60 protein-coding genes and 3 tRNA genes (2 of these 63 running past the window's edge) are annotated in these 57671 nt (G+C 36.2%); 58 read left to right on the forward strand and 5 right to left on the reverse strand.

The features are described from left to right. From holB to rsmI, 6 genes are all read left to right on the forward strand, one after another. On the forward strand, window positions 1-111 hold the 3' end of the coding sequence (gene holB / locus MHB42_RS00335; protein ID WP_340803762.1) for a DNA polymerase III subunit delta'. It extends 894 nt beyond the left edge of the window; 111 of the gene's 1005 nt are visible here — the last part of the coding sequence; its start codon lies beyond the left edge, outside the window; it ends in the stop codon at window positions 109-111. Then, a complete protein-coding gene (locus MHB42_RS00340) occupies window positions 104-919 on the forward strand; it encodes a PSP1 domain-containing protein (protein WP_340803763.1) in 816 nt (271 codons plus the stop codon). The genes holB and MHB42_RS00340 overlap by 8 nt, the downstream gene beginning before the upstream one ends. 27 nt (window positions 920-946) lie before the next feature. Continuing rightward, window positions 947-1303: a DNA replication initiation control protein YabA gene (gene yabA / locus MHB42_RS00345; protein ID WP_274795146.1), complete on the forward strand. Its 357-nt coding sequence runs from the start codon at window positions 947-949 to the stop codon at window positions 1301-1303. A gap of 63 nt (window positions 1304-1366) precedes the next feature. After that, window positions 1367-2116 carry a tRNA1(Val) (adenine(37)-N6)-methyltransferase gene (locus MHB42_RS00350; RefSeq protein ID WP_340803765.1) on the forward strand — a complete coding sequence of 250 codons (750 nt, stop codon included), beginning with the start codon at window positions 1367-1369 and terminating at the stop codon, window positions 2114-2116. After that, window positions 2100-2360 (forward strand): GIY-YIG nuclease family protein, encoded by a 261-nt coding sequence (locus tag MHB42_RS00355; protein WP_340803766.1) that lies wholly within the window; start codon window positions 2100-2102, stop codon window positions 2358-2360. Before MHB42_RS00350 ends, MHB42_RS00355 begins: the two co-directional genes overlap by 17 nt. Next, a complete protein-coding gene (gene rsmI, locus MHB42_RS00360; protein WP_340808498.1) occupies window positions 2360-3235 on the forward strand; it encodes a 16S rRNA (cytidine(1402)-2'-O)-methyltransferase in 876 nt (291 codons plus the stop codon). Before MHB42_RS00355 ends, rsmI begins: the two co-directional genes overlap by 1 nt. Window positions 3236-3398: 163 nt before the next feature. Here the strand turns inward: rsmI and MHB42_RS00365 are convergent, their stop codons facing one another. Continuing rightward, a complete protein-coding gene (locus tag MHB42_RS00365; RefSeq protein WP_340803767.1) occupies window positions 3399-3677 on the reverse strand; it encodes an AbrB/MazE/SpoVT family DNA-binding domain-containing protein in 279 nt (92 codons plus the stop codon). A gap of 348 nt (window positions 3678-4025) precedes the next feature. Here MHB42_RS00365 and metG point away from each other — a divergent pair, with 348 nt between their 5' ends. From metG to MHB42_RS00495, 26 genes are all read left to right on the forward strand, one after another. Continuing rightward, window positions 4026-6002 carry a methionine--tRNA ligase gene (gene metG, locus MHB42_RS00370; protein WP_340803768.1) on the forward strand — a complete coding sequence of 659 codons (1977 nt, stop codon included), beginning with the start codon at window positions 4026-4028 and terminating at the stop codon, window positions 6000-6002. A 253-nt stretch (window positions 6003-6255) separates the two neighbouring features. Next, a complete protein-coding gene (locus MHB42_RS00375; RefSeq protein ID WP_340803770.1) occupies window positions 6256-7026 on the forward strand; it encodes a TatD family hydrolase in 771 nt (256 codons plus the stop codon). A 135-nt stretch (window positions 7027-7161) separates the two neighbouring features. Further along, window positions 7162-8382, forward strand: coding sequence for a ubiquitin-like domain-containing protein (locus MHB42_RS00380; RefSeq protein WP_340803771.1), 1221 nt, complete (start codon window positions 7162-7164; stop codon window positions 8380-8382). A 212-nt stretch (window positions 8383-8594) separates the two neighbouring features. Beyond that, window positions 8595-9161: a ribonuclease M5 gene (rnmV, locus tag MHB42_RS00385; RefSeq protein WP_340803772.1), complete on the forward strand. Its 567-nt coding sequence runs from the start codon at window positions 8595-8597 to the stop codon at window positions 9159-9161. Then, window positions 9154-10035, forward strand: a complete 882-nt coding sequence (gene rsmA, locus MHB42_RS00390) for a 16S rRNA (adenine(1518)-N(6)/adenine(1519)-N(6))-dimethyltransferase RsmA (RefSeq protein WP_340803773.1) — start codon at window positions 9154-9156, stop codon at window positions 10033-10035. The genes rnmV and rsmA overlap by 8 nt, the downstream gene beginning before the upstream one ends. 157 nt (window positions 10036-10192) lie before the next feature. Continuing rightward, window positions 10193-10453, forward strand: a complete 261-nt coding sequence (gene veg, locus MHB42_RS00395; protein WP_340803774.1) for a biofilm formation stimulator Veg — start codon at window positions 10193-10195, stop codon at window positions 10451-10453. Window positions 10454-10567: 114 nt separating this feature from the next. Beyond that, complete coding sequence (locus tag MHB42_RS00400) at window positions 10568-10747, forward strand: small, acid-soluble spore protein, alpha/beta type (RefSeq protein ID WP_053997048.1); 180 nt, start codon at window positions 10568-10570, stop codon at window positions 10745-10747. 328 nt (window positions 10748-11075) lie between these two features. Then, entirely contained in the window at window positions 11076-11942 is an 867-nt protein-coding gene (gene ispE, locus MHB42_RS00405) for a 4-(cytidine 5'-diphospho)-2-C-methyl-D-erythritol kinase (RefSeq protein WP_340803776.1), read from the forward strand. 56 nt (window positions 11943-11998) lie between these two features. Further along, window positions 11999-12832, forward strand: coding sequence for a pur operon repressor (gene purR, locus MHB42_RS00410; RefSeq protein ID WP_004229190.1), 834 nt, complete (start codon window positions 11999-12001; stop codon window positions 12830-12832). After that, window positions 12829-13203 (forward strand): RidA family protein, encoded by a 375-nt coding sequence (locus MHB42_RS00415; RefSeq protein WP_340803779.1) that lies wholly within the window; start codon window positions 12829-12831, stop codon window positions 13201-13203. The genes purR and MHB42_RS00415 overlap by 4 nt, the downstream gene beginning before the upstream one ends. A gap of 231 nt (window positions 13204-13434) precedes the next feature. Beyond that, window positions 13435-13737 carry a septation regulator SpoVG gene (gene spoVG / locus MHB42_RS00420; RefSeq protein ID WP_340803780.1) on the forward strand — a complete coding sequence of 101 codons (303 nt, stop codon included), beginning with the start codon at window positions 13435-13437 and terminating at the stop codon, window positions 13735-13737. 273 nt (window positions 13738-14010) lie between these two features. Continuing rightward, the gene (glmU, locus tag MHB42_RS00425; protein ID WP_340803782.1) at window positions 14011-15381 is read left to right on the forward strand and encodes a bifunctional UDP-N-acetylglucosamine diphosphorylase/glucosamine-1-phosphate N-acetyltransferase GlmU; all 1371 of its coding nucleotides are present in this window, start codon (window positions 14011-14013) and stop codon (window positions 15379-15381) included. Between the two features lie 24 nt (window positions 15382-15405). Further along, entirely contained in the window at window positions 15406-16365 is a 960-nt protein-coding gene (locus MHB42_RS00430; RefSeq protein WP_340803783.1) for a ribose-phosphate diphosphokinase, read from the forward strand. Between the two features lie 359 nt (window positions 16366-16724). After that, a complete protein-coding gene (locus tag MHB42_RS00435; RefSeq protein WP_340803784.1) occupies window positions 16725-17333 on the forward strand; it encodes a 50S ribosomal protein L25/general stress protein Ctc in 609 nt (202 codons plus the stop codon). A 158-nt stretch (window positions 17334-17491) separates the two neighbouring features. Next, entirely contained in the window at window positions 17492-18058 is a 567-nt protein-coding gene (gene pth / locus MHB42_RS00440; protein WP_340803785.1) for an aminoacyl-tRNA hydrolase, read from the forward strand. A gap of 179 nt (window positions 18059-18237) precedes the next feature. After that, the gene (locus MHB42_RS00445; RefSeq protein ID WP_016993788.1) at window positions 18238-18465 is read left to right on the forward strand and encodes an anti-sigma-F factor Fin; all 228 of its coding nucleotides are present in this window, start codon (window positions 18238-18240) and stop codon (window positions 18463-18465) included. 137 nt (window positions 18466-18602) lie between these two features. After that, on the forward strand, window positions 18603-22112 hold the full coding sequence (gene mfd, locus MHB42_RS00450; protein ID WP_340803787.1) for a transcription-repair coupling factor: 3510 nt from the start codon (window positions 18603-18605) through the stop codon (window positions 22110-22112). Between the two features lie 430 nt (window positions 22113-22542). After that, the gene (locus MHB42_RS00455) at window positions 22543-23235 is read left to right on the forward strand and encodes an S-layer homology domain-containing protein (protein ID WP_340803788.1); all 693 of its coding nucleotides are present in this window, start codon (window positions 22543-22545) and stop codon (window positions 23233-23235) included. 259 nt (window positions 23236-23494) lie between these two features. Continuing rightward, window positions 23495-24031, forward strand: coding sequence for a stage V sporulation protein T (gene spoVT, locus MHB42_RS00460; RefSeq protein WP_340803789.1), 537 nt, complete (start codon window positions 23495-23497; stop codon window positions 24029-24031). A 157-nt stretch (window positions 24032-24188) separates the two neighbouring features. After that, window positions 24189-25829, forward strand: a complete 1641-nt coding sequence (locus tag MHB42_RS00465) for a putative polysaccharide biosynthesis protein (protein ID WP_340803790.1) — start codon at window positions 24189-24191, stop codon at window positions 25827-25829. A 115-nt stretch (window positions 25830-25944) separates the two neighbouring features. Further along, window positions 25945-27405 carry a nucleoside triphosphate pyrophosphohydrolase gene (mazG, locus tag MHB42_RS00470; RefSeq protein WP_340803792.1) on the forward strand — a complete coding sequence of 487 codons (1461 nt, stop codon included), beginning with the start codon at window positions 25945-25947 and terminating at the stop codon, window positions 27403-27405. Window positions 27406-27409: 4 nt separating this feature from the next. Continuing rightward, window positions 27410-27700 carry an RNA-binding S4 domain-containing protein gene (locus MHB42_RS00475; protein WP_340803794.1) on the forward strand — a complete coding sequence of 97 codons (291 nt, stop codon included), beginning with the start codon at window positions 27410-27412 and terminating at the stop codon, window positions 27698-27700. A gap of 140 nt (window positions 27701-27840) precedes the next feature. Then, the gene (gene yabP / locus MHB42_RS00480; RefSeq protein WP_004229167.1) at window positions 27841-28140 is read left to right on the forward strand and encodes a sporulation protein YabP; all 300 of its coding nucleotides are present in this window, start codon (window positions 27841-27843) and stop codon (window positions 28138-28140) included. Next, window positions 28137-28628, forward strand: coding sequence for a spore cortex biosynthesis protein YabQ (gene yabQ, locus MHB42_RS00485; RefSeq protein ID WP_340803799.1), 492 nt, complete (start codon window positions 28137-28139; stop codon window positions 28626-28628). Before yabP ends, yabQ begins: the two co-directional genes overlap by 4 nt. 17 nt (window positions 28629-28645) lie before the next feature. Next, entirely contained in the window at window positions 28646-29050 is a 405-nt protein-coding gene (locus MHB42_RS00490) for an FtsB family cell division protein (protein ID WP_340803800.1), read from the forward strand. Between the two features lie 134 nt (window positions 29051-29184). Further along, the gene (locus MHB42_RS00495) at window positions 29185-29613 is read left to right on the forward strand and encodes a S1 domain-containing RNA-binding protein (RefSeq protein ID WP_274795172.1); all 429 of its coding nucleotides are present in this window, start codon (window positions 29185-29187) and stop codon (window positions 29611-29613) included. 84 nt (window positions 29614-29697) lie between these two features. Here the strand turns inward: MHB42_RS00495 and MHB42_RS00500 are convergent, their stop codons facing one another. The 4 genes from MHB42_RS00500 to MHB42_RS00515 all read right to left on the reverse strand — a co-directional run bounded on the left by MHB42_RS00500 (window position 29698) and on the right by MHB42_RS00515 (window position 31128). Then, window positions 29698-29949, reverse strand: coding sequence for a hypothetical protein (locus MHB42_RS00500; RefSeq protein WP_340803802.1), 252 nt, complete (start codon window positions 29947-29949; stop codon window positions 29698-29700). A gap of 940 nt (window positions 29950-30889) precedes the next feature. Continuing rightward, window positions 30890-30961, reverse strand: a tRNA-Glu gene (locus tag MHB42_RS00505). Between the two features lie 5 nt (window positions 30962-30966). After that, window positions 30967-31043: transfer RNA gene (locus MHB42_RS00510), tRNA-Met, on the reverse strand. Between the two features lie 10 nt (window positions 31044-31053). After that, window positions 31054-31128: transfer RNA gene (locus MHB42_RS00515), tRNA-Gly, on the reverse strand. Window positions 31129-31519: 391 nt separating this feature from the next. Between MHB42_RS00515 and MHB42_RS00520 the strand changes: the two genes are divergently transcribed. From MHB42_RS00520 to MHB42_RS00640, 26 genes are all read left to right on the forward strand, one after another. Next, window positions 31520-33913 (forward strand): SpoIIE family protein phosphatase, encoded by a 2394-nt coding sequence (locus MHB42_RS00520; RefSeq protein WP_340803803.1) that lies wholly within the window; start codon window positions 31520-31522, stop codon window positions 33911-33913. A gap of 29 nt (window positions 33914-33942) precedes the next feature. Continuing rightward, entirely contained in the window at window positions 33943-35349 is a 1407-nt protein-coding gene (gene tilS / locus MHB42_RS00525) for a tRNA lysidine(34) synthetase TilS (protein ID WP_340803804.1), read from the forward strand. A 67-nt stretch (window positions 35350-35416) separates the two neighbouring features. After that, the gene (gene hpt, locus MHB42_RS00530) at window positions 35417-35959 is read left to right on the forward strand and encodes a hypoxanthine phosphoribosyltransferase (RefSeq protein WP_340803806.1); all 543 of its coding nucleotides are present in this window, start codon (window positions 35417-35419) and stop codon (window positions 35957-35959) included. Window positions 35960-36322: 363 nt separating this feature from the next. Next, a complete protein-coding gene (ftsH, locus tag MHB42_RS00535; protein ID WP_340803808.1) occupies window positions 36323-38353 on the forward strand; it encodes an ATP-dependent zinc metalloprotease FtsH in 2031 nt (676 codons plus the stop codon). Between the two features lie 500 nt (window positions 38354-38853). After that, window positions 38854-39687 carry an aldo/keto reductase gene (locus MHB42_RS00540; protein WP_340803809.1) on the forward strand — a complete coding sequence of 278 codons (834 nt, stop codon included), beginning with the start codon at window positions 38854-38856 and terminating at the stop codon, window positions 39685-39687. A gap of 152 nt (window positions 39688-39839) precedes the next feature. Continuing rightward, a complete protein-coding gene (locus MHB42_RS00545; RefSeq protein WP_340803810.1) occupies window positions 39840-40607 on the forward strand; it encodes a type III pantothenate kinase in 768 nt (255 codons plus the stop codon). 21 nt (window positions 40608-40628) lie between these two features. After that, window positions 40629-41510, forward strand: coding sequence for an Hsp33 family molecular chaperone HslO (hslO, locus tag MHB42_RS00550; protein WP_340803811.1), 882 nt, complete (start codon window positions 40629-40631; stop codon window positions 41508-41510). Then, the gene (locus MHB42_RS00555; RefSeq protein WP_340803813.1) at window positions 41494-42465 is read left to right on the forward strand and encodes a peptidyl-prolyl cis-trans isomerase; all 972 of its coding nucleotides are present in this window, start codon (window positions 41494-41496) and stop codon (window positions 42463-42465) included. The genes hslO and MHB42_RS00555 overlap by 17 nt, the downstream gene beginning before the upstream one ends. A 224-nt stretch (window positions 42466-42689) precedes the next feature. Next, a complete protein-coding gene (gene cysK, locus MHB42_RS00560; protein WP_340803814.1) occupies window positions 42690-43619 on the forward strand; it encodes a cysteine synthase A in 930 nt (309 codons plus the stop codon). Between the two features lie 303 nt (window positions 43620-43922). Further along, on the forward strand, window positions 43923-44195 hold the full coding sequence (locus MHB42_RS00565; protein ID WP_340803815.1) for a PqqD family protein: 273 nt from the start codon (window positions 43923-43925) through the stop codon (window positions 44193-44195). Then, window positions 44188-44610 carry a lasso peptide biosynthesis B2 protein gene (locus tag MHB42_RS00570; RefSeq protein WP_340803817.1) on the forward strand — a complete coding sequence of 141 codons (423 nt, stop codon included), beginning with the start codon at window positions 44188-44190 and terminating at the stop codon, window positions 44608-44610. Before MHB42_RS00565 ends, MHB42_RS00570 begins: the two co-directional genes overlap by 8 nt. Continuing rightward, window positions 44607-46340, forward strand: a complete 1734-nt coding sequence (locus tag MHB42_RS00575; protein ID WP_340803818.1) for an asparagine synthase-related protein — start codon at window positions 44607-44609, stop codon at window positions 46338-46340. Before MHB42_RS00570 ends, MHB42_RS00575 begins: the two co-directional genes overlap by 4 nt. Before the next feature lie 69 nt (window positions 46341-46409). After that, window positions 46410-46649 carry a hypothetical protein gene (locus tag MHB42_RS00580; RefSeq protein ID WP_340803819.1) on the forward strand — a complete coding sequence of 80 codons (240 nt, stop codon included), beginning with the start codon at window positions 46410-46412 and terminating at the stop codon, window positions 46647-46649. Between the two features lie 346 nt (window positions 46650-46995). Further along, complete coding sequence (locus tag MHB42_RS00585; protein ID WP_340803820.1) at window positions 46996-47265, forward strand: hypothetical protein; 270 nt, start codon at window positions 46996-46998, stop codon at window positions 47263-47265. Between the two features lie 104 nt (window positions 47266-47369). Next, window positions 47370-47732, forward strand: a complete 363-nt coding sequence (locus MHB42_RS20655; protein WP_445299985.1) for a MauE/DoxX family redox-associated membrane protein — start codon at window positions 47370-47372, stop codon at window positions 47730-47732. Further along, window positions 47729-48220 (forward strand): MauE/DoxX family redox-associated membrane protein, encoded by a 492-nt coding sequence (locus MHB42_RS00590; RefSeq protein ID WP_340803821.1) that lies wholly within the window; start codon window positions 47729-47731, stop codon window positions 48218-48220. The genes MHB42_RS20655 and MHB42_RS00590 overlap by 4 nt, the downstream gene beginning before the upstream one ends. A 2-nt stretch (window positions 48221-48222) precedes the next feature. Further along, window positions 48223-48735, forward strand: a complete 513-nt coding sequence (locus MHB42_RS00595; protein WP_340803822.1) for a hypothetical protein — start codon at window positions 48223-48225, stop codon at window positions 48733-48735. After that, on the forward strand, window positions 48722-50569 hold the full coding sequence (locus tag MHB42_RS00600; protein ID WP_340803824.1) for an ABC transporter ATP-binding protein: 1848 nt from the start codon (window positions 48722-48724) through the stop codon (window positions 50567-50569). The genes MHB42_RS00595 and MHB42_RS00600 overlap by 14 nt, the downstream gene beginning before the upstream one ends. Beyond that, window positions 50547-51347, forward strand: a complete 801-nt coding sequence (locus tag MHB42_RS00605) for an ABC transporter ATP-binding protein (protein WP_340803825.1) — start codon at window positions 50547-50549, stop codon at window positions 51345-51347. Before MHB42_RS00600 ends, MHB42_RS00605 begins: the two co-directional genes overlap by 23 nt. Continuing rightward, complete coding sequence (locus tag MHB42_RS00610; RefSeq protein WP_340803826.1) at window positions 51340-53718, forward strand: ABC transporter permease; 2379 nt, start codon at window positions 51340-51342, stop codon at window positions 53716-53718. Before MHB42_RS00605 ends, MHB42_RS00610 begins: the two co-directional genes overlap by 8 nt. A gap of 53 nt (window positions 53719-53771) precedes the next feature. Further along, entirely contained in the window at window positions 53772-54320 is a 549-nt protein-coding gene (locus MHB42_RS00615) for a hypothetical protein (RefSeq protein ID WP_340803828.1), read from the forward strand. Window positions 54321-54481: 161 nt separating this feature from the next. Then, on the forward strand, window positions 54482-55045 hold the full coding sequence (locus tag MHB42_RS00620) for an accessory gene regulator B family protein (protein WP_340803829.1): 564 nt from the start codon (window positions 54482-54484) through the stop codon (window positions 55043-55045). Further along, window positions 55045-55185, forward strand: coding sequence for a cyclic lactone autoinducer peptide (locus MHB42_RS00625; RefSeq protein ID WP_340808499.1), 141 nt, complete (start codon window positions 55045-55047; stop codon window positions 55183-55185). Before MHB42_RS00620 ends, MHB42_RS00625 begins: the two co-directional genes overlap by 1 nt. Before the next feature lie 249 nt (window positions 55186-55434). Beyond that, entirely contained in the window at window positions 55435-56565 is a 1131-nt protein-coding gene (locus tag MHB42_RS00630; protein WP_340803830.1) for a sensor histidine kinase, read from the forward strand. Further along, window positions 56562-57269, forward strand: coding sequence for a LytR/AlgR family response regulator transcription factor (locus MHB42_RS00635; protein WP_340803831.1), 708 nt, complete (start codon window positions 56562-56564; stop codon window positions 57267-57269). Before MHB42_RS00630 ends, MHB42_RS00635 begins: the two co-directional genes overlap by 4 nt. A gap of 115 nt (window positions 57270-57384) precedes the next feature. Continuing rightward, window positions 57385-57671, forward strand: the 5' portion of a protein-coding gene (locus tag MHB42_RS00640) for an anthranilate synthase component I family protein (protein WP_402896298.1). It continues 1123 nt past the right edge of the window; 287 of the gene's 1410 nt are visible here — the first part of the coding sequence; its start codon is at window positions 57385-57387; its stop codon lies beyond the right edge, outside the window.

Consider the following 57671-nt stretch of genomic DNA (forward strand, 5'->3'; position numbering starts at 1 on the left):
CAAATGGAAGCTATTTTACAGGCGCGTGCATCATTACAGCGTAACATGAATAGGACGTTATTGATGGAGCAGTTAATGCTAAATCTGCAGGAGGGATATACATTTGTATAATGTAGTAGGAGTCCGCTTTAAAAAGGCGGGTAAAATATATTATTTTGACCCAGCATCATTTCCACTAGAGGACAGTCAGTATGTGATTGTTGAAACCGCTCGCGGCATAGAGTATGGTAAAGTAGTTGTTCCTCAAAAAGTGGTAGGTGATAATGATGTTGTATTACCACTTAAACAAGTGCTTCGCCCAGCGGATGAGCGTGATCGTATACAGGTTGAGGAAAATGCAGCAGAATCAAAGCGTGCATTTGAACTAGCTAGTATGAAAATTATTGAGCATAAGCTAGAGATGAAGCTCGTAGATGTTGAATATACATTTGATCGTAATAAAATTATTTTTTACTTTACGGCTGAAGGACGAGTTGATTTTAGGGATCTTGTAAAAGATTTAGCTTCTGTTTTTAGAACACGTATTGAACTTCGTCAAATTGGTGTGCGTGATGAAGCAAAGCTATTAGGAGGCATTGGTCCATGTGGCCGAATGCTTTGCTGTTCTACATTTTTAGGCGATTTTGATCCTGTTTCTATTAAAATGGCGAAAGATCAAAACTTATCATTAAATCCTTCAAAAATATCAGGTCTTTGCGGTCGTTTAATGTGCTGCTTAAAGTATGAAAATGATGAATATGAAGAAGCAAAAGAGGGCATGCCAGATATTGGTGAAATTACAATGACACCAGATGGTCGTGGAAAAGTTATAGGTTTAAATGTGCTGGAAAGACTTATTCAAGTATATTTACAGGAGCAAGAGCGCACAGTGGAGTATACACTAGAAGAACTGCTAGCATGCGAAAAAAATCTTATATAAGATAGAGAATTTAACGAGGTGGCTTGGGTGAAGGACCGTAATTTCTTAGATACTGTTATGGAGTTCGAACAACAGCTCGAAGCAATGCAGGAGCAATTTGGTGCATTGAAACAATTTGTAGCGTTAATGATGGAAGAGCATAAGGCGCTTGAAACAGAAAATCATCATCTTCGTACACGACTAGAAGAACTACTTTCTAACACAAACTCCGTACAAGCTGCTGAAGTAAAGAAAGAGAGTCCACTAGATATTGGTGAGGGGTATGATAACCTAGCACGTTTATACCAAGAAGGCTTCCACGTTTGCCATGTTCATTTTGGAAGTTCACGTAAAGGTGAAGATTGTCTGTTTTGTCTATCATTTTTAAATAAACAAAATGCGTAACAGAAGGCTGATTCCCACTACGGTGGTATCAGTCTTTTATTTTGTAGAGTAGGAGGAGTATGCTTGGAAAAATGGCTAAAGGATGATGAACGTTTAGATTATTTACTGGCTGAGAATTTACGTATTATTCAAAGTCCCTCTGTTTTTTCGTTTTCATTAGATGCAGTGTTGCTTTCGAAATTTGTCACTATCCCGTATCATAAGGGAAAGATTGTTGATTTATGCTCAGGAAATGGTGTTATTCCACTCTTTTTAAGTGCACGTACAAAAGGACAAATTATAGGGGTGGAAATTCAGCCGCGTTTATTTGATATGGCAGAGAGAAGTATTAGCTATAACAAGCTAGAGGATCAAATTCACATGGTGCTTGGTGATGTAAAGGAAGTACCAAAGCAGCTAGGCATTGAAAAATTTGATGTTGTTACTTGTAATCCACCTTATTTCTTAGCGCACGAGGCAAGTGATAAAAATTTAAGTGAACATTATGCTATTGCCCGTCATGAATTATATTTAACATTAGAAGAGGCAATCCAATCGACGAGTAAATTGTTAAAGCAAGGTGGAAAGGCAGCATTTGTTCATCGGCCTGGTCGCTTATTAGATATTGTGACAGCCATGCGTGCTAATCGTTTGGAGCCAAAACGTATGCAGCTTGTGTACCCGAAAAAAGGAAAAGAAGCTAATACATTATTAATAGAAGGAATCAAGGATGGGAAGCCGGATTTAAAAATATTACCACCTTTGTATGTCTATAATGAGGATAATGAATATACAGCTGAAGTGAGAGAAATTCTTTATGGAAAAGAGCAATAGTCATTATTTCTATGTGTTAGAATGTGCTGATCAATCTTTGTACGCAGGCTATTCAAATAATGTTGAGAAGCGTGTAGCTGTACATAACGCTGGTAAAGGGGCAAAATATACAAGAGCTAGAGGACCAGTAAAATGTATTTATAAGGAAGCATTTGCAACAAAGCAGGAGGCCATGCGTGCTGAATATGCTTTTAAGCAATTAACAAGAGCACAAAAAATGAATTATATAAGGAGGGGTGAATGATGAAATCACAGAAAAGTACAATACACGATCAGACAGGTTGTTTATACCTAGTAGGAACACCTATTGGTAATCTAGAGGATATGAGTGTACGTGCACTTCGCATATTAAAAGAAGCTGATATTATCGCTGCTGAAGATACTAGAAATACAAAGAAGCTGTGTAACTACTTTGAAATCGAAACACCATTAATAAGCTACCATGAACATAATTTAGCAGTAGGAGGGGAAAAATTATTAGCCTTGCTACAGGAAGGAAAAACAATAGCATTGGTGAGTGATGCAGGCTTACCATGTATTTCTGATCCAGGTGCAGATATTGTTGAAAAAGCGATTGCTCAAAATTTCCCCGTTGTACCAATACCGGGTCCAAATGCAGCACTTTCTGCATTAATCGCCTCTGGATTAACGCCACAGCCATTTTTCTTTTATGGCTTTTTAAATAGAGGAAAAAAAGAGCGACGTCAGCAATTAGAGCAGTTAAAAAAACGCCAGGAAACCATTTTATTATATGAAGCGCCACATCGCTTAAAAGATACATTAAAGGATATGGAAGCGATTCTTGGCAATCGTCGCATTGTGTTAGCACGCGAACTTACAAAGAAATTTGAAGAATTTTTACGTGGTACATTGGCTGAAGCTGTAGAATGGGTTCAAACAGAGGAGATACGGGGCGAATTTTGTATTGTTTTAGAAGGAAATAGCAATGCTGAAGAGGAAAGTCAGGAAGAAGCCTACTGGCATTTAATGTCTGTTATTGAACATGTTGATTATTTGATGCATCAATCCAATAGTACATCGAAGGAAGCAATTAAAGAAGTGGCAAAACTGCGACAAGTGGCAAAACGAGATATTTACAATGAGTATCATAGTAACTAACAGTAAAGAGTTGCCTATATAGGTAGCTCTTTACTTTTGTATACAAAGGTCATTATAAGTAGTTTGTCATATGGGTATATTAAAATATATCGTAGTATTCTCTATAGAATGAAGCAAAAGAGAAAAACACCTAAACCACTGATTTGATTTAGGTGTAAAATGATTATTTTTTTAAGTTAGATTGAATTTCTTTTACTAACATTTCAGCGCCTTCTGGACTTAAAATTAATTTGCCTCCAACTAGACGAAGGTTATCATCTGAAACTTCACCAGTAACAGCACATGTCATATTAGGCATATATTTTTTTAAGATGATTTTATCATCATCCACATAGATTTCCAAAGCATCCTTTTCGGCAATACCTAGCGTACGGCGTAACTCGATAGGAATTACTACACGACCTAACTCATCGACTTTACGTACAATTCCTGTTGATTTCATAATAGTTTTCCTCCTAATTTATAAATGTTATATTGGTATTTCGTCAAATTTCGACATTTTTTCTTTGTCTGATAGTTATCATACCAAGTAATGCCATAAACGTCAATTAATTAATACACTAATATTATGATTTCTAAAAAATTTTTTAAGGAGAATGCATGATTTTTACTTATTTTAAAAGGTTTTTATTAAATATTTTTTTGACTAGTAAAAAGGATTCTTATTTAAGTCATTTAATGGATTAAATATATTATTCGACAATTTTCGCAATTGATAAACTTTCATTGAAACGAATTTCGTACTTCGTTAGAATAGAGAGTATATTGTAAAACAATGGAGGCAGTTCTTGTGAGTGAACAACATAAAACATTTTATATAACAACACCTATTTACTATCCAAGTGGGAAATTTCATATTGGTACGGCATATACAACGGTAGCATCTGATACAATGGCACGCTATAAACGTTTACGCGGCTATGATGTTCGTTTTTTAACAGGTATGGACGAGCATGGGCAAAAAATTCAAGAAAAAGCGGCTGAAGCGGGGAAACATCCTCAAGAATATGTAAATGAAATTGCAGATGCTGCGAAAAAGCTTTGGGCTTTAATGGATATTTCGTATGATGACTTTATTCAAACAACACAAGAAAGACATACAAAAGCTGTCGAAAAGATTTTTCAAAAGTTTTTAGACAATGGTGATATTTATAAAGGCGAATATGAGGGCTGGTATTGTACGCCATGTGAATCGTTCTTTACTGAAACGCAACTCGTTGATGGGAATTGCCCAGACTGTGGTCGTCCTGTACACAAAGTAAAAGAAGAGTCGTACTTCTTTAATATGAAGAAATACGCAGATCGTTTATTGGCTTATTATGAAGAGAATCTTGAATTTATTGAGCCAGAATCTCGAAAAAATGAAATGATTAATAATTTCATTAAACCAGGATTAGAAGACCTATCTGTATCAAGAACATCCTTTGATTGGGGAATTAAAGTACCTGGTGATCCAAAGCATGTTATTTATGTATGGGTGGATGCTTTAACAAACTATATTACATCTTTAGGTTATCTTTCAGAGGATGAAACATTATTCAACAAATATTGGCCAGCAGATGTGCATGTGGTAGGAAAAGATATTGTGCGCTTCCATACGATTTATTGGCCAATTTTCTTAATGGCATTAGATTTACCATTACCGAAAAAAGTATTTGCACATGGTTTTATTATGATGAAAGATGGGAAAATGTCTAAATCGAAGGGTAATGTTATTTATCCTGAAATGCTAATTGAGCGATATGGACTAGATGCGACACGTTATTTCCTTTTACGCGAATTACCATTTGGCGCTGATGGCGTATTTTCACCAGAATCATTTATTGAGCGTACAAATTTTGACCTTGCTAATGATTTAGGGAATTTATTAAACCGTACTATCTCAATGATTAATAAGTATTTCGATGGTGTGATTCCTACAGAAAATCTTGAACCGACAGAATTTGATGCAGCATTACAAGAGCAAGCAAAGTCGGTACGTATTAAATATGAAGAAAGTATGGAAAAAATGCAATTTAGTGTCGTACTGGCTGATTTATGGACGCTTGTATCACGAACAAATAAATATATAGATGAAACACAGCCTTGGGTATTAGCAAAAGAAGAGGCTGATAAACCAAAACTAGGCTCGGTTATGCGAAATTTGGCGGAAAGCTTACACCACATTGCTGTCATGTTACAACCATTTATGACAGCTACACCAAAACGTATCATCGATCAATTAGGACTGGATGACAAATTCTTAGCATGGGATACAATTGAAACATTCGGCAATACTATTCCAACAAACATTAAAGTGGTAGAAAAAGGCATACCTATTTTCCCTCGTTTAGAGAGCGAAGTTGAAATTGCCTATATTCGTGAGGAAATGCGTGGTTCTGTAAAGACACCTCAAGAGGAAGAAGTTAAAAAGACTTCAAAGGATAGGGAGATTCCAGAAATCCCTGAAATTACTATCGATGATTTTATGAAAATTGATTTGCGCGTAGCAACTGTTATAGCATGTGAGCCTGTTCCAAAAGCAGATAAATTATTAAAGCTTCAACTTGATTTAGGATACGAGCAACGCCAAGTAGTATCAGGGATTGCGAAATTCTATTCTCCTGATGAACTTATTGGTCAAAAGGTGGTTGTTGTAGCTAATTTAAAACCAGTTAAACTTCGAGGGGAATTATCTCAAGGAATGATTTTAGCTGGTGAAAAAGATGGAATTTTAAAATTAGCATCAGTAGACCAAAAACTTGAAAATGGCGCAAAAGTAAAGTAATAATGTAAAAAAAAGCCTGCTGAATAAAAAACATTCAGCAGGCTTTTCAAATCTGCGAGGAAATTGGTGGACTTATTATTTTGAGATAACTTATTTGTTGTGAAATCTATAATTTTATAGGTATATAGAACTAATATAGGTGCTAAACCTTAAGTGTAATGTCATAATAACAAATGGTTTGTAACAAAAATGTAATACTTATGAAAAATATGAAATAATAAATTTTAATAAAATCAAGGTTAGGTGAATGAAAATGTTTATAGATACTCATGTACACTTAAATGCAGATCAGTATGATGAAGACCTTCAAGAGGTGATTGATAGAGCTCTTGAAGCAAAAGTAGAAAAAATGGTTGTCATTGGTTTTGACCGTAAAACCATAGAAAGAACAATGCAATTGATTGAGCAGTATGATTTTATTTATGGTGTTATTGGCTGGCACCCAGTAGATGCCATTGATTGTACGCAAGAAGATTTAGAGTGGATTGAACAATTAGCATCACATCCAAAAATAGTTGGTATTGGTGAAACTGGCTTGGACTACTATTGGGATAAATCCCCAAAGGATGTTCAGCAAGCACTTTTCCGCAAACAAATTCAATTAGCGCAAAAGATTAATTTGCCAATCATTATTCATAACAGGGATGCAACAGGGGATGTTGTTCAAATTTTACGTGAAGAAAATGCAGCATCTGTTGGAGGTGTTATGCACTGCTTTAGCGGGAGTGTAGAAACAGCACGTGAATGTATAGCTATGAATTTTATGATTAGTCTTGGTGGGCCAGTAACATTTAAAAATGCACGTTTACCAAAGGAAGTGGCAATCGAAATACCTTTGGAGCACTTGATGATTGAAACAGATGCTCCATATTTAGCGCCACATCCATATCGCGGTAAGCGTAATGAGCCTGCTTTTGTGCCGCTAGTTGCAGAGGAAATTGCCCGTTTGAAAGAGTTGACAATCGAGGAAATTGCACAAGCCACAACGACCAATGCGAAAAATTTTTTTGGGATTGACAAGTAACTAGCTTAAATGCCTCCAATACTGGGTTTGTGGTTGGCAAAAACACAGAAGTCAATTTTCTGAGAAATACTTTCGGGTTGACAGTGCCAAAACTAGTCCGTATAATCCAACTTTGTATTAAGGAGGCGTTTTTTCATGTCAAATAATTCCATGAAAAACTTGTTCTTAGGATCATTGAGGAGTAAGCAAATGGTGATAAGAATTATTTCACTTGTCCTATTTGTGTCTGTCATTTCTTTCGTGCTTTATCAAGGTACGAAAAAAGCCGTAAAGCTTGAAGCAAACGGAGAAACAATCGAAGTATCAACACATGCCAAAACTGTAGAACAATTATTACAAGATCAAAATATAGATGTAGCAGAGCATGATAAAGTATCACCCTCTCTGAACACCAAAATTGTTAATGGATTAGCAATTACATGGGAACAGGCAAAAGAAGTAACAATTTCAGTTGATGGAAATCAGTCAAAAGTTTGGACAACTGAAACACTAGTGAAGGACATTTTGAAGGAAGCAAATATCGAAGTATCTGAACATGACGCTTTAGCGCAAGGTCTAGATACTGAACTAGGCGAAGACGGCAAAATTGACATCAAAAAAGCGTTTCAAGTGGTGCTTGTTGATGGTGTAAACAAAAAACAAGTATGGTCCACTTCGACTACGGTCGCTAACTTTTTAAAACAACAAGGAATTCAGCTAAATGAATTCGATCGTGTCGAGAATAACCCAGAGGACGTTATTACTCCAGAGAGTAAAATCAAAGTAGTTCGCGTAGAAAAGGTTATCGATGTAGTGGAAGACTCTTTAGATTTCGCAGTTGAAAAGAAACAGGATGCTTCATTGCTAAAAGGGAAAGAAAAAGTAGTGACAGCAGGTGAGAAAGGTTCAGTTTCTCGTACCTATGAAGTTGTCAAAGAAAATGGTAAGGTTGTAGCTAAAAATCTGCAATCTGAGAAAATTTTAAAACAACCAAAGACAAAGGTTGTTGCGGTTGGTACAAAAACAGTTGTTGCAACTGTAGCAGCAGCACCAACTGTATCGCGTGGTGCTGCTGAGCCAGCAAGTGGAAAAGAATTTTATGTTACAGCAACAGCCTATACGCCATACTGTAATGGATGCTCAGGCACATCAGCAACAGGTATCGATTTACGTTCAAACTCTGGCTTAAAGGTAATAGCAGTCGATCCGTCTGTTATTAGACTAGGTTCAAAAGTTTGGGTAGAAGGCTATGGTACAGCAATTGCTGCTGATACTGGTGGTGCCATTAAAGGCAATAAAATTGACGTACTTGTGCAAACAGATGCCCAAGCACGTAACTGGGGCCGTAAGAAAGTCCGTATAAAAGTATTAAATTAAAAAAATTGTAAAATTAATCAAAATGTTTTTCACTGAATGAAGCTTTCCTGTTTTGACTGGCGGGAAAGCCTTTTTTAATGGATTGTAATGTTAGAACGACGGATAGACCTTTTCAACTGCTGGATAGTGTGAGGCTTACCTTGAATTTCTGTACAAACTATATTGTGCAGTTGTAAAATGGTCAGAAGATAGGGTAGAAAAGAGGAGCCTTTGTGCAAATTAAAGAAATCATTGTTGTTGAAGGAAAAGATGATACAACAGCTATTAAACGAGCTGTACAGGCAGATACAATCGAAACAAATGGATCGGCTATATCTGCAGAAACATTAAAGCGAATCCAACATGCGCAGGAGAAGCGTGGTGTTATTGTATTTACTGACCCTGACTATCCAGGACGTCGAATACGTGCCATTATTGAGGAGCATGTTCAAGGAGTAAAGCATGCTTTTCTACCAAAAGCAAAAACAATTGCAAAGAATGGTAAAGGGTTAGGGATTGAGCACGCTGCTGATCAAGATATTCGTGAAGCTTTACAGCATGTTTATACCCCAAATTGCGATGTACCAAACGAAGATAATATTACGCTGGAAGATTTAATGACAGCGCATTTAATAGGTCACCCACAAGCAAAGCAGCGCCGTGAACGTCTGGGAGAAATCTTAAATATTGGTGCAACAAATGGTAAGCAGCTCCATAAAAGATTAAAGATGTTTCAAATTACAGAACAGCAATTTGGTGCGGCGGTCGCACAGTTAGATCAGGAGGAAAATAATGTATAAGGATATTGCGACACCAATACGAACACAAGAAATTTTAAAAAAATATGGATTTTCATTTAAAAAAAGCTTAGGGCAAAATTTTTTAATTGATCCTAATATTTTACGAAATATAGTAAGTCATGCAAATTTAACAGAAAACAGTGGAGCAATAGAAATTGGACCCGGTATTGGTGCATTAACAGAGCATTTAGCGAGAAATGCTAAAAAAGTTGTTGCCTTTGAAATCGATCAACGATTATTACCTGTACTAAATGACACACTTAGCCCATATAATAATATATCGATTGTCCATTCGGATATTTTAAAGGCAGATGTTGCGAAGGTTATTGCGGAGGAGATGCCAGGAATTGAGGATATTATGGTTGTTGCCAATTTGCCATATTACGTAACTACACCAATTTTAATGAAATTACTAAATGATCGATTACCGATTCGTGGCTTTGTTGTCATGATGCAAAAGGAAGTGGCAGACCGTATCATAGCGAAGCCGGGAACAAAGGAATATGGCTCACTATCAATTGCGATTCAATATTATGTGAAAGCGGATATTGCCATGACTGTGCCGAAAACAGTGTTTATGCCACAGCCTAATGTTGATTCTGCTGTTATCCGTCTTATTAAACATGATGAGCCACCAGTAAAAGTAATAGATGAGGATTTTTTATTTGTTGTAACACGTGCGTCTTTTGTACAGCGAAGAAAAACGATCTATAATAACCTGCAATCTGGTTTACCAAATGGTAAGGCACAAAAAGAACAGATTTTGGAGGCATTAACAGCAGCTAATATTGACCCAACACGTCGAGGAGAAACGCTTACGATTCAGGAGTTCGGAAAATTAGCGGATTCATTATATCCGATATTTGCAAAGTAAAAATTTTTGTTAACATTTTTTCTTAGGTGTAAAAAAATATCTATTTTTTTATAAAAAATAAGTTGACAAAATTTACGAGAGGCTGATAAAATATTATATTTTGTTGACATTTTTGGGCGGATCGTTTATACTGATTATTAGTGAGGTGTAAGCGAAAATGCCAAAAACTTTAGCGGACATTAAAAAGTCGTTGGATTGTCATTTGGGTAAACGTTTGCAATTAAAAGCAAACGGAGGTCGCAAGAAAACGGTTGAGTGTGCAGGGACATTGCGTGAAACATATCGCGCTATCTTTGTAGTGGAGCTCGATCAAGAAGACAATACGTGTAAGCGCGTATCGTACAGTTACACAGATATTTTAACTGAAGCAGTAGAGATTACATTTTTAGACGAAGCAAAAGCTGCTGTCGCAAAATAGTTTCTAGTTCTTATTTCTATATTTTAGAAACACTCATGTATGTTAAAAACTACATGGGTGTTTTGCGTTTTTATGGGCATACTAATAGCGTCAGCTGTTAAAGGAGGAGTTACTATGCCTAGAAAAGGTATCATGTCACCTCGATTAAAAGAAGAGATCGCAAAAGAACTTGGATTTTATGATGTTGTGCAAAGAGAAGGCTGGGGCGGCATAAAAGCTCGTGATGCTGGTAATATGGTGAAACGTGCCATTGAAATGGCTGAACGAGCAAGTAGTGAGCAAGAGCGTAAGTAGGCTATTCTTATTTTGATTCAGCAGGGATGAAAATCCTTACGAACACAACAAATACAGCTGACAATAGAGAACCGTTACGCCGAATAAGGTAAACGGTTCTTTTTTTCCATTTTCGTATGACCAATATGGTAAAATAAATTGAAAAATCTTGCGCGACAAAAAACTTTTTAGCTTGATTTTGTAGGTAGATAAACTGCTGCCAAATTAAGATAAAGCTTCAGGCGGATGTCACGAATTTGAAGGAGGAGCTTGTGAAGTGGGCTCAAAAAATTGGGACGCTATTACGTGGAGTCGTAATGGATGCGTGTGCTATAAGGGAGGAAGGAAAATGCTTTATGTAAAGGCGCCTGCAAAAATTAATTTAACATTAGATGTACTATATAAAAGACCAGATAATTTTCACGAAGTAGAGATGGTGATGACAACAGTCGATTTAGCTGATCGTATAAGTCTTGAATCTCGAGAAGATGGCATAATTCAAATTATTTCAACAGATAACTTTGTACCAACTGATCATCGCAACTTTGCTTATCAGGCAGCGCGCCTTATTAAAGATACATACAGCATTAGGCAAGGCGTATCCATTACGATTGAAAAGGAGATACCGATTGCGGCAGGGCTAGCGGGTGGCAGTAGCGATGCAGCTGCTACATTAAAGGGCTTAAATGAGCTATGGGAGTTAGACTTATCCATAGATGAATTAGCTGAGCTTGGTGCTAAAATCGGTTCAGATGTATCATTTTGCGTTTATGGTGGCACAGCATTAGCTACAGGACGTGGGGAAATAATAGAAGAATTACCAGCACCCCCTAATTGTTGGGTTGTCTTAGCTAAGCCAAAAATTGGCGTATCAACGGCTGAAGTATATGGCGGACTAAAGGTTGAGGGGCTAGAACATCCAGATACAAAACAAATGATACGTGCGATTGAAACAAAGGATTATGAGCTACTATGTGCTTCATTAGGAAATGTTTTGGAAACTGTAACATTTAAGCTACACCCAGAAGTTGTGATGCTAAAGGAACAAATGAAGCGCTTTGGGGCAGATGCCACATTAATGAGTGGAAGCGGTCCAACTGTATTTGGGCTTGTGGATAGTGAAGCTCGTGTCAGCCGTATTTATAATGGTTTACGTGGGTTTTGTGAGGAAGTTTATGCAGTACGAATTTTAGGTGAGCGAAATACGCTTGCTTAGAAACGCAAATTTGTGTTAATTTTACCTATAAATATTCGTGTTTAGGAGAGGGTCGCATGAAATGGAAGCGTAGTGAACGACTAGTTGATATGACGTACTACTTACTAGAACATCCACATCAGCTGATCCCGCTAACTTATTTTTCAGAACTATATCAATCTGCTAAGTCATCTATTAGTGAGGATTTAACGATTGTAAAAGAAACTTTCGAAGAAAAAGGAATCGGGTTATTGATGACAGTGCCGGGTGCTGCTGGAGGAGTAAAGTATATTCCGAAAATGTCCGAGGCAGAAGTACGTTTAGTGATTCAAGATTTAAAAGCAGAGCTTGAACATTCAGATCGACTGTTACCAGGCGGTTACTTATTTATGACAGATTTACTAGGCAATCCAGATTTAATTAACCGTGTAGGGAAAGTCTTTGCCTCTGCTTTTGCAGATCAGCAAATAGATGTGATTATGACTGTTGCAACAAAAGGTATATCGATTGCACATGCCATTGCAAGACATTTAAATGTGCCAGTGGTTGTTGTGAGAAGAGATAGTAAAGTAACAGAAGGTTCTACTGTTAGCATTAATTATGTATCTGGTTCTTCCAGAAGAATTCAGACAATGGTATTATCAAAAAGAAGCATGAAGAGTGGACAACGTGTATTAATTACGGACGACTTTATGAAGGTCGGCGGTACGATGAATGGCATGAAAAATCTATTAGAGGAATTTGACTGTCAGCTAGCAGGCATAGCGGTGCTTGTTGAGGCTGAGCATGCGGACGAAACATTAGTAGATGATTATTATTCACTTGTAAAGCTTCATGAGGTCAATGAAAAAGACCGAACAATTGCATTAAGTGAAGGAAACTATTTTTCTAAAAGGGGACATGATAAATGAAAGTAGTAGCAACAACAAATGCGCCAGCAGCAATTGGGCCATACTCACAAGGAATTATTGTTAACGGAATGTTTTATAGCTCTGGTCAAATTCCATTAACAGCTACGGGTGAGTTAGTAGAAGGTGATATCACTGTTCAAACAAATCAAGTATTCGCTAATTTAAAAGCAGTATTAGCGGAAGCTGGTACATCTTTAGACAATGTTGTAAAAACAACAGTCTTTATGAAAGATATGAATGACTTTGTTGCAATGAATGAAGTCTATGCAAGCCACTTTGGTGAACATAAACCAGCACGTTCAGCAGTAGAGGTAGCACGCCTTCCAAAGGATGTAAAAGTAGAAATCGAAGTTATTGCTATTGTTAAATAAATGAAATGGGGGCTCACTAAAGGGTATGATATATTCTCTTTAGTGAGCTTTTTTCTTTAATAAATGAAATGTTGACAAACAATTGTCAAAATTGGCGTATGGAAGGGAAAATATTATTCTGATAAGTATTCAAATTTTTTAGAAAATTTGATAGACTATGAAAAGGAAAATATTCGGTGACCTAGAATATAATATTTTCACAAGGCATCCAAGAAGAGAGGTGGTGAGAAAATGGAAGTTACTGATGTGAGATTACGTCGGGTACAAACGGATGGTCGCATGCGTGCGATTGCTTCCATTACACTAGACAATGAATTTGTCGTGCACGATATTCGTGTAATTGATGGAAACACAGGGTTATTTGTAGCAATGCCAAGCAAGCGAACACCAGATGGAGAATTTAGAGATATTGCACATCCAATTAATTCTGATACTCGCAATAAAATTCAGGAGATCATTTTAAAAGAGTATCATAATTCTAGTGAATTAGAGGAAACGGCTCAAGAGGAAGAATTAGAGGAGATTGGTGTGTAATAGAAAGCCAATAAATAGTAATTAAAAATATTTATTACAAATTACTATGATATTTGATAATGAAAGTCAGTAGGAACTCTTCATATTTTGAGGAGTTCTTTTTATTTTAATAAAAAGTAAAATAGGGTAATTTTACGATATACACTACCTCATTCGAGTAGAAGGTGCAGCAGATTTGGGCGTTCATCTTTTTGTCAACTCTACATACCTTGAAAATAGATGGATTTTGCTATATAGTCATAAGAGAAAATGAGCGTATTGGAGGACTTACAGATGAGCAATATTTTTGCTGTCATTTTGGCTGCAGGTCAAGGTACACGTATGAAGTCCAAATTATATAAAGTGCTCCATCCAGTATGTGGGAAACCAATGGTACAACATGTGGTGGATCATATTCAAACGTTAGATGTAAATCGCATTGTAACGGTTGTAGGACATGGTGCAGAAAAAGTACAGCAACAACTTGGCGATAAAAGTGAGTATGTTTTACAAACAGAGCAGCTAGGTACAGCACATGCTGTTCAACAGGCTGAAGCTATTTTAGGCAACGAAGAAGGTACAACATTAGTTGTATGCGGTGACACACCATTAATTCGTCCTGAAACAATGAAGGCTTTATTTGAACATCACCAAGCAAAAAATGCTACAGCAACTATTTTAACAGCGATTGCTGAAAATCCAACTGGTTATGGTCGTATTTTACGTGGCGATAACGGACAGGTTGAACAAATCGTTGAGCAAAAGGATGCTTCAGCAGAGCAGCAATTAGTAAAAGAAATCAATACAGGCACATATTGCTTCGATAATAAATTATTATTTGAAACATTAAAACTTGTGAAAAATGACAATGCACAAGGTGAGTATTATTTACCAGATGTTATTGAAATTTTACAAAAACAAGGTGATATTGTAGAAGCATATGTCACAGATGATTTTGAAGAAACGTTAGGTGTCAACGATCGTGTGGCCTTGTCACAAGCCGAAACATTAATGCGTATCAGAATTAACGAAAAGCATATGCGTAATGGGGTAACAATTATCCATCCTGATACAACGCATATTAGTGCAGACGCAGTTATTGGGCGTGATACGGTTATTCAACCAGGTTCAATAATTGAAGGTGCTACTGTTATCGGTGAAGATTGCATTATTGGGCCAAATACTCAAATTATAGATAGTCGTGTTGGTGATCGTACAACGATTCATTCTTCTGTAGTACGTGAAAGCGTTATAGCTGAAGATACAGCCATCGGACCGTTTGCACATATTCGACCACTTTCTGATATTGGTAGCCATGTAAAAATTGGTAACTTTGTAGAAGTGAAGAAAAGCAAGCTAGGTGACGATACAAAAGTGTCGCATTTAAGCTATATTGGTGATGCAGAAGTAGGTAATAACGTCAATATTGGCTGTGGTTCTATTACAGTCAACTATGATGGACAAAATAAGTTCAAAACAATTATTGAAGATGATGCATTTGTAGGATGTAATTCTAACTTAGTAGCACCAGTCAAAGTTGGAAAAGGTTCATTTATTGCAGCAGGTTCTACAATTACAAAAGAAGTTCCTGAGGATGCACTTGCCATTGCACGTGCAAGACAAGAAAACAAACCGAATTATGTAAGCAAATTAAAATCAAAATAATTATCAATTAAACAGGAGGCCATCATGCCATATCATTATGCAAACTCACAATTAAAAATATTTTCACTTAATTCCAATAACCCATTAGCGCAAGAAATTGCGCAGGAAATGGGTGTTGAATTAGGGAAATCTTCTGTTAAGCACTTCAGCGATGGAGAGATTCAAATTAGCATTGAAGAAAGTATTCGTGGTTGTGATGTGTTTATCGTGCAGTCAACTTCTGCACCAGTAAACGAACATTTAATGGAGCTTTTAATTATGGTAGATGCAGTGAAACGTGCATCTGCTCGTACAGTAAACGTTGTTATGCCTTATTATGGCTATGCACGTCAAGACCGTAAAGCCAAAGCACGTGAGCCAATTACAGCTAAATTAGTGGCAAACCTACTTGAAACTGCTGGTGCAACACGTGTAATTGTATTAGATTTACATGCACCTCAAATCCAAGGTTTCTTTGATATTTTAATTGACCACTTAATGGCAGTACCTTTACTATCTGATTACTTTAAATCTAAAGGTATTCCAGAAGATGAAATTGTTATTGTTTCACCTGACCACGGTGGGGTAACACGTGCTCGTAAAATGGCTGAACGTTTAAAAGCACCAATTGCAATTATTGACAAACGTCGTCCAAAACCAAATGTTGCGGAAGTTATGAATATTGTTGGTAATGTTGATGGTAAAGTGGCAATCTTAATTGATGATATTATTGACACAGCAGGCACGATTACAATCGGTGCGGATGCATTGCGTGCCGCTGGTGCAAAAGAAGTTTACGCTTGCTGTTCTCACCCTGTACTATCTGGGCCAGCAATCGAACGTATCGAAGGCTCTTCTATTAAAGAATTAGTCGTTACAAATACAATCCAACTATCAGAAGAGAAAAAATCGCCAAAAATTACAGAGCTTTCTGTAGCTAAATTAATGGCAGATGCAATTTCTCGTGTATATGAAAACAAATCTGTAAGTACATTATTCGATTAATCATAAATATGACAACTAAGGGCAAACCTATCTTTATGGATAGGTTTGTCTTTTTATATTAAAGCTGTCCCTAAAATTTTTATGCATTATAGGGTTGAGTGGAGTGGGGATTAGTGGCTCAGCGGACGCCCTGAGAAGCATGCGATTGTAATGGAAATCCTTATTAGGAGCTTCTTTTTGCTATTGCTATAAATCTTTTATAGGCGTATTTTGTGTGAAAGCTCTCACAAATGGGTATAATAGAAAGTATGTTATAGTATTTACGCTCTTTTAAGAGGTAAATAGTATAATAGCCTTCAAAAGAACCATAATTATTAAGAAGGCGTAAATAATTTTTCTTGGAAGGGGAATAAAGAGGTATGAGTACAGTATTAAGTGTTAAAAAGCGCGAAACTGGGCATCGTTCGACATTAACCCAACTTAGAAAAGGGGGAGCCATTCCTGCGGTTATTTACGGCTATCAATTAGAGTCAACCCCAATTTCTATTTCTGCAAAGGACTTTAAAAAGTCCGTGCAAAAAAATGGACAAAATGGTGTGTTTGCAATGGAGTTAGAAGGAAAAAAAGTAAATGCTGTTATTTCGGAAATACAGCAGAACGCACTAAAAGAACAAGTGAATCATATAGACTTTTTAGCGATCAACATGTCTGAGGAGCTAGAAGCAAATGTACCAGTTAAATTAATTGGTCAGTCTATCGGTGTGAATGAAGGCGGCGTTTTAATGCAGCCTAATTTAGAATTGACAGTGAAGGTAAAGCCAACAGATATACCTGAAACAATTGATGTTGATGTGACTGCGCTTAAAATAGGCGATTCTTTAACAGTTACAGATATTCGTGATCGTGTACCCGTCGAGATTATAAGTGATGATGATTATGTTATCGCAACAGTTGTAGCACCAACTCCAACGGCTACAGAGGAAGATACTATAGAAGCAGCAGAAACCGATGAGAATGCTGAAGAATAAGTGTAAAAATTAATAAATAGGATAGGCTAGTAGGAAAGTTGAAAACTTTCTTACTAGCTTTCTTTTTTGTTGAAGCTTTTGGGATTGTACCATATGCTTTCTAGCTATGTGATATGGTAAAATAATGACTATTAGAGTGGGGAAAGAGAGAGGTAGTTATGAAAATTATTGTTGGTTTAGGAAACCCTGGTAAACCTTATGAACATACAAGACATAATATTGGTTTTGATGTAATAGATGCATTAGCAGAAAAGTGGGGAACAGCTTTAACAAATTCAAAGTTTAATGGGATGTATACAACCATTCATCGACCTGAGGGCAAGGTTCTACTTGTTAAGCCTTTAACATATATGAATTTATCAGGGGAATGCGTTGGCCCACTGATGGATTATTTTGATATTGCTGTAGAAGATTTAATCGTTATTTATGATGATTTAGATTTAGAAACAGGAAAATTACGCCTGCGTCAAAAAGGCAGTGCAGGAGGACATAATGGCATTAAATCATTAATTCAACATTTAGGAACACAGGAGTTTAATCGTATACGCGTAGGTATTAGTCGTCCACCAGCTGGCATGAAGGTAGCCGATTATGTACTGGGGAAATTTTCAAAGGAAGATCAAGTGCTTATAGAGGATGCCATTAAAAATTCTGTAAATGCTATTGAAGCATCTCTTTCCAAGCCATTTCTTGATGTGATGAATCATTTTAATACAAGTAAATAAACGGAAGTAGGCTCATTAATTTTCATGAAAGACTCAATGGTTTAAAGTGCACTTATTGCTAAAACAATAGTTACGTGCTTTAAAATATTGCAAAGCAGATGCAATGACAAAGTGCATAATCCTTTTTATAAATGTCTATACTTTAAGTAGTAAGTTGCTTAAAGGAGGATGATTTGGAGATGTCAGTTCGCTATCGATGTAGGCATTGTGAAGTAGAAATAGGGACACTACCATTTGATGCAGATGATACAATTCGGAAGCTACATATTTTCGAATTGGGAGAAGCGGATGATTATGTTGAGAAGGATCAACATGGACAAACGACTGTGCACTGCATTTGTGAGCAATGTGAGGATTCGCTGAGACAATATCCAGATTATCACGCACTCAATAAATGGATTCAATAAATGGAAGGATGCTTTGACGCACTTCGCGTGTGCTCAAGGCTTTTTCCGTTTTATAAAAAGCCAATAAAGCTATATGTATAGCACTAGATTAATAGTAAAAATTAATACACTTTTTATGCTGAAAGGAGCTTTTGACTGTGGAAATTTTACGACAGCTTGTGTCGCAGGATAAACATATTACATCATTTTTACAGGAGATTCGGAGCGGTCAAACTGCATCACAGCTTATTACAGGTTTAACAGGAAGCGCACGGCCTGTCATGGTCGATGCGTTATTTGAATATGTAAAAAAGCCAATCTATATTATTTCTCCTAATCTATTGCAAGCACAGAAGATGGTGGATGAACTTGCTGGGTTATTAGGGGAGGAACATGTTTACTATTATCCAGCCGATGAATTTATTGCAGCAGACCTTTCTGTAGCCTCTCCTGAATTACGTGCTGAGCGTATTGCAACATTGGATTGCTTAGCTAGAGGTGAAAGGGCAGTCTATGTTATCCCTGTTGCAGGTCTACGCAAAGTCATACAACCGAAAGAACATTGGCTACGATATTTCTTACAAACAGCTGTAGGAGAAGAGATTGATATTGATGGATGGTTACAAACATTAGTCGAGATGGGCTATGTGCGTAACTCCATGGTGACAACGCCAGGAGAGTTTGCATTACGTGGGGGAATATTAGATATTTATCCACCTTATTTGGCATCACCTATTCGTCTTGAATTATTTGATACAGAAGTAGATTCTATTCGAACATTTTCGGCAGACAATCAGCGCTCTATCGATAAATTACAAAAAATTCGTATTCTTCCCGCATCAGAAGTAATTTTAACGAAGCTAGAAAGACAGGCATTGGCAAATCGTTTAGAAACAGCATTAGCATCAAGCTTAAAGAAGGTCAAGAAGCAGGAAACAAAGGAGCTGCTCTATCAGCATATTCAATATGATATTGAATTGCTACAGCAGGGGAATTTACCTGACTATGTCAACAAATATGGCTCATTATTGTATGAGCAAACAGCCTATTTAGGGGATTACTTTGCACAGGATGGCCTTGTACTTTTTGATGAGCTTGGACGTATTCAAGAAGTAATGGATGCGTGGGAACGTGAAGAGGAAGAATGGTTTTTATCTTTAATTGAAGAAGGAAAAATGGTTCATGATGTGAAGCCTGCCTTTACACTAAAGGAAATACTCGCAATGCTTTCACAGCAAAAGCTATCATTTTCCTTATTTTCACGAACATTTTCAGGCATAACATTTAATAAAACAACGAGCTTCTCCTGCAAGCCAATGCAGCAATTTCATGGGCAAATGTCGCTGTTACAAAACGAGGTTGAACGCTGGCTACTTGGTAAATTTACAGTATTAATCGTTGCGAGGGATAAAGAGCGTTGCAAGCGTGTGCAGCAAATGCTTGAGGAATACGATATTCATGCAGCAATAGGCGAGCCAGCAGAGCCTGGTATTTATATTGTAGATGGTAGTTTATCAAGTGGTTTTGAATTACCACTGCAACGTTTAGCAGTTGTCACAGAGGATGAGCTTTTTAAACAGCAAATAAAGAAAAAAGCACGTACACAAAAAATGACGAACGCCGAACGCATTAAAAGCTACACAGAAATTAAGCCTGGCGACTATGTTGTACATGTGCATCATGGGATTGGAAAATATATTGGTGTGGAAACACTAGAGGTAAACGGTACACATAAGGATTATTTACACATTCGTTATCGAGCAGACGATAAATTATATGTGCCTGTTGAACAAATTGATTTAATCCAAAAATATGTAGCCTCAGAGGACCGTGAACCAAAGCTACATAAATTAGGTGGGGCAGAATGGAAAAAGGCGAAAGCGAAGGTATCCTCTGCTGTACAGGATATTGCAGATGACTTAATTAAGCTTTATGCAAAACGTGAAGCAGAAAAAGGGCATGCTTTTTCACCTGATAATGATGATCAGCGCAATTTTGAGGCAATGTTCCCATATGAGGAAACAGAGGATCAGCTACGTTCTATTGTTGAAGTGAAACGAGATATGGAACGGGAGCGCCCGATGGATCGCCTTGTCTGTGGTGATGTGGGCTATGGCAAAACAGAGGTTGCTATTCGTGCAGCATTTAAGGCGATTCAGGATGGTAAGCAGGTTGCTTTCCTTGTGCCAACAACCATTTTAGCGCAGCAGCATTATGAAACAATTCGGGAGCGCTTCCAAGACTTTGCGATTAATGTCGGCTTATTATCGCGTTTCCGTACAAAAAAGGAGCAAACAGCAACACTAAAAGGCTTAAAAGAAGGGCAAGTCGATATTGTCGTAGGGACACACCGTATTTTATCGAAAGATTTAACATTCCATGATCTGGGCTTATTAATTGTTGATGAGGAACAACGCTTCGGTGTAACACATAAGGAAAAAATTAAACAGTTAAAAACAAATGTCGATGTCTTAACATTAACAGCTACACCAATCCCAAGAACGCTTCATATGTCAATGGTAGGTGTTCGTGATTTATCTGTTATTGAAACGCCTCCTGCAAACCGCTTCCCTGTTCAAACATATGTTATGGAGCATAGCGGTGCATTAGTACGAGAGGCAATTGAAAGAGAAATGGCACGTGGTGGACAAGTATTTTATCTCTATAACCGTGTGGAGGATATGGCGCGTAGAGTGGAGGAAATTCAAGTGCTTGTTCCAGAGGCTCGTATAGGATTTGCACATGGGAAAATGACAGAAACAGAGCTAGAATCTGTGATTTTGTCATTTTTAGAGGGCGATTACGATGTGCTTGTAACGACAACTATTATTGAAACAGGCGTCGATATTCCAAATGTCAATACATTAATTGTTCATGATGCTGACCGAATGGGTCTAGCACAGCTTTATCAATTACGTGGACGTGTTGGGCGTTCAAATAGGGTAGCATACGCATACTTTATGTACCAGCGTGATAAGGTGTTGACAGATGTAGCAGAGCAACGCTTACAGGCAATTAAAGAATTTACAGAGCTTGGCTCAGGCTTTAAAATCGCTATGCGTGATTTATCAATCCGTGGAGCTGGGAATTTACTTGGAGCACAGCAGCATGGCTTTATTGATTCAGTCGGCTTTGATTTATATTCGCAAATGCTACAAGAGGCAATTGCTGAACGTCAAACAGGTGTGAAAAAAGAAGAAAAGCCTGAAATTGAAATTTTATTAAGCGTGGATGCTTATATTCCTGATGCCTATATTCCAGATGGCTATCAAAAAATCCAAATGTATAAACGCATTAAGGCGATGGAGCAGGTGGAGGAGTATGATGAAATTATGGAGGAATTAGAGGATCGCTTTGGCGATCTTCCAATTGAAACAGAGCGTTTGCTACGAATCGCCCGCATGAAGGTTTGGGGACTTGGTGCAGGTGTCGTTTCTGTTAAGGATAAGCAAAAGCTTATAACGATACTGCTATCTGAGGAAGGCACGACAAATGTGGATGGTAGTAAAATTATTGAAGAGTCCATGAAGTTTGAGCGAGCAGTTGGCTTTGGGATGGATGGCATGCAATTAAAGCTAACAATAGATGAGCGCAAATGTGGCAAATCTCAACCCTTCGATATTTTAGAAGAGCTAATGCAAATTATTGATAAAGCAAAAAAACAATAAAATAAAGCGACTCTAAGTAATACAAGCTAAATAAAACCATATAAATAGAAAACCTAAACTATTATGGAACACTCAATAAGTGCTTCCATAGAATAGTTTAGGTTTTTCTTTGCCTAAAAATCCTTCATCTAGCTTCAGTTCCTCACAGAACTTATTCATTTTGATAGTCTATCCATTCTCTTATTGACGATTCCTTAGCGCACATAATAATTATTATTTCGCTATTAGACAAGCATCTTGGTATTGATTATGCCCAAAAGCATTAGTGGATAAGATACATACCATTGTATAGGTTTTGTAGATATTTCCATTAAAAGGTGTAAACATCCCAGCCAATGCAGCAGAGCGCCAAGCCTTTTTCAATAGCTTAGCGATCTTTATTGAGCATACAGATGGGGAGAAAAAGGTCGTAAAGCCAGAAGTGGTAACCATGCATGATGGCAAAACAGGTCTACGTTTTACAGTCGAGAAATTTAGTACCTTTACGATTATTCAAGTGGCACAACAAGTAGAGGGCACACATCCAGCGTATATTCAAGGGTTCCCAGATGGCACATTTGGGCCTGAGAAAAACGTGACACGCGCCCAAGTTGCATTAATGCTAGCTCGTATTTTAGGCTATACAGAGGAGCAGGTAAGTCAAGCACCATTTAAAGACGTAGCCCAAACTCATCCAGCAGCAGGGGCAATTGCCTTTGTGAAGGCGCAAGGCTTGATGAATGGGGACAACCAAGGCAACTTCCATGCAGGCGCAAAAATGACACGTGCTGAAATGGCAACAGTTGTCGCAAACTTTAAAGAGCTTGCCGTGGAAGAGGATGTGGCGTTAACATTCAAGGATACAAAAGGACACTGGGCACAGTGGATTATTGAGGCAAACCGTACAGCAGGGATTATCAATGGTTTACCAAATGGTAAATTCGCCCCAAATGATGCCTTAACACGTGCACAAGCAGTGGTGATGATAAACCGTATGTTTGAGCGTGGGCCATTAAACGGTGTGACAGCACCAAGCTTCCCAGATGTGAAAGCAACCCACTGGGCATTTAAAGAAATTGAAGAAGCAGCCACTACACATTCTTATTATATCGATGAGGATGGTAACGAGCAGCTAGCACAGTAAGCAAGAAACAAAACAGGCAAGGAGCAATCCTTCGCCTGTTTTCTTTATTTATAGTGAATTGGGAGAAATGTCCGTGGAGCAAGAGTAAATACCCGCGGAGCAGAGGTAAATACTCGCGAAGCAAAGGAATTTTAGCGCCTTTTGTAAAATTTTGTTGGCTACGACATCCTTTTTCTTCAGTTTTTTGCATAGATTGCTTCAATAAAAACCATACTGTAAGTGAATCAAAATTTCATTGTAGCGAAAGCGAGGCATAAGAATGAAGGCAACAGGAATTGTTCGTCGTATTGATGATTTAGGGCGTGTAGTTATTCCAAAAGAAATTCGTAGGACGCTGCGTATTCGTGAAGGCGACCCTCTTGAAATTTATACGGACCGTGAAGGTGAAGTCATATTAAAAAAATATTCTCCCATTAATGATTTAGGGGAATTTGCAAGAGAATATGTGGAAACATTATATGAAACATTAGGTACACCAGCATTTGTTACTGATCGCGATGAAGTAATTGCTATTGCGGGGATTGGCAAAAAAGAATATATTAATCGTCGTATTACGTCCTTTGCAGAGGGCTTTATGGAGGAACGTTCTACAAAGATTGAAAAAATGGAAACAACGATTGAAATTGTGCCAGGGCAATATGAGCAAGTCAAATCGTATTGTGCGACACCAATTGTTGTAAATGGTGACCCGATTGGCTGTATTATTATTTTATCAAAAGTACATTTTGTTGGAGATGTAGAAGTAAAAGTTGTGGAAACGGCTGCAAACTTCTTAGCGAAACAAATGAATAGTTAATGCATCTAAAAGTTATTGCGATGACCGTTGAGGCTGAACAATAACTTTTTTTGCGTCTAATCAGCATTCAAATTTGGAAACTTGATGCGGTCAAGCGCGTCAAACTTTTAAGATATGCTATACTATTGGCATTGTTAAGAAGGAAAGAGGGCAATTTATGGCGCAACGTTTTGGCATGAAAAGCTACATGAAGGGAGCTGCCTTATTAACAATAGCTGCCCTTATTGTAAAGGTGCTTAGTGCCATTTATCGTGTACCTTTTCAAAATCTTGTTGGTGATGAAGGGTTTTATATTTATCAGCAGGTCTATCCTGTTATATCGATTTTTGTTGTTTGGACGTCCAGCGGCTTCGCTGTTGCTGTTTCTAAAATGCTAGCAGATAATGATTGTATTGTTGATGCACAGGAACGTGAACAAAAGCGAAGCGCCATTATGCGTGTAGTTTTTCGTTATTTAACAGTGCTATCAGTGCTATTTTTTGTCGCTTTATTTGGTGGAGCTGACAAAATTGCACAGTGGATGGGTGATGCTCAGCTTGCCCCATTAATACGTACGGGCTCCTTTGTTGTATTGGTAATGCCAGCACTTGCTATTTTAAAAGGTGGCTTTCAATCGAGAGGAATTATGGAGCCGATTGCCTATGCTCAAGTACTAGAACAAGCTATTAGGGTAACCGTAATTTTAGCAGGAACCTTTATTATTATGGCTACAACTAACTCGCTTTATAGCGCAGGGAAGATGGCTATTACTGGTACTGTTATTGGTGAAATAGCTGCTTTTTTATTGCTTGCTTATTTATTTTATCGACGTTTTGGGCTACTTTATGGAAGGCAGCAACGCCAGCTTTTAGCAAGCTTACCGATTATTAAAGAAGTTACATTGTTAAGCTTAAGTGTAAGTATGAGTGGTTTATTATTACTTGGCTATCAATTAGTTGATTCGTTTACAATTTATTCATTGCTAATGGAGAACGGCATGGCTCCTACAATAGCTAAGGAAACGAAAGGAATTTATGATCGTGGTCAGCCATTAGTGCAGTTGGGTGTTGTGATTGCATCCTCATTATCACTTGCCATTGTACCTCTTGTTGCGCATTTGTCTAAAAAACAAGAGGGGCGTAGTGCGATTCCATTTATCCAGCTAACCTATAAAGCATCTATTTTATTTGGGTGGGCTTCTTCCTTAGGCTTAATGCTTGTGATGCCTTATTTGAATGAAATGTTGTTTAAAACAAATGCATTATCATTAGTATTAACAATCTATGTATTTCAAATTGTACCATTGTCGATTATCCTTACATTTACAGCTATTTTACAAGGCTACGGTAAATTAAAAAAGCCAGCCTTATTTTTACTAATAGGCTTTATCGTTAAAATTGTACTAAATCTATGGATGATTGGTTGGCTGGGTGTATTAGGTGCAGCGCTTGCCAATGATATAGGCTTATTATTAACGGCATCCATGCTTATTATCTATTTAAAGCGTTTGTCGGGCATTCAGTTAGCATCAAGTAGCTTTTATAAAAAAGTAGGAATAGCATCGTTAAGCATGGCAGTTGTTGTACTTATATGGTTACAAATTACTCCAGCTCTTGTAAGTTACTTCCTATCTTCACGTGCAACAGCCGTTATTACCAGCTTTACAGCAGTATGCTTAGGGGCCTTTGTGTTGCTAACAATTATTGCAAAGAAACGAGTGTTAGTAGAAAAAGAGTGGTATTTATTACCGTTCGGGAGAAGGATGGCTATTTACCAACTATGGCTAAATTCAACCCTTTTCAAGAAGCATAGCGAGTAAAAGTAAAGAAAAGGTGGAAGGGGCGGAACATTAATGGTATCCCCTTCTACTATAAATTATTGTTGCATTCCTGAAAATACCTGTATGGATTGAGATCAAGAAGTAGGTGGAATTATTGAATACTTTAACAATTATTGGCCTAGGTGCAGGGGATTTTAATCAGCTGCAAATGGGCGTTTATCGAAAATTAAAACATGCGAAAACATTATATGTTCGGACAGTGGATCATCCTGTATTGGAGGAATTAGCAGCGGAAGGTGTCCAGTTTAAAAGCTTTGACGAAATCTATGAAAAGCATAATGCATTCCAGCCTGTCTATGAGGAAATTGCAGATAAACTCATTGAAGCGGCAGCTAGAGAAGATATTATATATGCTGTGCCGGGGCATCCATTAGTGGCGGAGCAAACAGTGCAATTGCTAATTACAGCAGCGAATGATGGGAAAGTGAATTTAGTGATTGAAGGTGGTCAAAGCTTTTTAGACCCGATTTTTGGTGCATTAAAAATTGATCCAATTGAGGGCTTTCAATTATTAGATGGCACTAGCTTTTCCATGCATGATATAAATATGCGTCAGCACCTGCTAATTGCCCAAGTATATGATACATTTAGCGCCTCAGAAGTGAAGCTCACTTTAATGGAAAAATATGATGATGAGTATCCTGTAACAGTTGTGACAGCTGCGGGGTCTGCTCAAGAGAAAATAATAACGGTTCCACTTTATGAGCTAGATCAAAGTGTCGAGGTAAATAATTTAACAACCGTTTATGTTCCGCCTGTAAAATCACAGGAAGAGGCGCTACGGGATTGGACAACATTCCGTCAAATTATTGCTACATTAAGAGGTCCAGATGGCTGTCCATGGGATCGAAAACAAACTCATGAGTCATTGAAAAAATATTTGCTGGAAGAGGCACATGAATACTTAGCTGCTGTAGATGCTGAGGATGATTTTGCAATGATTGAGGAGCTTGGTGATGTGCTGTTGCAAGTATTTTTACATGCACAAATTGGGGAAGATCAAGGCTACTTTACGCTTGAAGATGTTTTAGCCTCTATTAGTGAAAAAATGATTCGTCGTCATCCACATGTCTTTGGTGATGTTGCAGTGGAGGATGCTGAAGGCGTTGTAGCAAATTGGGAGGCTATTAAGGCACAGGAAAAGGGCATTAGTGATAAGCCGTTATTAAGTGAGCAGTATCGAGCCTCCTCCGCGCTACAAACATCCTATAACTATCAAAAGCTAGCTGCAAAGGTAGGCTTTGAATGGCCAGATGTAGAAGGAGCATGGGAAAAGTTTGCAGAGGAATGGCAGGAATTCCGAGCGGAGGTTACAAAAGGCTCAAATGCATCCCGTCTTGATGAATTCGGTGATGTATTATTTACATTGGTGAATTTAGCACGATTTTATAAAATATCACCAGAAGAAGCGATGCTGCATGCTAATGAGAAATTTGCAAGACGCTTTGGCTATGTAGAGGCACAGGTAAAGGCAAGCGGTAAATCATTTACTGATTTTACATTAGAGCAACTAGATGCTTTTTGGGATGAAGCAAAGCAATTAGAAAGGGAGTAACAATATGAGAATAGATAAATTTTTAAAAGTATCACGTTTAATTAAACGTCGCACCTTGGCAAAGGAAGTGGCAGACCAAGGGCGTATTACAATTAATGGGAAAGTAGCAAAGGCTGGTAGCACGGTAAAGGCAGGCGATGAGCTGGCGATTCGTTTTGGTCAAAAAATCGTTACAGCGCGCGTAGAAGAATTACGTGATACGGTGAAAAAGGAAGATGCTGCAAACATGTTTACCATTTTAAAAGAAGAGCGTCTTGAAAAGGTTGAACCGGAATTTATTGATGATGAGGACTAGTCATGATCAATGCTCCTTCTGATGTTGTTGCTTGCTACTTTCTAGCTGACAGAATTACATAACTTCCAATAAAGTTGTCATGCTTTGAAGGTTGTCCGCATAAAGTGAACAGAAGCTAGGACGACTAAAGGAGGAAGAAAATGACGCTACATCAAGAAAGTAATCGTTACACAATTCCATCTGGAGAGCATATTTTAACGATTCGCAATCGTAAAAGAATGGACATGACTTCTGTAAAATCAATTGAACGCTTTGATCAGGAAGAGTTTTTTATTAAGACGTCCCAAGGGCATTTGCTAATCCGTGGAGAGGAACTGCATATCGTTCACTTAGATGTTGACAAAGGATTATTGACGCTTGAAGGAACTGTAAAAACCTTGCAGTATGACGAGGAGGAAAGTGGCTTCTCGAAAGGTTTCCTTCATAAGTTATTTGGATGATTGTTAGTGAGCAATTTTTTCACTTAATTGTCATGGTTTTGAGCGGTATAGCAGTTGGTTTCATTATTGATAGTGTGAGGCTCATTGTTTTTTCGACTCCAAAAAGGTCAAGCCTTCGAAGGTGGATGATGGTTTTTGAATTAATTACCTGGATTTTACTTGGAGGGCTGACATACTATTTATTGTTTTGGCTAAAGGATGGCGCTTGGCGGGCTTATGACCCGCTAGCGCAAATTGCTGGGATTTTTTTGTATCAATCATTTTTTCAAAACTTTTTACGTTTCGTTGCAAGGATTTTGGTGAATATAACATGGAAGCCCCTTTGGTTTATCATACACTTAATTATCACGGTTATTCGACAGGTTCTTCAACTGTTCATTCATATAATCATGTTTGTTTTAAGGCCTTTTGTCAAAATTTATTCGTATTTGTCCTACACTTTTTTAAAAAAGTTACGATATTTGAAGTATAATAAAAAACAACAATAATTTTCGGAGGTGCGGGCATGACAAAACGTCATTCATCAAATGATGAACAACAAAATTTCAAGAAGCTTGATAATGACTATGTCCGTAACACGGATAAAGCTATCAATCGCAAGCAGCAAGCGCGCAAACGTAAAATTCGCCGCATTGTCTTTTTTGCGATTATACCAGTCGTTATTATCGCTCTTCTCTTAAATGTGTTGTCACATCAAAATGAAGTATTAGCAACAAAAGAAAAGGCAAAGAAAGAAGCAGAGCAACATCTTGCTGAATTGAAAGAGGAACAAGACTTATTAAATCTTAAAATCAAACAATTAGAAGATGATGAGTATATCGCAAAGCTTTTACGAAAAGAGTATTATTTATCTGAGGAAGGTGAAATTATTTTCATTATCCCAGATAAAGAGGATAAAAAAGACGACTGAGAGGCTAAGTATTGTTGACACTCTTTTTTTGTTATATATAATGAAAAGAGAAGCTTATTGCAGTAAAAAGTTTGATTAAATTGATTACATGACTCAAATGGGTCGCTTAATTTTTAAGGAGGAGCATTTTTTTTATGTCAATTGAAGTAGGCAGCAAGGTACAAGGTAAAGTAACAGGAATCACAAATTTTGGAGCATTCGTTGAGCTGCCAGATGGCAAAACAGGCTTAGTTCACATTAGTGAAGTAGCTGATAATTATGTAAAAGATATCAATGAGCATCTAAAAGTTGGAGATGAAGTTGAAGTAAAAGTGATGAATGTTGAAGCGGACGGAAAGATTGGTCTTTCAATCCGTAAAGCAAAACCTCAAGCTGAAAGACCAGAGCGTCCAGCACGTCCGCGTCGTGAAAATCGTTCTAACGATCGCAACGAGCGCCATCAACCAAAAGAAAATTTTGAGCAGAAAATGGCACGCTTCTTAAAAGATAGTGATGAACGTCTAGCAACACTTAAACGTGCTACAGAGTCAAAACGCGGTGGCCGCGGAGCTAGAAGAGGGTAGTTTGCTGACTGTTTTAATCGTAGAAAAAGTGTATGAAATAGAGTAGGGATTAGCTTTCTAAAAGGCTAATCCCTTTTTGATGCATTATAAAGTAGACGAAGGTCTTTTCTTCTTTTTCGAAGGGGCAGTTTCTACTTGTTCAGGAGCAGCGATCACTTTGTTCTCTGCTGGATGAAGCACCATTTTCACCAGTACAAAGACCCCATATATACTTACAGCAAGCCCACCAAGGAGTAATAGAATTTGTACAAAAAAAGGCAGACGAATAAGAATCGAAATAAGAATAATCATTGAGCCGCTTCCGCAAATGAGAGCGGCTTTTGTTAATTGGCCCACAAGTGATAAACCTCCTAAAGTAGCGTGAATTGTCTATATAAGTATGCCATATTTTTAGTTAACTGGCACGGACGTATGCTTTAAAATATTACGAAAGAAACATATAAAAAGATAAGAAAATGATAAACGGCATTGGGGTTGAATTTCTCAAAACCTCTTATTGACAGTCTGGAGCATTTTAATTTCTCTTATATTTTTTGAAATAAACTACTGAGAACATCATCATCCAAAAAATAATTATAAAATAAAGGAGAGTAGCAAGAGGCTCATTAATTATTCGGGTAGCTAACACCACAATAGAGCCTAAAAATACAGTAATCAAATAGATTTTCATAAGGCTTCACTCCTTATTTCTTAATTTGTTAAATAGTAAAGTAATGCAATGGAAACTTTAACAACTTAAATTTTTATTCATCCATATACATTTAAACTTTACATAACAACTGAAAAAGATAGTGACAATAAAGAATAAATCCCTATGTAACGGTTAATTTAAATGAAAAGTATGTAAAATTCTTTTTTTGATAAAATAATGGAGGAAATGGATGGCAAAAGTGAAGCTACATCCTATTGCTAAAAAGGGGCTGTAGAATCTCCTACCATAAGAAAATTATCAACTAGTCCCCCCACTTTAAAGACACATAACTATAAGAATAAATAAAACTTCGTAAAAGGTTAATCTATAAAAGCCTCTTTCTAGGAAGATTCTTGTATAAACAATAATTAGTTTATCTTAGCTTTTTAACTTTATACATTTCCAGACGATTCAACTTGATATAACATCTGACAATATAGAGCTATTTACAAACCAATATCCTTGTATTTTCAAGGTTTGTAGACATACCTATATTCATTATTATGCATGTAATTGCGTGAACACTTCAACATGATAGAACTAAAAAAAGTGCAACAGATGAATATTCATCTGCTACACTTTGGATGACCCGTACGGGATTCGAACCCGTGTTACCGCCGTGAAAGGGCGGTGTCTTAACCACTTGACCAACGGGCCTAATATGGTGGCGGCCGAGGGGATCGAACCCCCGACCTTACGGGTATGAACCGTACGCTCTAGCCAGCTGAGCTAGGCCGCCAATATAAATATGGAGCGGAAGACGAGGTTCGAACTCGCGACCCCCACCTTGGCAAGGTGGTGTTCTACCACTGAACTACTTCCGCCTGTTGTCTAAGCAACAAGTTAAATAATACAAGCCATTGATGCTAGTGTCAAGTAGCTTTTTAAAAAAAGTTATTTAGGTTCACTATATGGAATAAGTGTGTAGAAGTGCTGTCATTCTACTTCCATCCAAGTGGAAATTTTGACGGATTTTTTGTCCTTGCGTAGAAATGTATCGCTAGTATTGTCAAATCGCAAGGGTAATGCTTTTAGTGAAGGATATTATAGCAATTTTTACTGTACTTGTAATTCTTCCTGTCGTATTTACTGCCACTTCTCGTATTTATGAATAGCTATTCGTCGAACGATTTATATTTTCTTCTGTCACCGTCAGACAATCTTTCCATACATAATTTTTTATAATAGCCAAAAGTGCGGAAAGGGGATAGTTAAATGGCAAGTATTGAATGGTATGCTATAACGAATGTAGATGCCCAAAAATTAGGAACGAAAAAAAGACAAATACTTATAGGCTCTCTCTTTTTTTTAACATCCTTTTTTTTGGCACAGTCTGTTGTATTTGAAGCGGCTGTGCCGTTCTCGGTTCCTTTTTGGGCTATTATTCGAACAAAGTATAAAGAGTATGCCAAGTTTGTGTTATTTGGGAGTTTGACAGGATGCTTGTTCCTTGGTCTTGGACAAGTCCTTATTTTAGTTTTGCAAATTTTGATGTATGAATGTATTAGGCGCTTCCGTTATTGGCAGCTACCGCAGAGCATTGCCGTTTCATTAGCCGTGTTACTGGTTCAAATAGTATGGCAAGGGCTGATATATCAAGGGTTACCGCCAGTGCTTGTACAGTTTTATGTAGGGTGTGAAGCGGCTTTAGCTCTTATTATGACGTTATTTATGCAAGTATTATTTGTTAATTCCTACGAGTGGTTTACGAGCCATTGGACATATGAAAAGTTAGGCTCTGGATTAGTTGTATTTGCTGCGCTGCTGACAGGGATGCAGGCGGCTGTCTTTAGCTATTTTTCATTGTCTATCTTCTTATTACAGCTCTTTATTTGCTTTGGAGGGTTAGTGGGCAGTGTTCCATTGGCAACGGTTATAGGAGCCGTTTTAGGCACACTTATAGGCGTTGCAAAGCTATCATTTACAGGAATGCTATCTGTAGCAACTTTAACAGGGTTATGTGCAGGTATGGGGGCTAAAATGGGGAGGTTTGGTGTTGCAATCGGCAGCATTTTGCCAAGTGTCTTTTTTTTATTTTATGATGCTACATTGCCGTTAGATAGTGTTTACTTTACTTCCATTGTTATTGGCAGCGTTGTTTTTCTCACCATTCCAAGGAAATATTCAGATATGGTGAAGGACAAGCTGTTTCCGCAGCGAGAGGAGATTTTACTTGCAAGGCAAAATTGGCTAACCGAACATGTAACCTATAAATTAGAGCATTTTCAACATTTTGTGCAATTTATGAAGGAGCTTGTGTTTGATCGTTTTATGACAACACCTGTTGAGGCAGCAAAAGAAGTGTCACCGATGAATACTTGCTTAAGCTGCTTTCGCTACGACCATTGCTGGGGAGCGCAAAATAATGGAATGGACAAGCTAATGACGGATTGGTTTCATATGAAGGGAATGGGAAAGGAATCGACACTGCATCGTGTTGAGGAGCAAATACGCTATAAATGCGTGAAGTCTTCGAAAATTTTTGAGGAGCTGGATACAGAGCTATATCGTGAACATATCAATGGTCAATATTTTCATGGAAAAAAGATGATTGCACTTCAGCTTCGTGATATGAGCAATCATTTAAACCAGCTAATAGCTGAGATGAAGGAGGATACGATTTCCTTTGTAAGTGTAGAAAAGGATATTATTGAACGCTTAAAGGAAGCACATATTGAATGTTTTCAGCTTGATGTATTGAGCAATAAGCCTGGAGCACGCAAGATTGTTTGTGCTTTAGCGCCAGCACGAGTGAATTGGGAGGAGGATACGACGTTAGCTGAGCGTATGATTTTGCCGATTCTTTATGAGATTTTCGATGAACCATTTGAAATTGAAAAAGTAGTAGCATGTGATATACCATTTCGTCATGTTCAAGTATGTTTTCAGTCAGCTATTAGCTTTGAAGTAGAGTATGATATATATAGCATATCAAAAGAGGCAACATTGTACTCTGGTGATTCACATGCACTCTTTCAATTACATCCAGGCCTCTTTGCCATTTTGCTATCAGATGGTATGGGTCAAAGTAAAGAAGCACAGCATGAAAGTAGAAAGTTAATACATTTAATGAGGGAATGCCTTAATTACAATATGAATCCAGAAACGGCGATGCATACATTGCATTATGTTATGTCTTTAAAGCAGCAAAATGATATGTATGCGACACTTGATTTTGCGCTTGTTGATTTACAGCATGGTGATTTATGGTCATGGAAGGCTGGTGGAATGTCGACCTATATTTTACGTGGAAAAGAGGTATTAAAAGTTGAAAGTAATGCCGCACCTGTAGGCTTTTTATCCATTTCAGCAGTCGAGGCTGAAAAAAGAAAACTAAAGGCAGGCGATGTTATTTTAATGCATTCAGATGGTTTGTTTTCGAGTGTGGCTGATTGGGATGAGCAGGAGGAGATGTTTTTAGCTTATGCACAGCAGGTTGCAAGTACAAATAAAACTATTCAAGAAAAGCTAACAATGATGATGCAGTCGTTCCAGGGCTACTATGCTATTGAAGATGACTGTACTGTATTAATGCTGGAGGTGACGCATGTTGTACCGACATGGGCTGTGTTTAGACCAGCTCAACCTTCAATGAGTAAATCATCTTAAATCATTATCGAAAAGGGGAGGAGAAGCGTTTGTCATTTGAATTAAAGGTTAAATCATTTATTGAAAAAGAGCGATTATTACAGCAAGACGACCATCTTCTCATCGCCGTTTCGGGTGGAGTTGATTCTATGGCATTATTACATTATTTTGTGCAAGCAAAAGAGCAATGGGGCATTCAGATAGAGGCAGTACATGTCGATCATATGTTAAGAGGGGACGCCTCCGCTGAGGATAGAGCATTTGTTCAAAGTTATTGCGATAAAAATGGTGTTTCTTTACATGCAAAGGCGATTCCTATACCTGCAATAATGGCACAGGAAAAAGGTAATACACAGCTTATTTGTCGTAGGGAAAGATACCGATACTTTAAAGAGGTCTTACAGCAAACAAATGCGAATAAGCTTGTTACTGCACATCATGCAGACGACCAACTAGAGTCGATATTAATGGCATTAACGAAAAATGCGACCATCAATAGTATGCAAGGAATACGTCCTAAGCGATTTTTTGAGGGGAAAACATTAATTCGTCCATTTTTAACGGTTACAAAGCATGAAATAAGGGAATATTTACTTAGAAAAGGTTTGGATTATCGAGAAGATGCTAGCAATGCGAAGGATACTTATGCACGCAATCGTTTTAGACATCATGTGGTGCCTTTACTAGAGGCAGAAAACCCGCGAGTGAGTGAGCAGGTCACTCATTTTACAAAGCAATTGCAGGAAGATGATGCCTTTTTAATGACATTAGCCCAAGATGTATTTTCCCAAACCATCAAAAGAAGTAACGAAAATACATATAGCATGGAAATTGATGCCTTTCAATTGGTACCACTTGCTTTACAAAGGAGGCTCATTTTAATACTATTAAACTATCTTTACAAAGATTCAAATACGATACAAAGTTATGCTTTATTGACTTCAATTTTAAAGCTTTGTGAAACGACAGCAGGATATGCTGAAATTCACTTGCCTGAAGATTTTCTAGCAGTTCGCCGTTACGGACAATTAACGATTCAGAAGAATAGGTCATTGGAAGGGCTGTTTTCTTCTGAGAAAATGATGATTTCGGCTGCTAATGGGTGGACAACACTAACAACTGGTGAACGCTTATGCGTAGTCAAGTTGCATGATTTATCGTCTGAGCTGCTGACGGATACTGCACAACTTTTTTATTTTAACGCTAGCAAACTCCATCTGCCGCTCTATGTAAGAACTCGCAGGGATGGAGATAGAATGCTGTTAAAAGGAATGGATCAGCCAAAACGCTTATCTCGCCTTTTTATAGATGAAAAGATTCCTTTAAATGAGCGAAATAGCTGGCCGTTACTGATTTCTCAGTCTGATGAGGTAGTAGCGGTAATTGGTGTGCGTATGGGCATATTTTTTTCAACCATCCCGCAACCAAACGATGATACAGTGCTCATCGTAGACTAAGGTCTTTGTAAAATATTTCAACACAATAAGTTGAAGGTTTTTTGATACATCACGAGGAGGAATCGATATGTTACAAAATGACATCGAAAAAGTTATGATTACAGAGGAACAATTGCAGGAGAGAATTGCAGAGCTAGGCACACAATTAACAGAGGAGTACAAAGATTCATTCCCATTGGCTGTTGGTGTTCTTAAAGGAGCAATGCCCTTTATGACAGATTTAATGAAGCGTTTTGATTCTTTTATCGAGCTAGATTTTATGGATGTATCTAGCTATGGCAATGCTACAGTTTCATCTGGGGAAGTAAAGATTTTAAAGGATTTGAATACAAGCGTTGAGGGGCGCGATGTATTAATTATCGAGGATATTATTGATAGCGGTTTAACATTAAGCTACTTAGTAGATTTATTTAAGTATCGCAAAGCAAAATCCATTAAAATTGTGACATTGCTTGATAAACCATCAGGTCGCAAAGTGAACTTAGCTGCTGACTATGTTGGTTTTGAAGTGCCAGATGGCTTTGTTGTGGGATATGGCTTAGATTACGCAGAAAAATATCGTAACTTACCTTATATTGGTATTTTAAAACCTGAAGTTTATTCATTCTAAAAGATAAACTGCCAGCTATAAGAAAGTAAGGACCTCCAGCGTGGGCTATCAAGGGTTTTTGGATGTATATTATTTCCATTAATGAGCTGAAGATTTTATATGTAGCAATGTATATGGAAAAAATTGCTCTACAATTTGCTCATTATGAATATAATTCAAAATCTTGACACAATATTCCGTTATATCGAGCTTAAGGAACAGGTACAATTACGCTGGGACGTATAAAGATGGTCTAAAAGCCGTTGCAATAGCAGTAAGAAATAAACGAAACATTTTTTAAGTAGGGCTTTTCGTTGTATCCTGAAATCAGGGTATGTTAAGATTTTACTTATAATTTTTCTGTTTGTAATGAGGAGGCTGGAGATGAATCGAATATTTCGATATACCATATTCTACCTACTGATTTTCCTAGTGATTATCGGTATTTTTGGTACTTTCAATGGCGGTAATTCACCAACGAAAGAGTTAACGTATTATGAGTTTCAAGAAGCTCTAGATAAGAAAGAAATAACAAGTGCTACAATTCAACCTGATAAATCAGTTTACGTCGTTGAAGGAACACTGAAGGGGTATGAAAAAGGGGAGAGCTTTACTACAAACATTCCTCGTGAAAACCAATCTTTAATGGACCGCATCGATGAGGCTGCTAGGGATAAAGATAGTAATATTAGTTTTTTAGCAGCACCAGAAACAAGTGGATGGATTCAATTCTTTACAGGGATTATTCCTTTCATTATCATCATTTTCTTATTCTTCTTCCTAATGAGCCAATCTCAGGGTGGCGGTAATAAAGTGATGGGCTTCGGTAAAAGTAAAGCAAAACTTTATGATGACCAAAAGAAAAAAGTACGTTTTACAGATGTAGCAGGTGCTGATGAAGAAAAGGCAGAGCTTGTGGAGGTCGTAGAATTTTTAAAAGACCATCGCAAATTTACTGAAATCGGTGCACGTATTCCAAAGGGTATCTTACTTGTAGGTCCTCCAGGTACAGGTAAAACATTACTAGCACGAGCAGTAGCAGGTGAAGCAGGCGTTCCATTCTTCTCCATCTCAGGTTCTGACTTTGTAGAGATGTTTGTTGGTGTCGGTGCATCACGTGTTCGTGACTTGTTTGAAAATGCTAAGAAAAACGCACCATGTATTATCTTTATTGATGAGATTGATGCGGTTGGTCGTCAACGTGGCGCTGGTCTTGGCGGTGGCCATGATGAGCGTGAGCAAACATTGAATCAGTTACTTGTTGAAATGGATGGTTTTGGCGCAAATGAAGGTATTATCATTATCGCTGCAACGAACCGACCAGATATTTTAGATAAGGCATTATTACGTCCAGGTCGTTTTGACCGTCAAATTACAGTAGGACATCCTGATGTAAAAGGGCGTGAGGCAGTCTTAAAGGTACATGCACGCAACAAGCCTTTAGCAGATTCAGTGGATTTAGCTGCTGTTGCACAACGTACACCAGGGTTCTCAGGTGCAGATTTAGAAAACTTACTGAACGAAGCGGCACTTGTAGCAGCTCGTAAAGGTAAGCGTACAATTAATATGGCAGATATCGATGAGGCATCTGACCGCGTAATTGCTGGTCCAGCTAAAGCGAGCCGTGTATATTCAGCAAAAGAGAAAAAACTTGTATCATTCCATGAGGCTGGTCACGTAGTTGTTGGTCTTGAGTTAGATGAGGCTGATACAGTACACAAAGTTACAATTGTGCCACGTGGTCAAGCGGGTGGTTATGCGATTATGTTACCGAAGGAGGAGCGCTTCTTTACAACAAAACAAGAGCTTTTAGACCGCATTGCAGGGCTTCTTGGTGGCCGTGTAGCAGAAGAAATTGTTCTTGGTGAAGTATCTACAGGTGCACATAACGATTTCCAAAAGGTTACAAGCATTGCACGTGCAATGGTGACTGAATATGGTATGAGTGAAAATCTTGGTGCGATGCAATTCGGATCAAGCCAGGGTGGTAATGTATTCCTTGGTCGTGACTTTAATTCGGATCAAAACTATTCTGATTCAATCGCTTATGAAATTGATAAAGAAATGCAAAAAATCATTGATACACAATATGAGCGTACAAAACGTATCCTAACAGAGAAACGTGAGCTACTTGATTTAATTGCGAATACTTTAATGGAAAAAGAAACATTAAATGCACAAGAAATCGAGCATTTACGCGATTATGGTGTATTACCAGAGCCAGAAGCTGTTGAAAAAATTGAGGATAACAAGCCGAAAATTGAAGCGAAGCCAACATTAGATACAATTGGTGAACCAGTTGTGGAAAAAGAATTGCTGAGCAAAGACCCAAATCCAACAGCTTTGGATTTAAAAAAAGAAAGCACAGAACCAAACGATGATGCCCCAAAAGGCATTAACGAAAAACGTGATTAATCCAAACAAGACTGCTTACTAACTTAGTGAGCAGTCTTTTTATATGGTGATTTTACACTAAATTGCTTGAAGCTCTGTAATCAGGATGAAAATCAATTTCTTTGCGTTATCTTGGTTCAGCAAATTCTTTTCTTTTTTACATGAAAGCAAGGCGTCAGTAGCAGATACAGAAGAAGGGAGAGGATGAATGCCCTTTACCTCTGTTAGAGGGTATCCAAACGCCTATTGAACCAAGAAAAAAGGCGCTTTCGGTACAGAAAATATTGCTGTGGATTTTGAGAGGATTTTTTCGAGTTCACTCGAAAAAATCCGAACGCATTGTTTATCTGCGCGAAATCAATTACGCTGGAGCATAATTGATTTTGAAGCTTGCTTTCAATCCTTTTTCTTTGCCTTTTCGTATGGTGAAGCATTACGATAGATAAGTGAAGGACAGCTACATACAACTCTGTAGAGAGAAGATGTAAATGTTAGCGAAAACAAGATAGGAGTGTTGAAGCATGGGAAATGTAACACTGAATAATGGACTGGAAATGCCTTTAGTGGGTTATGGTGTTTTTCGAGTGCCTGAAGGAGATGACCTAGCAGAAGCTGTAAAAACAGCTATTGCAAAAGGCTATCGTAGCATTGATACAGCACAAGTATACGGTAATGAGGAAAGTGTTGGACGCGGTATACGTGCAGCAATTGAAGAAGGACTGGTAACTCGTGAGGAGCTATTTATTACTTCTAAAGTGTGGAACGATGGTCTTTCCTATGAAGAAACACTTGCTGCTTATGACAGTAGCTTAGAAAAAATTGGCTTAGATTATTTAGATTTATATTTAGTACACTGGCCTGGTATTGACGAAAATTATCTTGAAGTATATAAAGCATTAGAAAAAATTTATCAAGATGGTCGAGTACGCTCTATTGGCGTAAGTAATTTCCATGTACATCATTTAGAAAAGCTTTTAAAGGAAACAACAGTCGTTCCTGTTATTAATCAAATTGAGTTCCATCCACATTTAACGCAGGAGGAAGTACGTGCGTATTGCCAAGACAAGGGCATTCAGGTGGAGGCATGGTCACCTTTAATGAACGGTAAATTGCTGGAGGAAGCATTAATTCAGGAGCTTGCTGCGAAATATGGCAAAACACCTGCACAGATTGTATTGCGTTATGATGTTCAACATAATGTTGTAACGATTCCAAAAACAATGACACCTACACGTATGGCTGAAAACCTTGATATTTTTGATTTTGCCTTAACAGAAGAAGAGATGAAGCAATTAGATGCACTAAATGATGGCTTACGCTGTGGTCCAGACCCAGAAAAATTTAATTTTAAATAATGAGAAAGGAGCTGCCTAATATAGGGAGCTCCTTTTCAAAGGGCTACTGCTTGCTATAAAAAGTATGGTATCATTTTCTCAAGTGTAATTAGTTTGTTGGCTATAGCATTAAGTTTATAAAAGCTACATTGACGATATGGGAGGTATTAGCCTTGATTTTAGTGTTAGATGCAGGGAATTCTAATATTGTGTTAGGTGTCTATGATGACAGCGAGCAATTAGCCTTCCATTGGCGTATGGTAACAGACCTTCATAAAACAGAGGATGAATATGCCATGCAAGTATTATCGTTTTTTCATCATGCAGGTATTTCATTTGAACAAATTACAGGTATTATTATATCCTCAGTTGTACCGCCAATTATGTTTTCGTTAGAGGCAATGTGCCAGAAATATTTTCGAAAAAAACCGTTAGTTGTAGGTCCTGGTGTGAAAACAGGCTTAAATATTAAATATGAAAATCCACGCGAGGTTGGCTCTGACCGTATTGTTAATGCTATAGCAGCTTTAGATTTATATAAACCGCCTTTAATTATCGTTGATTTTGGCACAGCAACAACCTATTGCTATTTGAATGAGAAGGGTGATTATATGGGTGGTGCTATTGCACCGGGCATCACCATTTCTACAGAGGCACTCTATACACAGGCTGCGCGGCTACCACGTATTGAAATATTGCGACCTACACATATTGTTGGCAAAACAACGGTTTCTGCGATGCAGGCAGGTATTTTTTATGGCTTTGTTGGACAAGTAGAGGGTATTGTGAATCGTATGAAGGCACAAAGTAAAGAGGAGCCATTAGTAATTGCTACAGGTGGTCTAGCGAATCTAATTGCAGCAGAAACACAAATTATTGACGTTGTGGAGCCATTTTTAACGCTCAAAGGCTTATATAAGCTATATAAACGTAATCAATAAGAAATGAGGGACATTTCATTTATGAATGACTATTTAGTAAGAGGTTTAGGATTTAATGGGCAAGTTCGCGTCTTTGCGGCTCGCACAACAGCAACAGTAGGAGAAATGCAACGTCGCCATGATACATGGCCTGTTGTGTCAGCAGCTCTAGGCCGCTCCATGACTGCCGCTGTTATGATGGGGGCAATGTTAAAAGGTGAAGAGAAAATTACAATTAAAATTGAGGGGAATGGCCCAATTGGTCCTATGGTCATTGATAGCAATGCACATGGTGAGGTGCGTGGCTTTGTGACAAATCCACATGTTCATTTTGATTTAAACGAGCATGGTAAGCTAGATGTTCGAGCAGGTGTTGGCTCAGAGGGAGCGTTAACAGTTGTCAAAGACCTTGGCTTAAGAGATATGTTCTCTGGACAAACACCCATTGTTTCAGGTGAGGTTGCCGAAGATTTTACGTATTATTTCGCGACGTCTGAGCAAGTGCCTTCATCTGTTGGCTTAGGAGTTTTAGTGAATCCAGATAATACAATTCTTGCGTCTGGGGGATTTATTCTTCAATTAATGCCAGGCTGTGATGATGCAACAATTAATGAAATTGAGCAACATCTTGCTACGATAGAGCCTGTTTCGAAAATGATTGAAAAAGGCTTTACACCTGAGCAAATTTTAGAGGCTGTATTGGGAAATGGGCATCTACAACTTTTAGATTCCATGCCTGTTGAATTTAAATGTCAGTGTTCAAAAGAGCGTTTTGGTGCAGCAATTTTAGGTTTAGGAACAGCGGAAATTCGAGAAATGATTGAAGAAGATGGCAAAGCAGAGGCACAATGTCATTTCTGCTTGGAAACATACGAATTTTCGAAAGAAGAGCTAGAAGGATTTATTGATGAGCTCAACGCGTAATCGACGACCTGCACCCGCTGTAACACCAAACCAAACACCTCTATTACAACGCCGTTTAAAGACAAAACCTGCCTTAGCTGTTATGGTGATTTTGTTACTGGGGAATATTTCATGGTTCATTGCTTGGTTAATCCCAAATAAAGATCAAGAAATTGGTAGCGACGAACAAGTCGCTGCCATTGGTGGGGATGTCATTACACGTCAAGAGTGGATGATTGCTATGGAAGAACGCTACGGTAAAGAAACACTACAAAATTTAGTGAATGAAACAGTAATGGAAAAGGCAGCAAAAGCATATAAAATTAAAGTAACAGATCAAGAAATTGACCTTGAACTAGCATTAATGCGTTCTGCACAAGATAAGTTTGATACAGTTATGCAAAATCTTTCAGCAGAGCAGCTACGTCAAAAAATTCGCTCACAGCTTATACTAGATAAGGTGCTAACAAAAGATGTAGTGATCAGTGGAGAAGATGTTGAGCAATACTACGAAGAGAATCAAGGGCTGTATAATACAAAAACAAGCTATCGTACAAATTTTATTGAAGTAGAATCTAAAAAGGCTGCTGACGAGGCATTAAGTGAGTTAAAAAATGGCTCTGATTTTTCTGTGCTGGCACGCGAAATTTCAGTGGATAGTGCTTCAGCAAGCTTAGGAGGCGATATTGGCTTCCTGACAGAAAATCAGGAAAATATTGACCCTGCTATTATTAATGCTGCAAAATCGTTAAAGGCAAATGAAATTAGTAAAGCCTTTAAGCTAGATAATGGGCATTATGGAATTGTTCAGGTACAAGAGGTATTAGAAGGACAAACCTTTACATATAATGATGTGAAAGAGCATATTGAGCGTGAGCTAGCTTTAGAGCAATTACCGCAATCTGTAACACCCGAAGCTTTTTGGTCGGAATTTAATGCAACATGGTATTATGGGGAGTCTAAAAAAGAAAAATAATAACAGAAAGAATCTGCGGATTTTTGCGGGTAAAATAAGCCTAAGTTAGCTTGTGAATGTCATAGTGACTTACCCAAATAAATGCTGCAGATTCTTTTTAGCATGTGGCAAATAAATATTCAGAAAATATCTGTTTTCTTTATTGACAATCGAATGGAAAAATTGATAAAATACAAAATAAGTAAAACCTATAAAAATAGTAGGGATTGGGAGTGGATGATGAAATGAGTAAATTAGCAAACTCAGTAGCAGAATTAGTGGGCAATACACCTATTGTGAAATTAAATCATGCAACAAGTGAAAATGAAGGTACTGTATATGTAAAATTAGAATATTTTAACCCTGGTAGCTCAGTAAAAGACCGTTTAGCTTTAGCGATGATTGAAGCAGCTGAAAAGGATGGCACATTAAAGCCTGGTGGTACAATTATCGAGCCGACATCTGGCAATACAGGCATTGGTCTTGCGATGATTGCTGCAGCTAAAGGATATAAAGCAATTTTAGCAATGCCAGAAACAATGAGCTTAGAGCGCCGCAACCTATTACGCGCATATGGTGCAGAGCTTGTGTTAACACCTGGTCCAGCAGGAATGAAGGGAGCTATTGCAAAAGCAGAAGAACTAGCTAAAGAGCATGGCTATTTCTTGCCACAACAATTTACAAACCCAGCAAATGCAGAAATCCATCGCCTAACAACAGGTCCTGAAATTGTTGAAGCATTTGACGGTTTAACATTGGATGCATTTGTAGCTGGTATTGGTACGGGTGGTACAATTACAGGTGCAGGTGTCGTTTTAAAAGAAAAATATCCAAACATTGAAATTATCGCTGTTGAGCCGAAGGATTCGCCAGTTCTTTCTGGTGGTCAACCAGGTCCACATAAAATCCAAGGTATTGGTGCAGGCTTTATCCCAGCAGTTTTAGATACAGAGGTATATTCTTCTGTATTCCCTGTGGAAAATGAGGTTGCTTTTGATGTAGCTCGCAAAGTAGCTCGTGAAGAAGGTATTTTATGCGGTATTTCATCAGGTGCAGCAATTCATGCAGCTATCGAAACAGCAAAACGCTTGGGCAAAGGTTCAAATGTTCTTGCAGTGGTACCATCAAATGGTGAGCGCTACCTATCAACACCTTTATATCAATTTGAAGACTAATATAAAATTTTTGCGAAAAGGCTCCTTTCCATAAGGGGTCTTTTATTTGCTTTCTAAGGGAATTTTCCATGCTGATAAAATAACTTTTTAACAAAATGCGTCCACTCATTGTTAACTGACAATGAGTGAGTGCATTTTATATTTGGCCGTTCATGTAGTCATAAACGTAATTTATCGGGTAGAAAAAATACGGTTATGTAAAAAAAAGAATATGTTAAGAGTAAAGAAACTATTATCGCGTACAACTATGTATAGTAGTCATGAATAGTGTTAGAGATTGTTCATACAGCAAGGGAGGAGAAAATGGTAAAAGAGGTGCGTGTAAAAAAATCAAAGAATCTTATTTCCTATAAAGAAGAGGATGAATATCTAATTATTAATATTTATACGAATCAAATTTACGCACTCGATAAATTTAGTTCGTTTATTTGGGAAGAGCTAGACAAAACATCAGTGATTTCTGATATCGCTAGAGTAATAGCTAAGCGAACAAATGAGGATTCGCAAATTATTCAAAAAGATTTAGATGAATTTATAAATTCATTGTCAAAAGGAGGGTTAATTAAATTTGTATAATATTTTATATTTATACAAGGAATTAGTATCTTTAGATTTCCAAATTTGGAGAAAAGGCTTTGATAAAGTCCTTAGAAGCTATATAAGCAAATATACTATAAATGATTCTAAAGAAACTTTGACTGAGGAGAGAATTGAAGAGATTTTGGATTGGTTTAATCTTTTAGATCAAGTTTGCTGTTGGTATCCTAGGAAAGCAGATTGTATACATAAAACATTAATTGGTTATAAGATACTTCAATCTAAGTATGGTTTACCAGTAAACATGGTAATAGGAATAAAAAAATTCCCTTTAGAGGCACATGCTTGGATTCAATATCAAGGACAAAATCTATTTGAAGAAATGGAAAATCTTGATTTATTGAAAATAATTATAGATTCTAACTCATATATGAAGGAAGTTGAGCTTAGTTGAACTGGTATGTATTTGAATTCGGATATAATTCGGAATATAAAACAGATAATAATAGACATCTTAATGTCAATAGTAAATCAAAAGTAAATTATTTCAACACGTCTTCAGAGAACTTTGTTGTGAAAGCAGCATATGCTCAAAATACGACCTCATATGTGTTTTTTGAAAATAATGATGTATTAATAGTGGGGGATATTGTAATATACAATATTTTAAATCATGGTGTGTATGAAAATGTTGATTGGAATGAACAGGAATTGCTCACTAATTTAATTGCCCTTTATAACACTTTTGGTTCAGATTTTGTTAAGTGTTTAGATGGTGAATTTTCATTTGTTTTATTTGACAAAAAGAATTTTACAGTAATGGTTTGTAGAGATACCTTGGGGGTAAAACGGCTCTTTTATTTAAAAACCGATACAAAATTAGTAGTTGCGAGCGATATTTTTCTATTGAAAGGTTATTTAAATACACCTAGGTTGAATAGTATTTACTTTCAAGAATATCTAAATGCCAATGGAATTGTTGACTCATATTTAACGCCATATAAAGATATCTTGCGTTTACCGAGTGGGAATATGTTTATTTTTAAAGATAAGGAAATTAACTTGATAGAGTATGTGAATTATGATGAATTAACTTCTGACAAATGGATGATGAAGGAGAAATCTATTAATCAGGAAGAACTAATTGAAGAATTCGAAAATATTTTGAATAAAGCAATTTTGAGGAGATTACATAAAAGCGAGCGAAATACGGTGTTATTAAGTGGTGGCTTAGATTCATCTACTATTTTTAATGTGTCAAAACGATTGGGAGAAAAATACGGAGATATTGATTCGGTAAGCGTTGTTTTTGATGAATTAAAGGAATGTGATGAAAGTGTATATATCACAGAATTATTAGAACAATATAATTCTAAAGGTACTTTCCTAAATTATGATTCAGTATTGATGTATGAAGACCTCCGAAATAATATATTACATTTTGACGAACCACATGTCACTGCCCCTACATGTGAATTTACTTCTCGTTTAATAGAGTCATGTGTGAACAATAATACCAATAATATCCTAACAGGTTATGGTGGGGATCAACTTTTAACGAATTCACCATATTTATTAAGAGATTACGTTAGAGAAGGAAAAATAAAGAGTATGTTTAGTGATTTAACTAAATATTGTATGTATACAAATATATCTGCTTTTAAAGGATTACATGAGTACATCATTCAACCACCTCCGTTTAGTAGAATCACTAAAAATAAACGGAATCATGCTAGAAATTTATTGTATGAAATGTTAAATGCAAAAGCCAATCACTATATGGATAGGGCAATAGGTGGCTTTTATGGTGTGGATTTAAAACATCCTTTTTTAGATAGGGAGTTAATTTCTTTTATGATTAAAATCCCTAGTCATATTCTCTTTGATCCTTTCTATACGAAAAAGATCTTAAGAGACTCTCAGAAAAATAAATTACCTGACAGTATTAGACTGCGTATAAATAAAACATCACACGTTGCTCATACATTAAAGAGTATAAGAAAAAATTGGGATTCAATTTATTCGAATTTAAAGTCACCTTTAGTTGTTTCAAGATTAGGTCTTTGTTCAGAAGAGTTTTGGGAAGAAAATTTATATAAATGGAGAAATGGTTTGTTAATAGAAGTGACTTTTTTATTACTGTTATCCATTGAAGTATGGCTTATGCAAGAAAGTAGTGAATAAATATTAAGAAGGAGGCAGGTTAGTGTAGGTATATTGTGCTATTTTTAAGGGCTAAAGGGGGAAATAATCATGTTAATGACATATAGTAAACCAATGCTTATAGATAGTGGAAATAGTTCGGAAATTATTAAAGGTGAATGTGGCTGGGGTGGAGAATTGCCGTTTTTTGATGCTAGAGGTTCTAAAAAAGTTTCTCGTAGAGTGAGAAAATATGTTGCTCAGTCATGTCCAGGCCCTGGAGTAGTAACGGTATGCCATATTTGTAGATCTATAACTGTTTCATGTTCAACAGAAGAAAATGAATGCTAACCTATAAATAGGTTAATATCAAAACTAGTTTATTTCTATGTTAACTTATTACACAAAAGCTGTAACAGGAATGTATAGTCAAGAACAGGTTTGATGAAGAGTCAAGTATGATGAATTGTTAAGATTCTATAGCAGGAAATAAATATCAAAACTAAATTTGCCCTATAGAAATAGCACAATACTCCTATAAAATATGTTGAGAATCCATATTTTTCTAACTTATTATTATAATATGTTACTTATTTTCGTGATTGTATGTTTGAGTTGCCTTTTTTACAATTTGACTAGACTGAGAAACTACATTAATTTTCAACGAAGATTTATACAGATTGAGCAAATAGAAGTATTGGATATAGAAAAATTATATCTAATTTTGGATGAAAAAAACATTTTTGATAATTTATATGTTTTGAATGCTATTTATCGTAGAATTTCAAAAAAGAAAGAAGTTAATTTAATAAAAGTAGTATATAAAAACGATGACGAAATAAAAGTCGAACATTTGATGAAATTAAATCAACTACAAATTGGAGAAATTCCAGTATTACTATATATGGGAGAAAAATATTATTGGGAAGATATAATGAATTGTTCTTCAGAAGATAAGTTTCTTTGAAACAATATAACATTTTGTGTGTAGTTTGCTATAAAAGCCTTGTACATTAAAGGCTTTTAATGAGTTGAAAGAAAAGGAGTTGACTAAACATCATTATCGTTTATCTGATTGTAGCAATGATTTTTCTGAAAAACGGATTCAATAAAGTTTTTAAAATTTATCATTATTATGCGGCGATAAATGAGAAAATAAAAATAACGCCAACATTCGTAAGCATTTTAGTGAGTGTAGAAGTGACTGTAGGTATTTTCTTTTTAATTCAGTTTGTAAATGTATACATATGTATGACCGCCGTAATGTTGCAATTGTTCAGTCTGTTTTTACTGTTTAAACCTTCTAAAGAAAGAATGACACGTAACTGCGGTTGTTTTGAAAACATACCCATCAATATAAATATAAAAAATTTAGGATACAATTATACAAAATTCACATTAGTGTTCTTGATTTTTTTAGGAGAGATACTATGATTGATATTTTTTGTTATGGTGCTGCTTTAGTATTGATACTTTCAGGGTTTTCTAAATTAATCTCGCATTCAAATACAAAGCACTTTTTTTTGAAGTATATTGCTATTAATGATATTTCGATGACGTTTATGGCATTGTTATTCCCATTATTTGAAATCGTAATAGGTGTCGGTTTATTTATTTATGATCACCCTATACTTTATATTAGTGCCTTATCTTTAATCTTACTCTTTATCATTATTAATTCGTATGCGTTTATTAATAAGGCGGAAGAGGACTGTAAATGTTTCGGTAATTTAATTCCAACTAAGACAGGACTAGGTGGCTTAATACAAAGTGTATGCATGTTTCTCAGTATAGTGCCACTACTATATTTTGATAAAGGTAATATGAATATACTTGACTTTGGCAATGTATTTTATCTCGTACCTGTTCTTTTATGGTTCACCACTTTAATAATTATTAGAAGAAACGTAGAGGTGGTGTAACGATGAGCATGGAAATTTATTATGCTTTCATCATCATTTCTTGTGTATTAATGCTTAGTATTTTGTTTTCATTAAGAACTAGAAGAGTGCTAACTTTAGAAAAACGAGGGCCATTGGAAAAGTCCGTTTTCCCAATGATTTCATTGAAGACCAAACAATTTGAAACTGTTAAAGTTCAGGATATTGTGAATGAGGTTAATATGCAGACTTTAGTTTTTATTGATAGTCAGTGTTCTGCTTGCAAAGCAACATTATCAAAATTCCAATTTTTAATATCTGTTAAAAAAGAAGAGTATATTTTTATAGCAATGGATACGATAGAAAATCGAGATTACCTGAGCTATTTAGAAGATCAATATATTTACTTTATTGAAGAAGAAATTTTATCTAATCAATTAAAAATAGATACATTTCCAATGTATCTCGTTTTGAATACTGATCATTTTGTAGTAGAGAAAAAAGGAATTGCAAGTTTAGAAAATCTTTTGGATGTGAATGACTATGAATTTCAATGAATTAAAATTTCTTGAGAAAGACCGACCTGTTAGAGATTTTTTTTATTCCCAGTATTTTTATTTGAAAAATATTTGGAGAGAACAAAGGGGTATATTTCTTATTTTAATTCTTTTAAGCTTAACGACTTCCATTATGTTACCTTTAGAAATTTTGCTACAGAAAAGGTTGATAGATCAACTAACAGTGGTGCAGAAAGTCCCTAATGAATTAGGATATGTGTTAGTTCTACTTGTAGCAATAACGTTTTTTAGTCTATTTGGACAACTATCTGGAAAAATTCAAGGGTACCTCTTTCGAAAAATTTCTTTAAAAGTGAATTATTTATTTAAAGCAATGTTAAACAAAAAAGTAACTAGCGTTTCATTAGAAAACTTTGAGTCTGGTTTTTTTTACAATCAAGTGAATTTGGCAGGTAAAGCGTTGGAAGGAAATGGACTAGGTACTACATATTCTTTTCTACAGATCATTACAAGTGTATTTTCGCTATTTTCAATTTTTATGATTCTATCGGCTATTCATTGGACATTACCTTTAACTGTGTTTTTATCAACAATTCCAGGGGTTGTTATTGTTTTTTTTAGCAAATTTAAAAACTATAAAGTTGAAAAAAATGTTGCATTTAAAGAAAGAGAGTTTTCTTATACAGAATCTCTTTTTTTTGACAAAAACTATTTAAAGGAAATTAAAATGTATAGTTTGAGTGATTATTTGTTAGGGAAATGGAAAAACCTTTATTTTTATACGATGAACAAAAGAATTGAAGTGGCAAAGTGGGAACTGAAAAATAGTGCAGTGATGATACTACTTGTGGGGGTTATCAATACAGGTGTATCTGTATTCTTTGTTTATCAACTAGTAGAGAACGCTTTAACAATAGGGAGTTATGTGGCGTTAACTGCGGCAATAATTACTTTGCAGGGCATTTTTGGTCAAATTGGTGCACATTTAGCTTCTATATTTGAAGCAGCTATTTATAATAATGCTTTAATCAACTTATTAAAAATAGAATATTTTGATGATGAAAAGAGAGAAGAAATTAAGTCTATTGAAGCAATTGATATTAAAAATGGAACTTTCAACTACCCTTATTCTGATATTTCAATTTTTTCGAAATTAAACTTTTCAATACGAAGAGGAGAAAAAATTTCGATTGTAGGTGGTAATGGTTCAGGGAAAACAACACTCGCTCATTGTTTAGTAGGCTTGTTTAATTTGACGGAAGGAAAGATTTTAGTAAATGGAGAAAATATGAATGACATTGATAAATCTAGTTTTTATAAACAAGTTGCTGTAGTTTTTCAAACATTCCCTAAATATATGTATTCATTAAGAGAAAATATTGGGTTTGGCAATGTTGATGACATGGATAATGAACAGAAAATATGGGATGTAATAAGACAGGTAGGATTGGGAGAAAAATTTTCAGTCCATAATGTTGACTTAGATACTTATTTATCTAAAGAAATGGATGGCGGAATTGATTTGTCTGGGGGGGAATGGCAAAAAATAGCTTTAGGACGAGCGTTAATGAAGGATGTTAGCTTAATTTTGTTGGATGAACCTACAGCGTCATTAGATCCTCATTCAGAATTAAAAATACTTGAATTATTCGATAGCATGACAGACGATAAAACAACGATTACGATTACACATAGAATCGGACCCACGAAATTATCGGATAAGATTATCGTAATGGATAAAGGGAAAATTGAAGAAATCGGTACTTTTGATGAATTGATAAATAATAAAGGATTATTTTATCGTATGCATCAAGCACAATACAAATGGTATGAGCAAAAGGAGTGTTTCCATGAAGCAGTTAAAACTACATGAGATACAAAATGAGAAGGAATCCCCATTAGTAGTCATGAAAAATGTATCAAAAGAATTTCAGTCGAAGGATTTTACAACACAAGCATTAGATAGCATCAATTGTGAAATTTATCAAAATGAAATCGTAGCCATCATGGGTACAAGTGGCTCAGGGAAAAGTACATTGCTTAATATTTTAGCTGCTTTAGATAAACCAACACATGGGGAATTAATTTTTCAAGGTGTACCGATGATTGAGCAATTTCAAGAGCCAACATCATCCGAATTTAGAAAGCGAAATATAGGATTTATATTTCAAAACTTCAACTTATTAGATGAATTAACGGTATCGGATAATGTGGCAATGCCGTTAATTTTACTAGATGAGGACTCTAAAAAAATTGCTCACAAGGTAAATGATGTGCTAGCAAAATTAGCAATCAATGATTTAGCTAGAAAGAAACCAACTGAATTATCTGGTGGGCAAAAGCAACGAGTGGCTATAGCGAGAGCCATTATTGCTAATCCGCAACTATTGTTGGCAGATGAGCCAACAGGGGCATTAGATGTGAATACGACAGATGATATTTTAACAACACTTGTCCAATTAAAAAATTTAACGAATCAAACCATTATATTAGTAACACATGATCCACATGTATCGACTTATGCTGATCGTGTACTATTTTTTCATAAAGGGAAATTAGTAGATAATTATATCAATCAAGCGAATAGTGATAATTTAACAATAATTTTTGATAAATTTAAAAATATACAGAGGAGCTATCTCAATGTATGATTTAAAAAATATTGCTTGGAAACTTTGTAAAGCGGCTAAAACACAAGTAATCATTGCCATACAGGTAGTAGCGCTCGCGGTTTGTTTAATTGCAACGATGTTAATTTATGTGGATAATGCACAAACGGAGATGGAAGAAAATATTCACAGTATGTATGGGGATGTAGATATTTCAGCAGGTTATGATTTTTCAACCTATTTTGATACGGGTCAGTGGATTACAACAGATATTTTTAATACAATTGAAAATTTAGAAGAAGTTGAGCAAGTAGAACCAATCTTATTGCAATTTACATCTGTCGATCAGCTTGAAGGTGTTTATACATTAGGTGTGACAAGTGGGACGTTAACAAAAGGGTTTTACCATTTAAACGACACACCGAAAGATAATGAGGTCGTAATTACATATTCTTTATCAGAAACGTTAAATAAATTTGCTAAAGATTCAATAGTGATAAATGATAAGTCATTTGTGATAAAAGAAGTGCTCGCTCCGAATACTTATGGAGAAGATGCACCTATTCTTTATATGGACATGGCTCTATTAAAAAGTGTAAGTCATGCACCAACAGAAATAGAAGGCTTGTTTGTTATGCTTAAAACAAAGGATGTGGAGCAAACAGCCACTGTATTGAACCAACTTTTCAAAAATATTCGTGTTGAAATAACGAATGAAATGGACTGGGTACAAGCAAATTTGATTACCTTGCTCGTGTTTATACTTATGTTAGTAATAAGTATTATCGTAGTTAGTGGACTATTATTGAAGTCTACTTTTTCATTATTATTTAGCCGTTTGCAAGCTCAGTTTTTCGTGTTAAGAACGATGGGCGCAACGACAAAGCAACTAAAAAAGATTGTCAACACTCAATCGACGATTATTTTACTAATGGGTGTAGGGATAGGCGCAATGGGGAGTCTTTTGTTGCTAAAATTCATTGTCCCGTCTTTTGTTGAGATGATTGGCCTACCGCAAGCCGACTTTAGCATTCCTGTTGTTTATTTTTTAGCAATTTTACTTGCAATTTATTTCTTACTTTATATGTTTGTGTTTGTTAAAGTAGCGAAAGTAGCGAAAGCAACACCTATAGTGATGAAAAGAAATGATGAGCTTAAATCGTATCGATGGGTAAAATGGAAGAGCGTGCTTACTTTTATAGTAGGTGTAATCTCATTACTCATTTTTTTACAAGGTATTGCAAAGCCTAGTACACTGGAGTCGGTTATTTTAATCTTTATTGGAAGTGTACTAATCATTGGTTTATTATTCTTTTTATTCCCATATGTGATAGTGTATACGTTGAATAAAGGATCCTCTTGGATTCATCATTATTTAGGAAATAAAGCACACTATATAAAAATACAGTTCATGCCTAATTTAAGAAGCTATATTCCTGTTGTTTTTATATTGGCAATTTTGATTATGATTATTGTATTTAATGGTACGTTTTTGAAATCTCTTGTAAAAGGTCAAGAACTAATAATTGAAGAAACATATCCATATGAAGTAGCAATTACGAATCCTTATTTTGAGAATATCTTTTATGAGGATATAGCGTTATTGAAAAAAAATGTTTCAATAGAAAAAATACAATTAAGTAGTAAGGGTAGTTCTTTTATAGCTTCTAACTTTAATCTGAATTATGATGCGAAAGATTTTGGTGGAGAGAATAGAGTTGAAATTACAGAAGATGCAGCGGATAAATATGACTTAAAAATAGGAGATGTTTTAGAAGGCTATTTCTTTGACGAAAATTCGAATGAACAAACAATTTATTTAACAATTACTGGAATTATTCCGGTGGAAGACAAATATACACACCTTTATGTTGACTGGAGTTCTCCTTTGATTAAAGATGTTATTCCTATTGATAAAATCCATTTAACTTTAGCTCCTGACGCAACATTAGACGATCTGCAGTATGCGATTCGCGATTGGCCAACATTAAAAATTGTGGAACGAGCTGTTCTTTTAGAGCAAGCCTCGGAATGGTTTTATCAACGATGGGCAATGTTTATCGTCGTTTTGGCTGCTTTAGTTGTAGCGAGCTGTATAGGTTTAGTGCAAACGATAATTCATATTATTATTAAAAGGAAAGAACAATATCAGATACAACGTTTAATCGGGCTTTCACCAAAGGAATTAAAACAGCTTATTTGGTTTGAAGTTCTCTTTATTGTCACGATTGGCGTATTGCTTGGCGTAACATTTGGTATGCTCTTAACAAATTTAATTATGCAAATAGACTCAGGCGGGTCAATAGAATGGGATTTCCTGTTTATATTTAGTTCAAGTATAGGAATATGGATGAGTATTTTAGTATGTTGTCGTCTATATATTGCTCGATTTGTAAAGCGGAGTGTTATTTAGATATGGCCGTGTCAGAGAGCAGAACGATGTATATCTTGGTACATTCGCATTACATGCTTATTCAAGAGCTTTTAAAAAACATGTTCGCTATGTATAGACCATCTTGGATAATTGATGGCATTCACTTGCCAAGTGAACTTGCCATAAAAATAAATGCGAATAAAGAAAAATATGATGTTATGTTAATTGACACATCGTATAAGCATTTTGTTCACTATATACCGTATTTGAAAATTTTTGAAACAATGAAGTGTCAAATTATTTTTATGACAGATGAAAATATTAGAGAGCTTTATTGGTACACAAGTACTATTTCAAATTGTAAGGTCATAAATAAAGATATGACGATAAAACAATTAGTTCATATCATTGAAGGAAACTTAATAGAAGTAGTTAACACAAAACGAGTCGGAGCATTGAGTATGTTGGATTTGAATGTGCTCAAGGAATTGGCAAAGGGGCATTCCATTGACTATCTCTGCAGCTCACAAAAATTCACAAATATAGAGGTAGAGCAAGCCATTCAGCATATTAATGCGTATTTTGGAACAACTTATTATTTAGAAGCAGTGTATAAGGCATATATAGAAAAACTTATTTAAGAGAACGTTAAGTGGTATTTTACGCTTACGTTCTTTTTTTGAACGTTTATGTAAGGAGGGAAATAAAAAATAAGCGTTTATCTATATAAATATTCTTTTTAAGGAATTTTTAACTATTTTGTTGTTTTGTGTCTTATACTGATTATCAAGGAGGTAATGACGTGGAGTTTACGGCAAAAGAGAAAATGTTGGTAGATTATTTCGAACATAGAAGATCGTTAACACAGTTAGATAAAATTAAATTAGTGTATGGATTTCGTATTGTTACAAGCGAGTTAAAAAAATTTTTGGTTATTTATAGTATAGCTATTGTGTTTGGTTTGTTTTGGGAAATGTTATTGGTGCAAATTGGTTTTTTACTCGTACGCCAAGTAGCGTATGGAGCACATTGTCCATCATTTAGAACATGTCTTGTTGTTAGTAGTATCTTATTTCCGTTTATCACATGGCTAGCTATAGCATTACCCATTACTTCATTCGCTGTTTGGGGAGCATTTTTGTTAGGGGCTGTTATTTTATTGTTAATTGGTCCAGTGAGTTCTAAAAAAACAAAAGTACGAGGAGAAGCTCATCGAACATTCTTGTTTAAAAAATTATATAGAAGACTTATTTTGTTGGGCATACTGCTCCTTATTTTCCCGACATCTATAAGCGTATTTTTTGTAGCAGGCGCTTTGAAGGCGGTTTTTTTAGTGATTATTGCAAAATTAGGAGGATATCATTGATGAAATTTATTATTGACAAAGTGATTGAAAGCTTGTGTAACTTACTTATTAAATTAGCTGACTTTGGCTCTGTTTATATGTGTTGGAATTTTTCAGGCGAGGAAGAGCTACCACAAGAATTAAAGTCAAATAAATTTTGAAGAAATACCATAATTAATATATAATGGAATTTAATTATATATTAATTAAGAGGGTTATGTAATTTTATGTGGAACATACAATCTTTAATTTTGTCCATTTGTCAGTGTTCGGTGTTCAGCTTTTTACCATTGTATTTTAGTAAGTTAAAGATAACCAAACAATTGTTTTTTAAAACTTTCTTGTTTATTGTAGTACCAGCAAATGTGTTATTTTCTTTTATAGGTATTTATGCTATAGGATATATCATATTGACCACAAGTTTCCTTGTTTATCAACAAACAAAGCAAGGGTGGAACATCATACATGTGCTGTTTACGATAGTTTTAGCTGTTCTGGCAGATCATATTTCTTCGCTTATCGTGTATCATTTTGCGAATGGCATGGAGGCTATCACCAATTCTCCATTAGTACAACTCGTGGTTTCTATGAGTATCTTATTTATTTTGGTTCTTATTTACAAAAGGTTATTTCGTTATTTTGCAGGACGATATATGTTTGAGCAATACATTATACCTGCCATGATTCCTTTGTTGCTTATGACGATTGTCTTTATGTATACCGATATTTTGTTGATGGATGGTCTATCATTCATCAAAAGTGTCCAACATAATTTATTCTTTTTTGCGATTTATTTAGTGCTCTTTATCATCATTGTTAGTTTCTTTGTTTACATAGCCATTAAGAACATACATATTAAACAAAAGGAAATGGAATTAGAAGAATTTAAGTCATATGTGGCATCACTTGAGGAAATTAATGATGATATGCGTAAATTTAAACATGATTATATGAATATTTTAACATCAATGCGTCATTTTATAGATTCTAAAAATTACTCGGAACTAGAAACCTATTTTTACCGACATATTTTACAAACTGAAAAGAATGAGCAAGCACATGAAACAGCTTTCTCAATGCTTAATGGTTTACATATAGCCAGTTTAAAAGGACTATTAACAACAAAGCTTATTCAAGCGCAGACATTTCATGTACCAATGCACGTTGAGATTGTTGAAGATATTGACAGCATCGGATTGGACGAGATTCAATTAAATTGTATGTGTGGCATATTATTGGATAATGCACTCGAAGCTAGTAAGAATTCTATAGAGCCTTGGATTCGCTTAGCCTTTATTAGAATGGATAATGCCCTGTTAATTGTATGCATGAATACATTTTTACCTAATCCGAGTAATGAACTAAAAGTACATGAGGTTTTTAAAGAAGGCTTCTCGACAAAAGGGACAGGACGAGGCTTAGGTTTATCTATTTTACGCCAAATGGTGGATGCTTCGCCAAAACTTCGATTGAATACAAAAATTAATGGCAATTTATTTATACAAGAGTTGTTTATTGATGAGGTGAAGGTGCAAATATGAAAGTAATTATTTGTGAGGATAATGTTGTTCAATTAGAGTATATCAAGAAAACAATTGAAAACTATGCCTTGGTGGAAGGGAATGGTATTGAGGTTGTACTCGCAACTACAAATCCTAACGAGGTTATTGCGTATGAAAAAGCAGATTGTTATTTTTTAGATATCGATTTAAAGCATGAAATGACAGGGCTGATGTTAGGTGATATCATTCGAAAACGTGATCCATTGTGTAATATTATATTTGTCACAACTCATGCCGAAATGACCTATTTAACGTTTATGTATAAAATTGCTGCATTGGATTTTATTATTAAGGACCATACAGAAACGTTACAGCAAAAAATATTAGCAACATTAAAGATCGCACATGAAAAGTATCTTCAAATTGGTCAACAGCAAACACCTTCACAGATTCAAATTAGAGCAAACGGTTACACCAGAAATATTGCTATTCAAGATATTTACTTTTTTGAGGCATCCCCAAAATTACATAAAATTATTTTACATTTAGAAAATGAACATATTGAATTTTATGGTCGCTTAAAGGATTTTAAGGAGGCGCATACATCGATGTATCAATGTCATAAGGCTTTTATTGTGAATCGCCAAAATGTTGAATTTGTTGATCATAAAGAACGAGTGGTATATTTCAAAAATGGTGAAACTTGCTTTGCTTCTGCTCGACTTATAAAAGGTTTAAAATAAATAGACATCCACTGTTTTCGCTGTGGATGTCTATTTTTTGATAAAAATATTCACTTCCATAGGCTATTCACGTTAAGATGGAATCACATCATATGATTCAAAGGGGAAAAGGAACTTGAGTACATTATTGACGAAAACAATAACAATGGATGCGGAATCATTTTTTTATAGTTATCAGCAACAAACGAAGAATGAGCAACGACATATATTTTTAGAAAGCGGCCGTGGTGGACATTTGACGATCGCTGCTTGGAATCCATTAGCTACTGCACAATCAATGGAAGAAGGGCTTTGTGTTAAATGGAGAGATGGCAAAAGTGAGGTTTTAGCAGGTGAGCCCCTTGCATTATTAGAGCAGCTTGTGGCAGAATATCAAATTTCTTATCATGCAGAGCTTCCTGT

Source organism: Lysinibacillus sp. FSL K6-0232, from assembly GCF_038008325.1.
Lineage (GTDB): Bacteria > Bacillota > Bacilli > Bacillales_A > Planococcaceae > Lysinibacillus.

Coding starts and splice junctions, on each gene's coding strand:
- MHB42_RS00490 (WP_340803800.1), top strand. CDS start 28,646: ATGACAAAACGTCATTCATCAAATGATGAACAACAAAATTTCAAGAAG.
- MHB42_RS00590 (WP_340803821.1), top strand. CDS start 47,729: ATGATTGATATTTTTTGTTATGGTGCTGCTTTAGTATTGATACTTTCA.
- MHB42_RS00365 (WP_340803767.1), bottom strand. CDS start 3,677: ATGAAATCAACAGGAATTGTACGTAAAGTCGATGAGTTAGGTCGTGTA.
- MHB42_RS00565 (WP_340803815.1), top strand. CDS start 43,923: ATGGTAAAAGAGGTGCGTGTAAAAAAATCAAAGAATCTTATTTCCTAT.
- MHB42_RS00635 (WP_340803831.1), top strand. CDS start 56,562: ATGAAAGTAATTATTTGTGAGGATAATGTTGTTCAATTAGAGTATATC.
- MHB42_RS00380 (WP_340803771.1), top strand. CDS start 7,162: ATGTCAAATAATTCCATGAAAAACTTGTTCTTAGGATCATTGAGGAGT.
- yabQ (WP_340803799.1), top strand. CDS start 28,137: ATGATTGTTAGTGAGCAATTTTTTCACTTAATTGTCATGGTTTTGAGC.
- MHB42_RS00540 (WP_340803809.1), top strand. CDS start 38,854: ATGGGAAATGTAACACTGAATAATGGACTGGAAATGCCTTTAGTGGGT.
- MHB42_RS00580 (WP_340803819.1), top strand. CDS start 46,410: ATGTTAATGACATATAGTAAACCAATGCTTATAGATAGTGGAAATAGT.
- MHB42_RS00445 (WP_016993788.1), top strand. CDS start 18,238: ATGTCAGTTCGCTATCGATGTAGGCATTGTGAAGTAGAAATAGGGACA.
- MHB42_RS00625 (WP_340808499.1), top strand. CDS start 55,045: ATGAAATTTATTATTGACAAAGTGATTGAAAGCTTGTGTAACTTACTT.
- spoVT (WP_340803789.1), top strand. CDS start 23,495: ATGAAGGCAACAGGAATTGTTCGTCGTATTGATGATTTAGGGCGTGTA.
- hpt (WP_340803806.1), top strand. CDS start 35,417: ATGTTACAAAATGACATCGAAAAAGTTATGATTACAGAGGAACAATTG.
- MHB42_RS00435 (WP_340803784.1), top strand. CDS start 16,725: ATGAGTACAGTATTAAGTGTTAAAAAGCGCGAAACTGGGCATCGTTCG.
- MHB42_RS00415 (WP_340803779.1), top strand. CDS start 12,829: ATGAAAGTAGTAGCAACAACAAATGCGCCAGCAGCAATTGGGCCATAC.
- rsmI (WP_340808498.1), top strand. CDS start 2,360: ATGAAATCACAGAAAAGTACAATACACGATCAGACAGGTTGTTTATAC.
- pth (WP_340803785.1), top strand. CDS start 17,492: ATGAAAATTATTGTTGGTTTAGGAAACCCTGGTAAACCTTATGAACAT.
- spoVG (WP_340803780.1), top strand. CDS start 13,435: ATGGAAGTTACTGATGTGAGATTACGTCGGGTACAAACGGATGGTCGC.
- glmU (WP_340803782.1), top strand. CDS start 14,011: ATGAGCAATATTTTTGCTGTCATTTTGGCTGCAGGTCAAGGTACACGT.
- MHB42_RS00605 (WP_340803825.1), top strand. CDS start 50,547: ATGAAGCAGTTAAAACTACATGAGATACAAAATGAGAAGGAATCCCCA.
- veg (WP_340803774.1), top strand. CDS start 10,193: ATGCCAAAAACTTTAGCGGACATTAAAAAGTCGTTGGATTGTCATTTG.
- purR (WP_004229190.1), top strand. CDS start 11,999: ATGAAATGGAAGCGTAGTGAACGACTAGTTGATATGACGTACTACTTA.
- MHB42_RS00355 (WP_340803766.1), top strand. CDS start 2,100: ATGGAAAAGAGCAATAGTCATTATTTCTATGTGTTAGAATGTGCTGAT.
- yabP (WP_004229167.1), top strand. CDS start 27,841: ATGACGCTACATCAAGAAAGTAATCGTTACACAATTCCATCTGGAGAG.
- MHB42_RS00615 (WP_340803828.1), top strand. CDS start 53,772: ATGCTTATTCAAGAGCTTTTAAAAAACATGTTCGCTATGTATAGACCA.
- MHB42_RS00475 (WP_340803794.1), top strand. CDS start 27,410: ATGAGAATAGATAAATTTTTAAAAGTATCACGTTTAATTAAACGTCGC.
- MHB42_RS00375 (WP_340803770.1), top strand. CDS start 6,256: ATGTTTATAGATACTCATGTACACTTAAATGCAGATCAGTATGATGAA.
- MHB42_RS00595 (WP_340803822.1), top strand. CDS start 48,223: ATGAGCATGGAAATTTATTATGCTTTCATCATCATTTCTTGTGTATTA.
- MHB42_RS00600 (WP_340803824.1), top strand. CDS start 48,722: ATGAATTTCAATGAATTAAAATTTCTTGAGAAAGACCGACCTGTTAGA.
- hslO (WP_340803811.1), top strand. CDS start 40,629: ATGAATGACTATTTAGTAAGAGGTTTAGGATTTAATGGGCAAGTTCGC.
- MHB42_RS00610 (WP_340803826.1), top strand. CDS start 51,340: ATGTATGATTTAAAAAATATTGCTTGGAAACTTTGTAAAGCGGCTAAA.
- MHB42_RS00465 (WP_340803790.1), top strand. CDS start 24,189: ATGGCGCAACGTTTTGGCATGAAAAGCTACATGAAGGGAGCTGCCTTA.
- MHB42_RS00495 (WP_274795172.1), top strand. CDS start 29,185: ATGTCAATTGAAGTAGGCAGCAAGGTACAAGGTAAAGTAACAGGAATC.
- MHB42_RS00455 (WP_340803788.1), top strand. CDS start 22,543: ATGCATGATGGCAAAACAGGTCTACGTTTTACAGTCGAGAAATTTAGT.
- MHB42_RS00430 (WP_340803783.1), top strand. CDS start 15,406: ATGCCATATCATTATGCAAACTCACAATTAAAAATATTTTCACTTAAT.
- MHB42_RS00520 (WP_340803803.1), top strand. CDS start 31,520: ATGGCAAGTATTGAATGGTATGCTATAACGAATGTAGATGCCCAAAAA.
- MHB42_RS00555 (WP_340803813.1), top strand. CDS start 41,494: ATGAGCTCAACGCGTAATCGACGACCTGCACCCGCTGTAACACCAAAC.
- cysK (WP_340803814.1), top strand. CDS start 42,690: ATGAGTAAATTAGCAAACTCAGTAGCAGAATTAGTGGGCAATACACCT.
- ftsH (WP_340803808.1), top strand. CDS start 36,323: ATGAATCGAATATTTCGATATACCATATTCTACCTACTGATTTTCCTA.
- ispE (WP_340803776.1), top strand. CDS start 11,076: ATGCTTTATGTAAAGGCGCCTGCAAAAATTAATTTAACATTAGATGTA.
- rsmA (WP_340803773.1), top strand. CDS start 9,154: ATGTATAAGGATATTGCGACACCAATACGAACACAAGAAATTTTAAAA.
- MHB42_RS00400 (WP_053997048.1), top strand. CDS start 10,568: ATGCCTAGAAAAGGTATCATGTCACCTCGATTAAAAGAAGAGATCGCA.